The sequence below is a fragment of the Methylobacterium sp. Leaf87 genome (assembly GCF_001422775.1).
GTDB lineage: Bacteria > Pseudomonadota > Alphaproteobacteria > Rhizobiales > Beijerinckiaceae > Methylobacterium.
This window is the reverse complement of the sequence record NZ_LMMI01000014.1, coordinates 1-55782: the sequence shown is the minus strand read 5'-3', so window position 1 is coordinate 55782 and position 55782 is coordinate 1. Positions and strand designations below refer to the sequence as shown.

Sequence of the window (55782 nt, the reverse complement as noted above, 5' to 3'; positions counted from 1 at the left end):
GCACCACCGAGAAGTCGGAATAGAGAAGGCCCTCGATGGGGGATTTGATGAGGCCCATTCCCATCAGGGTGTCGTTGACGAGACCGTTGCGGCCGAGCAGCGGGATCCAGGAGATCATCCGGATCACGTTCGAGGTCCAGAACGGGATCGTGCAGACGAGGAACAGCGCCATCTGCATCGTCTTCGAACGCACGTGGAAGGCGACGAAATACGCCACCGTGAAGCCGATCACGAGGGTGAAGACCCAGGTGAGGGCGCAGAACTTCAGGGTCGAGAGGTAGGTCCGCACGGTTGTGCAGGCGTCCGCCGTGTTGAGGCAGCCCTCGAACACGTCGATGTAGTTCTGCACCGTGAAGGCCGGGATGATCTCGTACTCGTTGTAGGACCAGAAGCTGACGATCAGGGTCAGTGCCAGCGGCACCACGAAGAACACCAGGAACACCAGCGCCAGCGGGGCGGCCTGGAGATAGGCCAGCGCGCGGCGCCGCCGCGTCTTGGCGGTGAGGCTGGTGGTCGAGGCCGCGGCGGTCGGGGTTTTCGCGAGGGCGGGGAGGGCGATGTCGGTCATGGCTCTACTCCTGCGTACGAGAAACCCTCTCCCCTCTTGCGGGGAGAGCGGTGACCGCTCGGCCGTTCGCGCGCCGTGTCACCGACGATCGCCCGGCTCCGACACACGGGGCCGCGAACATCCGTCCTCCCGCTCACGCGGCGATGAACTCGTTCCACTTGCGGACCATGTAGGTGTTCTCGTCCATCACCGCGTTCCAGCAGGCGACGCCCCCCATGCGGGCCTCGAAGGAGCCGCCGTCGCGGGTGGCGCCGGCCTTCTCCAGCACGCCGCCGTCCGGGCCCTTGATGTCCTTCTCGGCGGCCTTGCCCTCCATCCAGTAGGCCCACTCGTAGGGCTCCATGTGGGATTTGGCCGTCTCCAGCACCGCCGAGTAGTAGCCCTGGCGGTTGAGGTAGGCGCCGGCCCAGCCGGACAGGAACCAGTTGATGAAGTCGTAGGCCGCATCCAGCTTGCGGCCCGTCAGGGTCTTGGGCAGGCCGAAGCCCGTGGCCCAGGCGCGGTAGCCCTCCTTGAGGGGCTGGTAGGTGCAGGCGACGCCCTGCGAGCGCACCTTGGTGACGGCGGGCGACCACATCGACTGGATCACCGTCTCGCCGGACGCCATCAGGTTCACTGATTCGTTGAAATCCTGCCAGAAGGCGCGGAACTGGCCGGCGCGCTTGGCCTCGATCAGCAGCTTGATGGTGCGGTCGATCTCCGCCTTCGTCATGTTGCCCTTGTCGGGGTAGGTGTAGTCGCCGGTGGCCTCGATCACCATGGCGGCATCCATGATGCCGATGGACGGGATGTTGAGGATCGAGGCCTTACCTTTGAACTCGGGGTTCAGGAGTTCCTTCCAGCTCGTGATCGGGCGCTTGATCAGGTCTGGCCGGATGCCGAGCGTGTCGGCGTTGTAGGTGGTGGGGATCAGGGTGATCCACTCGGTGGCCGAGCCGGCGAAATTCTTCGAGTTCTGTCCCTCGAGGTAGAACACCTTCTTCGGGGCGGTGCCCTGGTCGCCGATCTTCTTTCCGGCCACTTCGCCCTTGGTGAAGACCGGGGTGATGTTGTCGGCCTGCTTGATCCGGCGCGCATCCATGCCCTGGATGTTGCCCGACGGGATGAGCTTCTTCAGGCTGAAGAACTCGGTGTCGAGGAGGTCGAACGAGTTCGGCTGGGTCACCACGCGCTTCGTCACCTCGTCGGTGACGACGGGGATGTACTCGAGGGTGATGCCGAGATCTTCCTTCACCTTGCGGGCGATGTCGCCGGACTGGTTCACGGCGGTGCCGAGGTAGCGCAGGGTCACGGGCTCGGCGGCGATCACGTTGGGAAAGCCGGTGATCGGGCCGGCGCCGAGGGCCAGTCCGGTGGCCCCCGCGCCCCGCAGCAGGGTGCGGCGGCTCAGCTTGATCGTGGTCGTCATGCGGATTCCTCGTACGCAGTGAGAAACGGTTCAGGCGCTCAGGCGATGGGCGGCGGCGGCATCCCAGCCGAGGGGCACGGTCTGGCCCAGCGCGAGAGGGTGGCCGGCATAGGCGCCGTCGTCGATGACGGCCGTGAGCGCGGTCGCGCCGCTCCCGCCGAGGCCGTCGGCCTCGAAGCCCACATGCACGCTGGTGCCCTGATACTCGACGGAGACGACGCGCGCCGGCACCGCCCCGGGCCCCGCCTCCGCCCCGAGGCGCATCCGGTCCGCCCGGACGGCGACCTCCGTCGCATCGGGCAGGCGGATGATGTTGTGGCCGCCGATGAAGCGCGCGACGAAGGCGGTGGCGGGGCGCTCGAAGATCGTGCGGGGGTCGGCCGCCTGCTCGATGCGGCCGCCGTTCATCACCACCACGAGGTCGGACAGCGCCATCGCCTCCTCCTGGCTGTGGGTGACGTGGATGAAGGTGATGCCGAGTTCGGCCTGGAGCCGCTTCAATTCGGTCCGCATCCGCACCCGCAGGAACGGATCGAGGGCCGAGAGCGGCTCGTCGAGGAGCAGGACCTTGGGTCCGGTGACCAGGGCCCGGGCCAGCGCCACGCGCTGCTGCTGGCCGCCGGAGAGCTGGGCCGGCAGACGCTCGGCCAGATGCGCCATCTGCACGAGGTCGAGCATGGCGAGCGCCTTGGCCCGGCGCTCGGTCTTGCCGATGCCCCGCATCTTCAGGCTGAAGGCGACGTTGTCGCGGCAGTTGAGGTGGGGGAACAGGGCGTAGCTCTGGAACATCATCGCGGTGCCGCGCTCGGCCGGGGTGGCATCGCCCACCGCCTTCGGCCCGATGACCACGTCGCCGGAGGACACGGTCTCGTGCCCGCCGATCATCCGCAACGTGGTGGTCTTGCCGCAGCCCGAGGGGCCGAGCAGGCAGCAATAGGCGCCCGAGCGGACCTTCAGGTCGATGCCGTCCACGGCCGTGGTGTGGCCGTAGCGCTTGGTCAGGCGGATCAGCTCGACGTCCATGCGTTGTCTCCCGACCCGCATCCCAGCAAGGGGCGGGCCAGACGATACCCGATTCGCATCCGATGTCGCGGCGTCCGATCAGACCGGGGGATCGGCTTGCACAACCCGGTCGAGCACCCGTCCATGGCCGAGTGCGCCGGTCACCCGCCCGTCCTCGGCGACGATCTCACCCCGCGCGAGGGTCGCCACCGGCCAACCCGTCACCGCGAAGCCCTCCCAGGGCGTGTAATCGGCGCCGTGGTGGAGGTTGGCCTGCAGGATCGTCTCGCGCCGGTTCGGGTCCCAGAGGGTCAGGTCGGCGTCGAACCCGATGCCGATGGAGCCCTTGCGCGGGTAGAGCCCGTAGAGCTTGGCGTGATTCGTGGCGGTGAGTTCGACGAAGCGATTGAGGGAGATGCGGCCCGCCGAGACGCCCTCCGAGAACAGGATCAGCAGACGGGTCTCGATGCCCGGGATGCCGTTCGGCACCCAGCGGAACGCGCTTCTCGCGCGCGGGTTCAGCTTGCCCTGAACGTCGTCGTAGCGGAACGAGCAGTGGTCGGAGGAGACCACGTCGAACAGGCCGGTCTGGAGGCCGCGCCAGATCGCGGCCTGGTTGGAGGCCTCGCGGGGCGGCGGCGAACAGACGTATTTCGCCCCCGCCATCGGGTCGTCGGCGCCGAGGCCCTTCATGTGGTCGGCGGTGAGCGTCAGGTATTGCGGGCAGGTCTCGGCGTGGATCCTCAGGCCGCGCTCCCGGGCCCAGGCGATCTGCTCCATGGCCTCCGCGCCCGAGACGTGGACGATGACGATGGGGAGATCCACGAGTTCGGCGTGCGCGATCGCCCGGTGCGCCGCCTCGCGCTCCACCACCTGCGGCCGGGACAGGGCATGCCCGAACGGGCGGGTCTCGCCGGCCTTCTCAAGCTTCTCGGTCATGTACCGGATGGCGTCGTAGCCCTCGGCATGGACCATGACGCGGGCGCCCTCGCGCCGCGCCACGTCGAACACGTCGAGGATCTGGCGGTCGTTCAGGACCAGATCGTCGTACGTCATGAACACCTTGAACGAGGTGTAGCCCTCGGCGATCAGGGCCGGCAGCTCCTGGCCGAGCACCGCCGGCGTCGGGTCGGAGACGATGAGGTGGATGGCGACATCGATGTGGCACTGGCCCTCCGCCAGCGCCCGGTAGGCATGGGTCGCCTCGCGCAGGGAGGCGCCGCGGGGCTGGAGCGCGAACGGCATCACGCAGGTGTTGCCGCCGGCCGCCGCCGCACGGGTCGCGGAGGCGAAGTCGTCCGCCATGACGATGCCGGGGCCGGAATCCTGCGCGATGTGGACGTGGCTGTCGATGCCGCCCGGCAGCACGAGGAGCCCGGAGGCGTCGAGGGTGCGGGCCGCATCCGTGATCCGCGCGGCGATTCCCGCGATGCGCCCGTCGCGGATGCCGAGATCGGCGCGAAACGTATCGGTGGCGGTGACCAGGGTGCCGCCCCGGATGGCGAGATCGAAGTCGGGCATTGCTTCAGTCCCTCACGCGGGCGATGATCGCAACAGGGCCGCCGCCGTCGGGTCCCTGGTGCTCGGCGCCGCCGGAGACGAACAGGTCGGTGCGCCCGATGGCGGCGGCGGCGACCCCACCGACCAGGGCGCGGGCGTGCCGGGTGGCGTTGATGTCGCTGTCGTCGTTCATGATGTGACGCCGGCCGCGGATCAGGCCGTCATGCGAGGGCTCGGCTTTCGCGAGCAGGGCGACCACGCGCTCCGACTCCTCCGGCGTCAGTTGGCCGGAGCCGGGAAAGCCCAGATCCGCCAGCACGCCCTGAACTGCGAAAAAATCGATGCCGTCGCGCATGACCCGGTGGGCGATGGCGTGGTGGCCGGTCCAGCCGGGCGCGTTGCCCAGCACGATGACTTCGTTGCGCATGAGTTCGATGCCGGCCGAGGCGCTGGCGCGGCCGGAATAGAGGTCCCGTCGCGCACCGATGGCGGCGTCGGCGAGGTCCTCGTCCGCCACTTCGCCGAGGGCCAGGGCGATGCCGAGGGCGGAGGCCCCGCGCGACAGGCCCATGGAGGCGTAGGTGTCGTGGGTGGCGACGTCCCGTCCGCGCGCGGCAGCCTCCTGGATGCGGGCGCTGGTCAGGAGCGGACACTTCACCTGGACGAAATGTACGGCCTCCGGGTCGTCGAGCCCGGCCCGGGCCATGGCTTCGGCGACCGCCGCTGCCGTCGCCCGCACCTGCGCCATGCGGCCGATCTCCTCGGGCCGGAAATCGGCCGTGAAGGCGGTGCCGATGGCCAGCGCCGTCGCGCCGGGCACGGCCGGGCCGTCGCGGCGCGCCAATACGAGGAGATGGGGGGAAAGGCCGCCCTCGGTGCCGCCCGACATCACCAGGGCGACCCGCCCGCCGACGGCTTCGGGCGTACACGCCATCGCGCCGGCGAGCGCGGTCTCCAGGGCCATCACGGCGAGCTGGCGGGTGAAATCGTTGACGCAGCCGTTGCCCTCGGTCTTGCCGAAGATCGCCACGATCTCATCCGCCGCCACGGCGCCGGCGGCGATGAGGTCCATCACCCCCGAGACGTCGGCGGGGTGCCGGGTCGGCACGCGGAAGACGAGGCATTCGGGCATGGAACGTCCGGGTCAGGGCGGTGACACAGGGGCGGAGCGCGCGCGAGGTCCGGTGTTGCGGGGCCGCGCCCGCCCACGCCACACGGGACCGTTCGCCGCGCACGAACGGCCCGGGAAGCGTATCGCCGATCCTGCACAAACCGCACCACGCCCTCCAGCCGCGACGCGGTGAGGCGGGCGGGATTCCCAGGCCCGGCCGGCGCCTACGCTGAGGTCATATGCCTAATCCGCAGGCAACTTCAGGGGCGGGTCGGAGGCCCGGTGGCATCGGGGATGGCGCTTTTCCATGCCGCTGCCTCCGCAAGCCGCGAGGAATCGTCGGCCGTCGGCTCCCCCGGGTCCGTGCTGGGATGCGCCGCGCGACCGTGTGCCCACGGGGGGCCCGCCGGCATTCCCCGGCGTGCGGGGCAGATCCCGTGGACCGAGCTTGCGGCACGGTGCGCGCGATCGAAGGCCGTACGCGGTACCGCTGCGGCGTCGCACGGCGGGCTCGGCAATTCACCGAACCGGCCGACGACGCGCACACCACGATCCTATCCGGCCAGGGCCGTCCGGATCGCGTCCAGGGCCGCCGCCGCGCCCGTGCCCTCCGGTCCTCCGGCCTGGGCCATGTCGCGGCGACCGCCGCCGCCCTTGCCGCCGAGGTGGCCGGCGCCCGCCCGCACCAGCGCGACGGCGTCGAACCGTTCGGTGAGGTCGGCGGTGACGCCGACGACGAGACCGGCCTTGCCGTCGGGGGCGACGCCCACCAGGGCGACGATGCCAGAGCCGATCCGGCTCTTGCCCTCGTCGGCCAGGCTCTTGAGGTCGCGCATCTCGACGCCCTCGACCACGCGGGCCAGGAGCTTCACACCGCCGATCTCCACGATCTCGTCACCGCCCGATCCGGCCCCACCCATGGCGAGTTTTTTCCGCGCGTCGGTGAGTTCGCGTTCCAGGCGGCGGCGGTCTTCGATGAGGCTCGCCAGGCGCTCGGGTACGTCGGCGGTGGCGGATTTGAGCAGGCCGGCGATCTGCGACAGGGTGCGGCCCTCCTCGGCGCGGAAGCGCCGCGCGGAATCCGCCGTCAGGGCCTCGATGCGGCGCACCCCCGCGCCGACGGCACTCTCGGCGACGACGGAGACCTGACCAATCTCGCCGGTGCGCGCCGCATGGGTGCCGCCGCAGAGCTCCACCGAGAACGCCTTACCGCCCGCCCCAGGCAGGCCCATGGAGACGACGCGGACCTCGTCGCCGTACTTCTCGCCGAACAGGGCGCGGGCGCCGGAGGCCACGGCCTCGTCCTGCGCCATGAGCTTCGTCACCACGGGGGTGTTCTGCAGCAGCACGGCGTTGGCGATGTCCTCGACGGCGCGGATCTCGGCCTCGTCGAGGGGCTTGGGGTGGCTGAAATCGAAGCGCAGGCGCTCGGCCGAGACGAGGGAGCCCTTCTGGGCGACGTGGTCGCCGAGCACCTGGCGCAGGGCCTCGTGCAGGAGATGGGTCGCCGAGTGGTTGGCCCGGATGGCGGCGCGCCGATCGGCCTCGACGGAGAGTTCCACGGGCTGGTTCAGGGCGAGCCGGCCCTCGTCCACGGTGACGTGGTGGACGAAGAGGTCGCCGAGCTTCTTCTCGGTGGCCGTCACCCGCGCCTTCAGGCCGGCGGCCGTCAGCGTACCGGTGTCGCCGACCTGACCGCCGGATTCGGCGTAGAACGGGGTCTGGTTGACGAGGGCGAGGCCGGTCTGGCCGGCCTCCAGGGCCTCCACCTCGGCGCCGTCGCGAAGCAGAGCCGTGACGATGCCTTCGGCCGACTCCGTCTCATACCCCAGGAACTCCGTGGCGCCGGTGCGCTCCTTGAGGCCGTACCAGACGGTCTCGGTGGCGGCCTCGCCGGAGCCCGTCCAGGCGGCGCGCGCGGCCTTGCGCTGGCGCTCCATGGCGGCCCCGAACGCGTCGGTGTCGACGCCGATGCCGCGCGCCTTGAGGGCGTCCTGGGTCAGGTCGAGGGGGAAGCCGTAGGTGTCGTAGAGGGTGAAGGCCGTCTCGCCCGACAGGTTCTGGCCCTGCGCGAGGTCGCGGGTCTCGGCGTCGAGGATGGCCAGCCCCCGCTCCAGGGTGCGGCGGAACCGGGTCTCCTCCAGCCGCAGGGTCTCGCCGATGAGCGTCTCCGCGCGGGTGAGTTCGGGGTAGGCCTGACCCATCTCGCGCACCAGGGTCGGCACCAGGCGGTACATCACCGGCTCGCGGGAGCCCAGGAGTTCGAGGTGGCGCATGGCCCGGCGCATGATCCGGCGCAGGACGTAGCCCCGGCCCTCGTTGCCCGGCAGCACGCCATCGGCGACGAGGAAGGACGCGGCGCGCAGGTGGTCGGCGACGACCCGGTAGGAGGCGCGGGTGGCGGGCTCCGGCGGGCGGCCGACGGCGTGGCTCACGGCGTCGATGAGGGCGCGGAACAGGTCCGTCTCGTAGTTGCTCGTCACCCCCTGGAGGATGGCGGCCATGCGCTCCAGGCCCATGCCGGTGTCGATGGAAGGGCGTGGCAGGGCGAGGCGGTTGCCCGGCTCCACCTGCTCGTACTGCATGAACACGAGGTTCCAGAATTCGAGGAAGCGGTCGCCGTCCTCGTCGGGCGAGCCGGGCGGGCCGCCCTGCAGGCCGGGGCCCTGATCGATGAAGATCTCCGAGCACGGTCCGCACGGGCCGGTGTCGCCCATCTGCCAGAAGTTGTCCGAGGTGCCGATGCGGATGATCCGGTCGTCGGAGAATCCGGCGATCTTCTTCCACAGCGAGGCGGCCTCGTCGTCGTCGGCATAGACCGTCACCAGCAGGCGGTCCTTCGACAGGCCGAATTCCTTGGTGATCAGATCCCAAGCAAGTTCGATGGCCTGCGGCTTGAAGTAATCGCCGAAGGAAAAGTTGCCGAGCATCTCGAAGAAGGTGTGGTGCCGCGCGGTGTAGCCGACGTTGTCGAGGTCGTTGTGCTTGCCCCCCGCGCGAACGCATTTCTGCGATGTGGTGGCGCGATTGTAGGTGCGCTTCTCGACACCGGTGAAGACGTTCTTGAACTGCACCATGCCGGCGTTGGTGAACATCAGCGTCGGGTCGTTGCGCGGCACCAGCGACGAGGACGGCAGAACCTCGTGGCCCGCCTTTGCGAAGTAGTCGAGGAAGGTCGACCGGATCTCGTTGACGCCGCTCATCGCTGTAAAGACTCTGTCGGTGGGCCCTGCCGGGTCGGTGCTGACGGCCATGACGGCTAGTCCGCGCGCAGGCGTCTCATACGGAGGGTTCCGGCTCAAGTCACGGGCGGTTTCACGTTTCGCACCGGCGGGTGCCCCTCGCCCGCGCGATGGTCTAGGTACGGGGATCACCACCGACCAAGGACACACCGCGCCCATGCCCGTCGAAATCCGCCTCCTTGCCTGGTCCTGCTTCCTCGGCCTCGTCCACATCATCGCCGCCTCCTACAGCGGCTTGCAGCAGCGCGGCGGCTTCACCTGGGCCGCCGGCAACCGCGAGGGCCGGACGCCGGAGGTGACGGGCGCGGCCGCCCGCCTGGAGAAGGCCTCGAAGAACTTCTTCGAGACGTTCCCGATCTTCGCCGCCCTGGTGCTCGCCTGCGTCGCCACCGGGCGCCACAACACGGCGGTGGTGCTGGGCGCCTACCTCTACTTCTTCGGGCGCCTCGCCTACCTGCCGGTCTACGGCTTCGGCGTGCCGAAGATCCGCTCCATCATCTGGGGCGTCTCGGTGGTCGGCATCCTGCTCGTGCTGTGGGGCCTGTTCGTCAAGATCCTGCCGTATTGACATCCCGGGGAGGGCCGTCCCTCGCGGGGGACGGCCCTCCCCTTGTGGAGACCACTGGCAAGCCCGTAACGTCCGTCCGGCAACCGCCCCGATCATGCGGGCGGAGCCGGGAGAGTACCCCATGCGATCCGTCCTCGTCGCGACGCTTCTGGCCGGCGTCACCCTCGGTTCGGCCCCCCTCGGGGCGCAGGCGCAGGGGGCCGCCCCCGCCGAGACGAAGGCCAAGGCCGACGCCTTGGAGAAGCTCCAGGGCATGCAGAGCACGGGCACGGCCGAGGCGCCCGAGATCCCCCAGACCGGGCGCCGCGCCGATGCGCTCCGCCGGACGCTGGGCAAGATCAAGCTGCCCGAGGGCTTCCGGATCGACCTCTACGCCGTGGTGCCCGATGCCCGCTCCATCGCGGTCGGGCCCAACGCCGGCGTGCTGTTCGTCGGCACCCGCAAGACCAAGGTCTACACGGTGACCGACCGGGACAAGGACCGGGTCGCCGACGAGGTCCGGGCCTTCGCGCCCGGCATCGACTTCAAGATCCCCAACGGCGTCTGCTTCTCGAAGGACGGCGTGCTCACCATCGCCGAACAGAACCGGGTGCTGTCGTTCCCGGCGGCGGAGTTCTTCTACGAGAGCCCCGACGTCGCCGCCGGCGTGCTGGTCAAGCAGGGCGCGCTGATCCCGGCCGCGGAGGAGAGCTACAACCACACCGCCCGGATCTGCCGCATCGGCCCCGACGGCAAGACCTACGTGTCCCTCGGCCAGCCCTACAACGTGCCGCCGGCGGAGAAGCGCGACCTCTACGCCAGAACCGGCATCGGCGGCATCGTCCGGATGGATGCCGACGGGAAGAACCGCGAGGTGTTCGCCACGGGCATCCGCAATTCCGTCGGCATGGATTTCAGCCCCGCCGACAAGTCCCTGTGGTTCACCGACAACCAGGTCGACGGCATGGGCGACGACACCCCGCCGGGCGAACTCAACCGCGCCACGAAGGCCGGGGAATTCTTCGGCTTCCCGTGGTTCGGCGGCGGCGCCGTCCGCACCGTCGAGTACAAGGACGAGGAGCCTCCGAAGGGGGCGGTGTTCCCGCAGGCCGAGTTGCCGCCGCATGCGGCCGACCTCGGCATGGCGTTCTACACCGGCAAGCAGTTCCCGGCCGCCTATCGCGGCGGGATCTTCATCGCCGAGCACGGCTCCTGGAACCGCACCACGCCCATCGGCGCCCGGATCATGTTCGTGCCGGTGGAGAAGGACGGCAAGGCGGGCGCGCCGGTGCCGTTCGCCGAGAGCTGGCTCACGGGCGACGGCGAGTATCTCGGCCGCCCGGCGGACGTGGCCGTGTTCCTCGACGGCTCGCTGCTCGTCGCCGACGACACGGCCGGGGCGATCTACCGGATCTCATACGAGGGGAAGTGACCTTTTGGGGGGCGGGCCGCGCGCCCGCCCGGCTCACCGGCCGCCGGCCGCGTCTGCCCCTTGGCCCTGCGGCTTCTGGTTCGACGGCCTGCGCGCGGATATCTCGATCGCCCCAGACCCCGGAGTCCGCATGCCCCATCCCGCCGCCGCCCTGTTCCTCGCCGCCACGCTCCTGAGCGGGCTCGCCATCGGTCCGGCGCGGGCCGGCGATGCCAAGGCGGGCCGCAAGGCCGCCACCGCCTGCCAGACCTGCCACGGCATGGACGGGCTGTCGAAGCTGCCGGAAGCCCCGAACCTCGCGGGACAGGTCGAGCCGTACCTCGTCAAGGCGCTCACCGAGTACCGCGACGGGCGCCGGAGCAACGCGATCATGAATGTCGTCGCCAAGGGCCTGTCGGATGCCGAGATCGCCGACCTCGCGGCGTTCTATGCCGGCATCGCCATCGAGGTGCTACCGCCGGGCTGATGGTCGGAGGACGCGCCGCGGCCTAATCCAGGCGCCCGTGGAAGTGCAGAGGCTCGCGAGGCAGACGGCGCAGGCCACCCAGGAGATTTCCTGCCAGATCGCCGAGATCCAGTCCGCCACGAGTCAGGCAGTCTCGGCGATCGCCGCCATCACGGCACGTATCCGCGAGATCGCGAAATCAACGGCGTCGCCTCCACCATCGCGGCCTCCCGCGAGCAGCAGGGTCCGACGACCCAGGACATCGTCCGTGACGTCGCCGAGGCCGCCTCGGCACGCTCGTGTCATTCGGGGCATTTGCCCGCCAAAATCGTCCGCTTCCTCGCGATGGCGCGGGCGGCGTGAATAGCGAGGCACCACGAGAAAGCCGCCGGGCACGGGGCCCGGCGGCTTTCTCATGTCGGGTGACGGGTCCGGAACTCAGGCTTCGCCTTCGTCCAGATCCTCTTCGGTGGGTTTGGCCGTATCCAGGATCTTGTCGGCGAGGATGCCGGAATTCTGGCGGATCGCCGCCTCGATCTTCGCGGCGATGTCGGGGTTGTCCCGCAGGAAACCCTTCGAGTTCTCGCGGCCCTGGCCGAGGCGCTGGCTGTTGTAGGAGAACCAGGCGCCCGACTTCTCGACGATGCCGGCCTTGACCCCGAGGTCGATGAGCTCGCCGACCTTGGAGACGCCCTCGCCGAACATGATGTCGAACTCGACCTGCTTGAACGGCGGGGCGACCTTGTTCTTCACCACCTTCACGCGGACCTGGTTGCCGATGGCCTCGTCGCGATCCTTCAGGGTCGAGACGCGGCGGATGTCGAGGCGGACCGAGGCGTAGAACTTCAGGGCGTTGCCGCCCGTAGTGGTCTCCGGGCTACCGTACATCACGCCGATCTTCATGCGGATCTGGTTGATGAAGATCACCATGCACTTCGAGCGCGAGATCGAGCCCGTGAGCTTGCGCAGGGCCTGGCTCATGAGCCGGGCCTGGAGGCCGGGCTGGCTGTCGCCCATCTCGCCCTCGATCTCGGCGCGGGGCGTCAGCGCCGCCACGGAATCGACCACGAGGACGTCGATGGCGCCCGAGCGCACCAGGGTATCGGTGATCTCGAGGGCCTGCTCGCCGGTGTCGGGCTGCGAGATCAGCAGGTCGTCGAGCTGCACGCCGAGCTTGCGAGCGTAGATCGGGTCCAGGGCGTGCTCGGCGTCGACGAAGGCGCAGACGCCGCCCTTCTTCTGAGCCTCGGCGATGGTGTGAAGCGCCAGCGTGGTCTTACCCGAGGATTCCGGGCCGTAGATCTCGATGACGCGCCCGCGCGGCAGACCGCCGACGCCGAGCGCGATGTCGAGCCCAAGGGAGCCGGTGGAAACCACCTCTACCTCGGCCACCTGGGCGTTCTTGCCCAGGCGCATGATCGAGCCCTTCCCGAAGGCGCGCTCGATCTGCGACAGCGCGGCGTCGATCGCCTTCGCCTTGTCCTTGTCCACCATGGGAGCGTCCACAACTTTCAGCGCTGGCTGGGCCATTCGTCGGCATCCTTATGCATGGGGTGGGAGCAAGGCTCAATGCGCCTCGGATGACGATTGATGTACTCGTTTTGTTCTCATTCCGCAAGGCTGGCAGACGTGGTTTCGGAGCGACGGCTTCAAAACGATGGCGGACCGCTCGCCGGATTGCGTGGTCGGTCACGACACCCGCGCAGTCATTCCGGATCGCCGCAGGCGAACCCGGAATCCAGAAACACAGGAAGGGCCATGTCGAACGCGCGTCGCGGCTCTGGATTCCGGGTTCCGCTCCGCGGCCCCGGAATGACGGCGTGGAGGTCATCGGCCTCCAGCCAACTTATCTGACGTCAGGTTCGAAGCCCCGAGTCGCACGGTTCGTTGCCCCCGCAAAAATCAGCGCGCGATGGTTTCCTTCACCGTCTCGACGAGCTGCTTCAGGCTGAAGGGCTTGGGCAGGAAGTTGAAATCCTCGCCCTCGGGCAGGTTCTTGCGGAACGCGTCCTCGGCGTAGCCGGAGACGAAGATCACCTTGAGGTCGGGGTGGTGCTTGCGCAGTTCCCGAAGCAGGGTCGGGCCGTCCATCTCGGGCATCACCACGTCGGACACGACGAGGTCGATGGTCTGGCTCTTGTCCTCGATGATCTTGAGGGCGTCGAGGCCGGAGGCCGCCTCCAGCACCGTGTAGCCGCGGGCCGACAGGGCGCGGCTGTTGACGGCACGCACGGGATCCTCGTCCTCCACCAGCAGGATCACGCCCTGGCCGGTATGGTCGGGCGCGGGCTTCCTCGGCGACGGGGCGGCGAGTTCGGGGGTGCCCTTGAGGCGGTGGGCGGCGATCTCGCCCGTGGTGCTCGTGGCCGGCAGGGGCGCCGGCTCCGGCTCGGCCACGGGCTCGTGGCGGGGGAAGTAGATGCGGAAGGTCGTGCCCTCCCCCACCGTCGAGCGCACGTCGATGGTGCCGCCGCTCTGCTTGACGATGCCGAACACCGTCGAGAGGCCGAGGCCCGTGCCCTTGCCGATCTCCTTGGTGGTGAAGAACGGCTCGAAGATCTTCTCCATGACGTCGGGCGGGATGCCCTGGCCGGTGTCGATGACCTCGATGAGGACGTGGTCGCCCGCCGGCATGCCGAGGCGCGCCTCCTCGGGGGTGGAATCGTGCACCACGTTGGCGGTGCGGATGAGCAGACGCCCGCCCTCAGGCATGGCGTCGCGGGCGTTGACCGCGAGGTTGACGATGACCTGCTCGAACTGGTTCACGTCGGCCTTGATCGGCCAGATCTCGCGCCCGTGCTTGAGGTCGAGGTCGACCCGCTCGCCGAGCAGGCGCTTCAGCAGCAGGGTGAGGTCGGACAGGGCCTCGCCGACGCTCATCACCTCGGGCCGCAGGGTCTGGCGGCGGGAGAAGGCCAGCAGCTGACGCACCAGGCTGGCGGCCCGGTTGGCGTTCTGCTTGATCTGCATGATGTCCTGGAACGCCGGGTCGGTGGGCCGGTGGCTCGCGAGCAGCAGGTCCGAGTAGCCGATGATCGCCTGCAGGACGTTGTTGAAGTCGTGCGCGATGCCGCCGGCGAGCTGGCCTACGGTGTCCATCTTCTGGGCCTGGGCGACCTGCTGTTCGAGCTGGCGCTGGGCGGTGGTGTCCAGGGCGTAGAGGATCACCCGTTCGCGGTCACCGGATTCATCGGCCTTGGTGCCTTGACCGGGAGTACCTTGACCGGGCGTACCTGGGGCCGGAGCCCCTTCCGCGGCGCCCTCGACGCCGGCGGGGCTGAGCCAGACCCGGGCCGAGCGGTTGCCCGCCCCCGTCAGCATCACCTCGATGGGCTCGATGGCGGCGAGCCCGCCGGACGCCTTGGTCAGGGCCGTCTCCAGGGCGGCGCGGTCGCGCTCCACCAGGGCGTCCCAGATGGTCGGCTCGGCGTTGAGGCTGCCGTGCCCGTCCGGCATCGCTTGGCGCGGGGTGCCGCCGAACAGGCGCGCGAACGAGGCGTTGGCGCGGGCGATGTGGCCGGCGTGGTCCACCGTCGCGATGGCGATGGGGCTGTTGTTGAGGAAGCGCGCGAGGCGCACTTCCGCCGCGCGCTGGGGCTCGTCGGTCTCCGCGCCGGCCGAGCGGTTGAGCACGATGGTGCGCGAGGACCCGGGCTTGCCGTCCTGCCCGAAGGCGACGCGGTGGTAGAGCCGGGCCGGCAGGGGGTGGCCGTTGCGGCGGCGCAGATCGAGGTCGAACCGGTCGGTCCGCACCTCGCCGGCCTGTCCCCCCGTGGCGGTGAGCACGTCGGCGCCCGGCGCGATCTCGGGCAGGCGCAGGCCGCCCGAGCCCACGGTGGCGAGGTCGTAGCCGAGCCAGGTCGCCAGGGTGGCGTTCATGTAGACGACGGATCCGGCCGGATCGATGGAGAGGAAACCGGCGGGGGCGTGGTCGAGGTAGTCGATGGCGTGCTGGAGCTCCTGGAAGACGTTCTCCTGGCGCTCGCGCTCGTGGGTGATGTCGCTCACGGTCCACAGGGCGGCGGGCCGGCGCGGTCGGTCGATGGGCCGCACGGCGATGCGGTACCACGCGAAGGCGCGGTCGCCGGCCCCGTCGGGCGGCGGCGCCATGCGGATCTCCTCGCCGTGGCCGAGGCCCTCGCGGGCGGCCTGGGCCAGGCGGTAGACTGCCTCCGACACCTCGGGCGAGCCGACGAAGACCCGTTCCACGGCCCGCAGGTTGGCGAAGCTCTCACCGCCCGCGATGGTGAGGTAGGCCTCGTTGGCGTAGATGAGCCGGCCGCCCTCCTCCACCACGATGGTGCCCTCGGGCGAGGCGTCGACGATGGCCTTGGTGATGTCGTCGCGTCCCGTCTGCCCGGCGAGCTGGAGCGCGCCGATGGCGAGCGCAAACAGGCAGAACACGCCCGCCATGGCGAGCAGCGCCAGGAGGCCGAGGATGAGCGGCTGGGCCTGCTCGTTGGCGACGAAGGACAGGCCGACGGCCGCCCCCACCAGCAGCCCCGCCAGGACCAGGAGCAATCCGACGCGGCCCGGCCGCTCGGACCGGTCGATCGCGTTCGACGCGGCCTTGGTTGGTCCGCTGAACTCAGCCATCCCGGGTCGATCCACCTTTCTTGCGCCTACCGGTTAGCGCCCGGTCCGCACGCGCGGCAAGGGTCATCCCGCCACGGCTTCCGTTAAATTGCGGGGAAAAAGGTGCACAAACCGTGGTGCTTGGCCGATCTCGCACACGCCGAAAGGCTCACGCCGCCCGGCGCCGCAGGCGCATGACGAAGCCGATGACCTCGGCGACGGCCCGGTAATGCTCGGCCGGGATCTCCTCGTCGATGTCCACGGTGGCGTGCAGCGCGCGGGCCAGCGGCGGGTTCTCCAGCACCGGCACGCCGTGTTCCTTGGCGAGCGCCCGGATGCGGAGCGCCAGGCTGTCGACGCCCTTGGCGACGCAGATCGGCGCCTGCATGCCGGCCTCGTAGCGCAGGGCCACGGCGTAGTGGGTCGGGTTGGTGACGATGACGGTGGCGGTGGGCACGGCCGCCATCATGCGCTTCTTCACCCGCTGGGCGCGGATCTGCTTCATCCGGCCCTTCACCTCGGGGTTGCCGTCGCTCTCCTTGTGCTCCTGCTTCATCTCCTCCTTGGACATGCGCAGCTTCTGCCGCCACTGGAAGCGCTGGTACAGGGCGTCGCCCATGGCGATGACGACGAACACCGCCAGCATGCCGCCCATGAGCTTGAGGCAGATGGCCAGGATCGCCGCCAGGGTGGCGGTGAGGTCGAGGCGCACGAACGCGTCGAGGCGGTCGCGCTCGCCCCACAGGATGGTGCCACCGACGATGCCCACCATGGCGAGCTTGGCCAGCCCCTTCACGAACTGGAACATCGCCTCCTTGCCGAAGATGCGCTTGACGCCGGCCATGGGCGAGAGCCGCTCCCATTTCAGCCCGATGGCTTCGACGGAGAACACCAGGGGGTGCTGGAGCAGGCCCGCGGCCAGCCCCGCCACCACCACCAGCCCCACCGGGATGGCGAGCGCCTGGGCGTACAGCAGCATCGTGCGCAGGCCCATGGCGGCGTAGACGTGCGGGTCGGAGGGCACCGCGTGGGCGTTCATGAGGAAGCCGCGCATGCCGGCCACGAGTTCGCGCGCGATGGAGCCCGACGCCATCACCAGGGCCAGGGTGAAGGCCGCCAGGATGAAGAGCGTGTTGATCTCGACGGAGTTGGGGACGTTGCCCTGCTCGATGGCCTTCTCGATGCGCCGCGGAGTCGGGTCTTCGGTCTTGTCTTCCGGATCCGCATCGTCGGACATGGGTCAGGCCCCCGTGCTGCCGGAAGCGCGGCTCATCGCCCGGCGAGGTCCGCGAGGTAACGCCCGATATCGTCCAGGAACACCCCCATCATCACGCCCAGACTCCCGAGCAGCACCAGCATGCCGATGAGCACCGAGGCCGGCACGGCAACGAAGAACACCTGCATCTGCGGCATCAGCCGGGCGAGCACGCCGAGCCCGACGTTGAACAGGATGCCGAAGGCGATGAACGGCGCCGAGATCTGCACACCCAGCGCAAAGCCCCGCGCGATGGCCTTCAGGGCCAGGGCCGCCGCCTCGCCGAACCCCGGTACGCCGTCCGGCGGCAGCAGCACGTAGCTCCGGCCGATGGCCGCGAGGGCGATGTGATGCAGGTCGGTGGCCACGATGAGGGTGACGCCGAGGAGCGCCAGGAAATTGCCCAGCGCCGTCTGCTGGCCGCCCTGCGTCGGATCGACGGTCATGGCGTAGGACAGGCCGAGCTGCTGCGACATCACCACGCCGGCGACCTGCAGGGCGGCGAGCACCATCCGCACGCTGAGGCCCAGCACCAGCCCGACCAGCACCTCGCCGAACAGCAGGGCGATGAGCCCCGGCCCGGCGATGGCCTCGCCCTGCATCGGCAGGAGCGGCCGCACGGTCGGGAACAGCACGAGGGTGAGCAGCAGCGCGAAGGCCAGGCGGAGGCGCGGCGACACGAGCTGCTCGCCGACCCCCGGCAGCAGCATCACCAGGGTGCCGACCCGCGCGAAGGTGAGGAGGAAGGCCGCCGCGATGCCGGGCAGGAGCAGGTTCATGGCCCGTCATAGCAGGTTCGCGGCCCGTCATGGCAGGTTCGCGGCCCTTCACGGCAGGTTCGCGGCCCGTCATGGCAGGCGTCACCCCCCGGAGACGATGCGGGCGGCGATGCGGGTCATGTAGCCACCCATGGCGTCGCCCATGAAGGGCAGCATGAACAGCAGGGTGGCGAACACGGCGACGATCTTGGGCACGTAGATCAGGGTCTGTTCCTGGATCTGGGTCAGGGCCTGCAGCAGGGAGATCACGAGGCCGACCACGAGGGCGACCAGCATGGTCGGCCCCGCGACCTTCAGGAAGACGAAGATGCCGTCGCGCGCGACGTCGATGATGGCGAGGCCGGTCATGGGGGTGCTTCGTTTCGGATTCTGAGGAGCAGGTGGAAAAGTTGAACGCGTTCGACGGCTCGGGCCTTCGGAAATCTCCGGCCCCGTGTCATCCCGGGGCCTTGTCATCCCGGGGCCGCTCAGCGGAACCCGGGATCGAGAAACTCACGTTTTGCAAGGTCTTCCGCTGTCGGCGGCTCTGGGTTCCGGCTTCGCCTCCGGCGCCCCGGAAAGACGGTGCGGTTCACCTCAGATCGTCCCGCCCTCGCGCAGGGAGAAGCGGACGTGGGTCTTACCCCTAGATCTGCATCCGCATGATCTCTTCGTAGGCCGAGATCATGCGGTCGCGCACGGCGACCATGGTCTGGAGGGCGGTCTCGCTCTCGGCCACCGCCGTGACCACGTCGACGACGTTGGCCTTGCCGCCGGCCACCGCCAGGGCCTGGGTGTCGGCCCGGCGGCCGGCCTCGCCCACGGAATCCAGGGTCGAGGACAGCATCGCGCCGAAGTTCATGCCCTGCGGGCTGGCGACCGGCGCGGCCTTGGCCATCGCGCCCTTGGCGCCGATGTTCTGGACCGCGGCATAGGCTCCGGCGGCGAAGGCGTTGGTGGCCATGGAGTGTCTTTCGCGCGAGGGAGTGCGGATCAGGCTTTGAGGATCTCGAGGGTCTTTGCCATCATCCGACGGGTGGCGGTGACCATGTTGAGGTTGGCCTCGTACGAGCGCTGGGCCTCGCGCATGTCCATGTTCTCGATGAGCCCGTTGACGTTGGGCAGGCTCACGTCGCCCTTCGCGTTGGCGGCCGGATTGCCCGGATCGTGCTTGACCCGGAACGGGGCTGAGTCGCGGCGCACGCGCCCGGTCTCGACGAGGCTCGCCCCGGTCTCGCGGTCGACCTGCTGGGTGAAGGTCGGGATCTTGCGCCGATAGGGCTCGCCGCCGGGCGTGGTGGGGGCCGATTCGGCGTTGGCGATGTTCTCGGCGATGACCCGCATGCGGCTCGACTGGGCCTTGAGGCCGGAGGCCGAGGTGGTGAGGGATTTGAGGAAGTCCATGGCGCTCTACCGTCGTCGAGGGGCGTTCAGCGGGCGGAGGATCGGCGGGTCGGTCAGCGCTTGCCGATGGCGATCTTCAGGGTCTCGAGGCTCTTCTGGTACATGGACGAGGCCAGGCCGTAGCTGCCCTGGTTGTCGGCGGCCTTGATCATCTCCTCCTCGAGATTCACACCGTTTCCGCTCGGCCTGATCTCGAAGCCCCGGACCCGGCGCGGATCGGCGCCTGGCCCCTCCCCCATCCCGGCGAGGGCGATATGCGCCGGGCTCGTCACCGCGAGGCTGCCCCCCGACGCGCCCACGGGTTGGGTCATCGCCAGGGTACCGCCGCCGCCGCCGCGACCGAGATCGGGGTTCGCCAGGTCGCGCGGCTTGAACCCCGGCATGTCGGCGTTGGCGACGTTCTCGGCCAGGATCTTCTGGCGGGTCTGGTGCCACTGCATCCGGGTGCGCAGCATGCCGAGGGTGGGCAGGTCGGTGACGGACACGGTGCGATCTCCAGCGACCGCGCCCGGTTGGAATTGCCGGGCGATGGGCAAAATCTGCCGTGCCCATGGTTAACGCCGCGTTAAGATCCTGCGCCGGCGGAACAGTCGGCCGCCGCATCAACAGCCTGTTAACGAAGTCTTAACGTTGTTGCCCCGGCTCGGCGCGGGCGTGATAGTGCTTCCACCAGCGTTGCGTCGGGCCGGTGGCCCCTAAAAAGCGAGAGACCCCGGTCTTGTCTTCGTTCTTCAGTTCAGACGGCTCCTCGACGATCCAGTTCGCGATCATCTTCATCGTGATCTTCGCGGTGTTGGCCGCCGTGGTGTTCGCCTTTCGCCGCCTGACCGGCCGGGGCCACGCCCTCTCGACGAAACTCGGTGCGCGGGGACGCCAGCCGCGCCTCGGCATCGTCGACATCTACGAACTCGACCGGCAGCGTCAGCTCATCCTGCTGCGGCGGGACAACGTCGAGCACCTGCTCCTCGTGGGCGGCCCCAACGACGTCGTGATCGAGCGCAACATCTCGCGCGGCGTCGGCGCGCGGCTCGGCACCGACGAGGCGGCCCGCCGGGAGCCCGAGCTGGAATCCGAGGCGGAGCCCGCCGCCTCCCTCGAGCCGCCCCGGTTCCAGCCGGCCTTCGAACCGGCGTTCGAGATGCCGGTGGTGGTGGCCCCGCCCCTGCCCGGCTCGACCACCCGCCCGGCGAGCGTCGGCCGCCCTCTCGACCTCTCCGCACCCGACACGGCGGACATCTTCGTGCCGGAGCCGCCGCGCGCGCCCGAGCCGACCCGTTCCCCAGAACCGAGTTTTGCCGCCGAGACGGCTCGCATCCGCGAACCGGCCACCGAGCCGGCGCCCCGCACCGACCCCCCCGCGTCGCGCCCGGCCCGTCGCCTGCCGCCCTCCCTCGCCAACCTCGTGCCCGGCGCGGCCAAGCGTGCCCAGGCCGCCGAGGATGCGTCCCGCCCCGATCCCGAGCCGATTCCTGAAGTTCGCCCCGAGGCGCCGGTGCCGCAGCGCAGCTTCGACGCGGCCATCCTCTCCGACATGGCCCGCCAGCTCGAACAGGCCGTGCGCCGCCCGTCTCCCGCCGCGGCGCCCCCGCGCCTGCCCGAGCCGAACCGCGAACCCGTGCCGGCGCCGCCCGCGCCGACCTTCGTGGTCGCCCCGGAGCCGGCTCCGATCCCCGCGCCCGCGCCCGTGATGATGGCGGAGCCTCGGGCGCAACCCGAGGCGGTGTTCACCCCCGTCGCCGCCGTCGCCGAACCGGCCGCCGCCCCCACCTTCGCGGAGCCCCGGCCGGCCGAGCCCGAAGCCGTCGACCCGATCGCCGCCGCCATGGCCGCGACCGCCGAGGCGCCCGAGCTCGATGCGGGGCAGGCCGACGACCTGTTCGAAGCCCCCCAACCCGCCGCCCCCGTGACCGAGCCGGACCGTTCCGGACTCGACCGTTCTGGACTCGACTTGGACCCTTCCGCGCTGCCCCCCGACGGACCGGTGGCGCCACCCCTCGCGCCGGAGGCCCCGCCGCCGGCGCCCGAGCCGGTCAAGCCCGATCCGGTCAAGCCCGCGCCGACGAAGGCCGCTCCGGCACCGAACCCGTTCTCCGTCGAGGAGATCGAGGCCGAATTCGCCCGGCTGCTCGGCCGTCCCCTCGACAAGAAGAGCTGACCGCCGGGCCCGCTTCGGCTGGCCCCGCTTCGGTCATGACACCGACAGGTTTGCGGTGGAGGACGCGACGTTCCGGGGAATCGCATCGCGCGACGCCCCGCCAGATCCCTGCGGAACCACGATGATCCGATCCAAACGCTGCGCCGTCGCGCTCGCTGCGACGGCGCTCGGCCTGACCCTGGCGGCGAGCGCGGCCACGGCACAGAGCCTCTCCGTCGATCTCGGCGCCGGCGGCGTCACCGAGCGCGCGCTGCAGCTCGTCGCCCTCATCACGGTCCTGGCGCTTGCGCCCTCGGTCCTCGTGATGGCGACCTCGTTCACCCGGATCGTGGTGGTGTTCTCGATCCTGCGCTCGGCGCTGGGCACCCAGAGTGCGCCGCCCAACGCCGTGGTCACGAGCCTCGCGCTCTTCCTCACGGCCTTCGTCATGGCCCCCGTCGGGCGGGAAGCCTACCGCACCGGGATCGAGCCCCTCATCGCCGGTCAGATCACCCAGAGCGTCGCGTTCGAGCGCGCCTCGGCGCCGTTCAAGGCGTTCATGCTGAAGAACGTCCGGGAGAAGGATCTCAAGCTGTTCCTCGACATGGCGAAGGTGCCGGTCCCGTCCGGCCCTGAGGCCATCGGCCTCGAAATCGTCACCCCGGCCTTCATGATCTCGGAACTCCGGCGGGCCTTCGAGATCGGCTTTCTCCTGTTCATCCCGTTCCTGATCATCGATCTCGTGGTGGCGTCGATCCTCATGGCGGTGGGCATGATGATGGTGCCGCCCGCCACGGTGGCCCTGCCGTTCAAGCTGATCTTCTTCGTCCTCGTCGACGGCTGGACCCTGGTGGCCGGGTCCCTGGTGCAGAGCTACGGCACCTGAAAAAGCCGCGCGACGGAGAAGACTTGCCTCGCGGCTCGGCACCGGTCAGCCCGGCGGTCCCGATCAGCCGGGCGGGGTTGCCGGTCCCTGCGCATCGGCGCGGGCCTCGCCCTCGCGCTTGCCCCGCTCGGGCACGGCGGCGTCGGGATAGCGCTTGCGGTACTCCGTAAGGAAGGATCGCAGGGTCTCTGCACTCGTGACCTTCTGGGCGATCTCGCGGAAGCCCGCCGTGCGCACGGCATTGGGCTGGGTCAGCAGGGCGAAGGTGCGCGCGTCGATGCTGTCCGCCATCGGGTCGGCGAACTTCGCCCGCAGGCGTTCCAGGCTCAGGGTTTCGCCGGCCAGCCCGTACGCGATGGCGGCGCGTAGGACGTCGGTCCGCTCCTTGTCGTCCAGGGGGGCCCGTTGGCGCCAAGCCTCGCTCACCAGGGTCTCGTGCGCCTCGCCGGCCTCGCGCCAGCGCCGTCCGGTCCACAGGATGTCGGCCCGCAGGCGCGCCGCATCGGCCCCCGGCTCGCCCTCGATGGTCTCCAGGGCGAGGTCCGTCCGCGAAAGGTCGGACAGGGCGCGTGCCCGGAGGAACGCGCGGGCCCGGCGCAGATCCTCCGGCAGTTCGGGCAGATAGGTCGCGTCGAGGACCTGGAGCGCGGCCAGCGGCTTCTCGTCCATGAGCCGGATGGTGGCGAGCCGCGCGGCCACCTCGGCACGGGCCGGCCCGGCGAGGCGGTGGTCCACCTGATGCTGCAGCAGGTCCCCGGCGGAGTCGAGGAGGTCGAGCTCCACCAGGCGATCCGAGAGGCGGCGCACGATCTCGTCGCCCCGCCGACCGATCGGGGCGTAGTCCTTGAAGTCGAAGTACAGCGCCAGGGCCTCGACGCCGGACAGGTTCGCGCCGCGCTCGCCCAGATAGAGCTCGTCGAAGAGGGCCAGGGCCGAATCGTGCAGGGTGCGGGCGATGGGCGACTGGCCGCGCAGGGCGTCGGCCCGTCGCGCGGCCGTGAAGGCCTGACGCCAGCGCCCGGCCTCCTTGTAGAGATTGGCGAGGGCCGCGATCGCCCGGGTCTCGATCTCGTCGCCGTGCCAGGTGAGCGACAGGGTCTCGATCCGGTCGATGGCTTCGGTGAGCGGCAGCTTGGCCGAGGCATGGCCCAGGATGGCGGCGCGCAACGCGGCATCCGCCGCGACGGGGCCGTCCCCCGCTTCCGCGAGGCGGCGGTAGCTCTCCAGGGCGACGGTGGTGCGGCCCGTGACCTCGTCGATGCGGGCGCGCAGGAGTGCGAGCCGATCGCGCAGCGGCCGCTCCGGAAAGCGCGCCCCCGCCAGGGTGATGTGGCGGCTCGCCGAGTCCCAGTCGCCCGCCTCGATGGTCGCTTCGGCGGCCGCGCTGCGCAGGAGGATCTGCAGATCGTCGGGGTACCGTTCGAGGATGCCGGCGGTCTCCCGGAACGCCCCGTCGGCCTTGGCCCACTGGCCCGCTAGGGCGTCGAGGTAGCCCTGCCACAGGCGCACCTCCGGATCGGATTTCAGGCCGTCGCTCTCCAGAATGCGCCGTGCCTCGCCCGTGTGGCCCATGCGGGCGGCCGCAATGGCGATGAGAAGGGAGACATCGCGCTGGCCGGCCAGCACCGGATCCTCCGCCACCGCGACCTTGAGGACGCCGTAAGCCTCGATCGAGAGGCCGTTCGCGAGGAAACTCCTGGCCAGGGTCAGGCGCAGGGGACCGCGGGCGACGCGGGACGCCTCCGTCACCGCTTCGAGCTGGTGGCGCAGGAGCTCCCGAACGTCACCCCGGCGCGAGGCCTCCCAGGGGCCGCGATCGACGGCGAGATCGGCGACGGCCGCCAGCGGTGCATCGGTCGCCCGCGCGACGCCCGACACGGCCAGGCCGGAATCCCGGCCGATGGAGACACCGTCGAGGTCCGGCCGGACCAGCAGATCGTCCGCCTGCGCCAGGACGGCGATGCCCTGCCGGCTCGGCAGCAACTCGAAATCGACGAAGGCCTGACGCTTCGCGATGCCGGCGGGCTTCGGACCGTGACCGGTGACGACGCCGATGCGCTCTCCGTCGAGGTCGAGCCAGGTCGCGCCGCCGGGGCTGGGCAGCTTCACCCCGACGCCGAGGCGCCCGTTCGCCCCCGCATTCCGAACCGCCGATAGGGATTCGCTCGCCGCGAGATCCGTGCCCGCCACGAGCTCCCAGCCCGTCGGAGCCTCGGTGGGGCCGACCGGAACGAGGTCGAGTAGACGCTCGCGCGGGACGGGGAACCGCAGAGTGACGAAACCACCCGTTCGCACGGGCGGCCCCAGGGGCGTCAGGATCGGATCGCCCGATGGAACGCTCACGGGGCCCGGCGTCTCGAACACGAGGGTGGCGATGCCCGCCCGCTCGAACAGGGCCGCGGCCGGCATCCGCTCGAAGGGAAACACCAACCCGGGGCCGGCGGGACGGATCACGGCCGCTCGCGCAACGACGGCCGGCGGCTTTGCCGGCGCGCCTGCGACCGGCTGCACCGGAGCGGTCGCGGGCGCGCCGGAGGACGGGTTGGGCTCAACCGCCGCGGGCTTGACGTCGGCCGTGGGGTCCGCCGCGCGGGCCTCGGACGGCTTCGTCTCCCGGGCCTTGGGGATCAGATCGAGGGTGACGCCGTCGGCGTCGCGCGTATGGGTGACCTCGTACCCGTCCGCGGGGGTCACCAGCAGACGGGCGCCCGCCGCATCCCCCTCCACGGACAGGGCCGCCACCGCGGGCTTCAGACGTCCGCGCGTCGCGGTGTCGTCGATCCGCCATGCGCCGGGCAGGTCGAGGCGCGTGGCCGCGCCGTCGCGCTCGAACCGCGCCGTCGCGGATTCGGGCAGACGCAGGCTGAGGCGCATGAGGTTGGGGCGAAGGGCCAGTTCCAGGGGCAGCCGGACGGGCTCGGGCGGCTTCGGACGGGCAGCGCGCAGGGCGGCCTCGGCGGCCTGGGTCCGGGCGAACAGCTCGGCCACGATCTCGGGCGGCAGGGGGGGCGGCAGACCGGCCCAGTCGAGGGGCAGGAGATCGATGAACGTCGTCTCGCCCGCGCTCTGCACGTTGACGCGATAGGGCCGTTGCAGGGCGAGCCGCAGGCCGGCCCCGTCGGGATCCCGCCGGACCACGGACACGTAGTCCGGCATCTGCGCGGCGAGGCGTTCCGCGAAGGCGGGACTGCGCTCCGAGAAGGTGATGACGAGAACCGCCCCCGAAATCCGAGCCTTGACCGTGACGGCGGTGTCGAAGCTCAGGGCGATACGGCCGTAGCGCTCGGCCTGCGTGCCGGCAGCCGATGTCAGGCGCCCTGCATCGGCGGGTCCGCACAGGACCAGACCGGCGAGGATCGACGCCGCGGCGAGGCCGGCCAGGGGCCGACGCCGTCGAGTCGCGATACCGGCACCCAGACCCATCGCAGAATTCGCCAAACCCGAGGGGCACCCGACTCGCACCGCGAGACGGGCGCCATACGCCACACCGTCCTGGTACTCTCTCAGGCCAGGGCTAACGTGGGCTTAAAAGCCGGGCGCGGCGCTACTGTGCCGCCCGCTTGACGACGAGCCCGGGGATCGTCGTCCCGGCCGGACCGAAATTGGCCTCGGCCCGGGTGCAGTTCGCGGGCGTGTCCTTGGTGTAGACCTCGGTGTAGGTGCGCGACCGCAACAGGAGGTCGCCGGCCGAGAGGTCTTCCAGGGTCACCCCGAGGCTAGAGACCACGGTCTTGAAGCGGGCGTAGTCGGGCTGCAGGTCCGGACACGCATTCTGCACGAAGTACAGGAGCCCGGAGAGTTTGGCGGCGCTGTTGCGCTGGCGTTCGGCCTTCGTTTCCGGAGGCCTGTTCTCCGGTGCGGCGGCATCGGGTGGCGGAGCGTCCGGTGTCGTCTGGGCGAGGGCGGGCGCCGTCGCCAGGGCGGCGAACACGCAGGCGGTCAGAACGGACTTCATGGGCGTTTCCTCGTGAGTGTGACCGAGCCGATGGTCTCGTCGGGCGCGGATTTTTGTTGCGCTTGGCTCTCGGTCGGTTCGTCGGCGGTGCCGGCGCGCGCCGGATCACCACCGCATCGGTGTCAGCCCGCCAACGCGGCGGCGCGGGCCAGGGCGGGACCGAAGCCCCCGAGGGGCACGGTGATGACCACCGGTTCCTTGGCGTCCGGCCGCGTGGCCGTGACCGTCAGGGCCTTGGCCGTCTTCATCGTGTCCGTCGCGAGGGTCGGGAAGCTGACGGGGACGATGCAGCCTTCCTGGCTGCAGCTCAGATAGGGCGCCCCCTGTCCGAGAACCGCCTCGTCGAGCTTGAACTGGACGCCGCCCTCGATGTTGACGCCGAGCGGCATCAGGATCAGCCCGGCGGCACGGCCCTCGGCGGGCGAGCGCAGTTCGATGGCGAAGGAGCGGCGTCCATCCGTCTTCGACCCTTGGGCCTGCATCAGCGTGCAGGTCGACGGCCCGGCGCCTTCCCGGGCGCAGACGACGGTCCAGTCGCCGTAGACCTCGCTGACCGAACTCGCGCCGGCAGGCCAGACGGCCGTGGGCGCCATCGTGGCGGGAGCCGGTTTGGCCGCAGGCGCGGGCTTGGCCGCCGGGGCGGGCTTCGGTTTCGGCTTGGCTTTCGGCGCCGTCACAGCGGGCGCCTCCGGCTCGCCCTCGTCCTGAGCGAAGGTCTGCGTGGTCAGGAACGGTAGGAGTGCGAGCGACAGGGACAGGCCGAACAGCGCGGCGGTCTGCGGGCGGAACGGATAGAGCGGCGACAAGCTGGGCCTCCAGGGATGCGTCTCGAGCGTGTGCGACGCCACTCCCGCGAAAGCCCGCCCTCCGATCGACGGCGGGCGGTGCCGTATGGTGGCATCCGAGCCTGCCGCCTAACCCCGACGCCCGGCGCGCGCAACCATAAGGATGGTCTGAGACCCAAGCGTCAGCGCTTCGGTTCCACCCGGCCGGAAGGCTCGATGGCCTGCAGCTCGTTGGGGCCGAGGCCGGCGACCACCGGGGCCTGTGCCGGCGCCATGCCGCGGGCGCGGTTGGCGAGGGCGACGGTGAGTTTCTCCGCCGGCTCCGACTGCATCAGGGCGAGAACCTCCGCCATCTTGCGCGGGTTCATCGCCAGCACGATGGGCACCAGCACCTCCAGGGTGAGACGGTCGAACACCCGGGCGGCGTCCTTGGGCTTCATCGTCTCGTACATGGTGACGATGTTCTTCAGCGCCGCCTTCTCCGCCTCCGCCCGCTGGGTCGCGCCGCCCTCCGCGCTGCCTTCACCCTGTTTCAGGGCATCGATGCCGGTTTCGAGCTTGCGCTCGGCCGTGCCGATCAGCTGCTCGCGCAGATCGAGGGCATCGCTGCGCTGCTTGAGCGTCTCACGGCGCGTCGACAGGCGTTCGAGGATCGCGCGCTCGGATTCCGGCATCGCTTCCGGAGGCGGTGGGGGCCGGGTCGGTGCCTTCGTGGGCTCGGCGGCCGGCTTTTCCGGTTCCTTGGGCGTCACGGAGCCGGTGGTGGCCGGATCCGACGGCTCGTACCCCGTGCGTGCCTTGGAGAGAACACGGGCGAAGTCCGGCAGGGGCGCACCCGGCACCGGCTTCGCATCCTCGACCGTCAGCGCGGCGAGCTTCAGCACCAGAAGGCCGACGGCCGCGAGGGTGACGGCATCGACGAGCCGAAGTTTGATCGGGCGCGGCTGCGGAAAGCGAAGCCGCAGGCTCGGCTTCCCCGCCGAACCGGGCTTCTTGGACGATCCAGGCTGCTTGGCCGGACCGGGCTTCTTGGCTTGGCTGGGAATCCGGGTCGGCACCGGCGTCGTCATGCGGCCTTGCTCCGCAGGCGGCCGAGGGCCCGCTCCGACATGGCGAGGGCGGCGGCGGCGGCGGCGCCGAGGCGTTCACCGTTAGGGCTCGCCGGAACTTCCGCGGGCGTACGGGTCTGCGGCGGGACGATCGGCGGATGGGGCCGGACGGCCGTGTCGGCCATGGGCGGTGCCCTGAGGGTGCTCGCCTGGGTTCGACCCGCGCCGGTTTGCCCTCCCCCGGCTTGGGCGACGATGGCCGAGATCCGGCCGATGACCGCTTCGCCGGCGGCGACGTGGGTCGACAGGTCGGCGGCGTAACGCTCGGCGGTGGCGAGGCGGTCGGCCAGGGTCCGATCGCATTCGTCGAGGGTCGCCCGCAAGCCCGCGACGGCACGCTCGGCGGTGGTGCTGGCGACCATCAGTTCGCCGATGGTCTGCCGCATGCCGGCTTCGTCGGCCTTCATGCGCGCGATGCGTCGGCTGAGGCGGATACAGGACACGATGGTCGCGACGAGCAGGATGGCCACGAGAACGTCGGCCGTCAGGGTGACGAGGAGACTCATGGTGGGCTCACCCGTCGTTGCGGTTGTTCATGGAGGCTTCGAAGGCCTGGAACGTGGTGCGTGACCGGCGCAGCGGCCGGGTCAACTGCACGGCGATACTGTCGTCGACCCTGCCGATGCGGCCCTGCGTCAGGGCCCAGTCCCCGCAGCGCACGGAGATGAGGTCGGAGGGCTTGGTGTCGAACATCAGGGTGTCGCCGACCTTGAGGGACAGCACCTTCTTCAGGGGCAGCATCGTTTCGTGCAGCACCGCCTCCATGGTCGCGTCCGCCTGCCAGATCTCCGTGGCGAGATGGCTTTCCCAGACGTGGTCGCGGCCGAGCTTCTCGCCCATGAAGCTCTGCATGAGCAGTTCACGGATCGGCTCGATGGTGGCGTAGGGGAACAGGATCTGAAGCAGGCCGCCGCGCCCGTCCATGTCGAGCTTGAGGCTGATCAGGATCGCGGCGTTGGCCGGGCGGGTGATGGTGGCGAAGCGCGGGTTGGTCTCGATCCGGTCGATGGCGAAGCGCACGGGGGAGAGCGGCTGGAACGAGAGTTCGAGGTCGCTGAGGATAATCTCCACGAGGCGGCGGACGAGCTGCATCTCGATGGTGGTGAAGGGCCTGCCGTCGAGGCGCGTCGAGGTGCCGCCGCGCTTGCCGCCCAGCAGCAGGTCCATCGTCGAGTAGGCGAGGTTCGATTCGACGGTGACGAGGCCGGAATTCTCCCACGCGTCGGCCCGGAACACGCCCAGAAGCGTCGGGAGGGGGATGGCGTTGAGGTAATCGCCGAAGCGCACCGAGGTGATGTTGTCGAGGGTCACCTCGACGTTGTCCTGGAAGAAATTGCGCAGGCTCGTCGACAGCAACCGGATCATCCGGTCGAAGACGATCTCCAGCATCGGCAGGCGTTCGTACTGGACGACGCCCGAATCCACGATGGCGCGCACGCCGCCGGCGCCCGAGGCCGACAGCTCGCGCAGGGAGAACCCTAGGACGCCGTCGATCTCATCCTGGTTCAGGATGCGGTCGTTGCCGGCGAGTTCGGGAAGATTGTCGGTCTCCCCGTCCTCGATCATCGTCGCCCATTCGGCGGCGACGTCGCTCGCATGCGTCGTGGTGCCCTGCTCGGCCAGCGCCGCGCCCCACTCGTCGGCCAGGGACGTATCGCCCCCGGCCTCGTTTTGGGCAATGAGGGCTGCGGCCCAGTCGTCCTCGTCGGCGTCGGCCATGGGAGTCCCGAATGCGGTGGTGGAAGGAGGCCGAAACTACTGGACGATCACGTCCTTGAAGAGCACCGCCTCGGCCCGTGCCGGATGGATCGCCACGTTGACCCGCCGCAGCAATTCCTCGCGCAGGCGGTAGAGGCCGGCCGAACCGGCGAGGTCGCTCGCGCGCAACTCGCGCATGTAGACCTGGAAGGCGTCCTCGATGCGCGGCATCAGCGGCTTCACCTCCTGCTCGACCTTGGCGTCCTTGAGCTCGATGGAGATCTTGATCTTGGCAAAGCGCGCCTTGTCCTGACCGGCCTCGCTCGACAGGTTGACCATCATCTCCCGCACGTCGAGGAAGACGATCGGGGCCTTGACCTCTACCGCGGTCGCCGCATGCGCGTCGCCGGCCTTCTTCTTCATGACGAAGACGCCGCCGCCGCCGAGGGCGAGCAGCGCCACCGCGCCGATGATGATGAGCTTCTTCTTCGAACCGGCCGGAGGCGCGCCCTCCTCACCGTCCACGGCGGCCTTTGTCGGCTTCTTCGCCATCGATCCTGCCCTGACTGGAACGCCGCCGTCCTCGAGTCCCGCGTCAACGTGAAACTCCTGGTGTCGAGATATCGGCCCGCAGGGTTAACGGGTCGTTAAGGCGGCAAAAGCTGCCGGGTCGGACTTGCCGCGAGGACGGGGGACGGCTCGACCGGCCCGGTCGGGCATATCGGACAACTCTTTGTTTTCGTTCGGCAAAAAATGGTAGCGCCGGCTGGCACGCCGCGTGCGGACTGGTTCGATCAATACCGCTCGTCGCAGTTGGATCGTGTCATGCAGAACGCAATGTTCGTGGGGGTCTCGAGCCAGGTCGCGCTTCAGCGCGAGCTGGAGGTGATCGCCAACAACATGGCCAACGTCTCGACCAACGGCTTCAAGGCCCGCAACTCGCGGTTCCAGGAATACCTGATGCCGGTGGCGAGCGCGGACTCGTTCCCGAAGCCGGATCGGCGCGTGTCCTACGTCATCGACCAGGGCACGGCCCTCGATCTCGGTCAGGGCCCCATCGAGCAGACCGGAAACCCCCTCCACGTCGCCGTCCGGGGCGAAGCCTTCCTCGTCGTGCGGACGCCGGCCGGCGACCGCTTCACCCGCAACGGCGCCTTCGAGACCGACCCCCAGGGCAACCTCGTGACCAGCGACGGCTATCCCGTGCAGGGCGATGGCGGGCCGATCCAGATCGGCCCCCAGGAAACCGGCCTCGCCATCGGCCCCGACGGAACGGTCTCGACCAACCTCGGCATCCGCGGGCGGGTGCGCCTCGTGACGTTCGCGAACCCGCAGGCGCTGACCAACGAAGGCGCGAACCTCTATGCCTCCACGGCCGCGCCGACGGCCGCAGGGCTCGCCGGCCGCGTCGAGTCGGGGGCGCTGGAGCGCTCCAACGTCAAGCCGGTCATCGAGATGACGCGGCTGATGGACGTCAACCGGACCTACTCCATGGTGTCGGGCGTGATCTCGCGCCTCGATGAACTGCGCGGCACGGCGATCCGCCGCCTCGCCGAAGTCGCCTGAGGATCAGCACACATGCGCGCGCTCTACGCTGCCGCCACCGGCATGGCGGCCCAGGAACTCAACGTCCAGGTCATCTCCAACAACATCGCCAACCTTCGGACCACCGGCTACAAGCGTCAGCAGCCGCATTTCCAGGATCTGCTGTACCAGAACCTGCGCCGGGCCGGTTCCTCGACGTCGGACCAGAACACCCAACTGCCGGCGGGCCTCGCCATCGGCTCGGGCGTGAAGACCACCTCGACGGCCCGGGTGATGTCGCAGGGCACCTTGACCTCGACGCAGAAGGACTACGACGTCGCCATCCGGGGCGAGGGCATGTTCCGCGTCACCATGCCGGACGGGCGCACCGCCTACACCCGCGACGGCTCGTTCGACCTCTCGGCGCAGGGCCAGCTCGTCACCCGCGACGGCTATCTCGTCGATCCCGGCATCACGGTGCCGAACAACGCCACCTCCGTGACCATCAGCGCCCAGGGGGCGGTGCAGGCGACGGTGCCGGGCCAGACGGCGCCGCAGGCGCTCGGGCAGTTTCAGCTGGCGCGGTTCGTCAACAAGGTCGGCCTCGAATCCATCGGCGACAACCTGTTCATCGAGACCGCGGCGTCGGGCCCGGCCATCGCGGCTGCACCGGGCGCGGAAGGCTTCGGCAATCTCCAGCAGAGCTACCTCGAGGAAGCCAACGTCAACGCGGTGACGGAGATCTCGTCCCTGATCGCGGCGCAGCGGGCCTACGAGATGAACTCCAAGGTCGTGACCGCCGCCGACCAGATGATGTCCACCACCTCGCAGATGTTCCGCGGCTGATCGGGAGCGCCATCAAGATGTACGCCCTGAGATACGTTTCCCCGACCCTTCGGCCCCGCGTCTCGCCGGTCAATCCGGCGATGGTGGCCCGCGCCCTGTTCGCGCTCCTGGCATTCGGACTGCTCACCCTCCCGGTTCTGGCGGAGGGCCCGGCGCAGCGCCTTCGCCTGCGCGGCGACGTCACGGCGCGCGGCGACGTGCTGACGCTGGGCGATCTCGTGGAGGGGGCGAGCGCCGATCTTTCGGTGCGCCCGCTGTTCCGTGCGCCATCCCTCGGGGGGCACGGCACCATCCAGGCCCGGCGCATCGCCGAGGCCGTCGCGGCCCTCGGGCTCGGCGAGATCGAGACGGGCGGACGCGTCCAGGTCGCGGTCCAGCGCGCCGCCCGGCGCGTCGCCCAACCGGAGATCGAGGCCGCCCTGAAGCGGTCCCTCGAGACCGCCTACGGCCTCGACGGCCGCACCGTGGCGATCCGTCTCGATGGCGACGCGCCGGTGCTGCTCGCCCCCGTCGACCTCGACGGACAGGCCTCGGCCGTCGATCTCACCTACGATCCGCGGTCCCGGCGCCTCGCCGCCCTGGTGACGCTCGGCGACCGCCAGGCTTCGCTCCGGGTCACCGGCCTCGTCATGGAGATTCGCGAGGTGGTGGTCATCGGGCGCCAGCTCAACCGGGGCGAGGCCGTCACGCCGGCCGACTTCACCGTCGAGCGGCGGCCGAAGGAGGCGGTGCCGACGGATGCCCGGACGGGCGCGGCGGACCTGCCCGGACAGGTGGCGCAGCGGGGCTTGAGCGCGGGCGCGATCCTGCGCGGCGGCGATGTCGCGCCGCCCGACCTCGTCGCACGCGGCGAAGCCGTCACCATCGTGTTCGACGCGCCGGGCCTCGCCCTGTCCCTCCGGGGCCAGGCCAACGAGAGCGGCCGCCTCGGTGCCGCGATCACCGTGACCAACCCGGTCTCCAAGAAGGTGCTGCCCGCCACCGTGATCGGGCCGGGGCGCGTCTCCGTCGGCCCGGCGCCGGCCCCGATCCAGCGCCAGGCCAACGCCGCCCTCGACGGCACCCGTTGATCCTCCCTCTTCGAATCGCCTCAGGCACGGTCCCGATGACCCACCGCGTTCGCCCCGCCCTCGCCGTCGCGCTCCTGTGCACGGGTCTGACCGCCTGCAACACCGCCGATCGGCTGTCGCAGATCGGCGCCACCCCGGCCCTGTCGGCCATCGAGGACCCAACGGCGCAGGCCGGCTACAAGCCCGTGCGGTTGCCGATGCCGGAGGTCCAGCCGGTCTCCTACGCGCCGAACTCCCTGTGGCGCACGGGATCGCGGGCGTTCTTCAAGGATCAGCGCGCCGCCCGCATCGGCGACCTCGTGACCGTGAAGGTCAATGTCACCGACCGGGCCAACCTGAACAACGAGACCAAGCGCTCGCGCTCCAACGCGGAGGGGTTCGGCCTGCCCAACGCCTTCGGCCTTGAGAAGAACCCCGCGGTGGCGGCCGCCGGCATCGCCGCCGACAAGCTCCTCGACGCGACCTCGACCACGTCGAGCGACGGCACCGGCTCGGTTCAGCGCAACGAGACCGTCACCACCAGCATCGCCGCCATCGTCACGCAGATCCTGCCGAACGGCAATCTCGTGGTGGAGGGCAAGCAGGAGATCCGCATCAACTTCGAGGTGCGAGAACTCATCATCGCCGGCGTGGTCCGCCCGGAAGACATCGAATCCGACAACACCATCGAGTCGACCAAGATCGCCCAGGCGCGCATCGCCTATGGCGGCCGCGGCCAGATCACCGACGTGCAGCAGCCGCGCTACGGCCAGCAGATCGTCGACGTGCTGCTGCCGTTCTGACGCGGTCCCGGACGGCACCGCGAACCCTCGCCCGGGGACGATCGTCCCCGGGGAAATCTAGTGCTCCGTGCCGGGCCGGTTCGGGCGCGGCGCCTCGCCGTGGGTCTTCGTGAAGGCGGAGCGTTCCGGGTCGTTCTTCTTGGCGGCGACGCGGGCGCGCTGCCACAGGGCGACACCGATGACGATGCCGAGGGTCGCGAGGGCGAGGACGAGGATGAGAACTTCATTGTTCACGGCGTTGGCTCCCTGACGATAGTGTTATCGTGGGGAAGCCGAACCACGGTCCCAAGGTTCCGCGAACGGCGCCCGGCATCCGACCAAGTCGACGCCAGTCTTCGACGCCGAGGCCACCGCCGCTCATCCGAATTGGCGCCGAACGGCGCCGGCCCGAACCGGATCGGGTTCGGCCGCGGCCTTCGTCCCGATCTTGTGCCCGGCGACCTCAATCGTCCCGGTAGACCCGCTCGCGCCGCTCGTGGCGCTCCTGGGCTTCCAGGGACAGGGTGGCGATGGGGCGGGCGTCGAGGCGCTTCAGGGAGATCGGTTCGCCGGTCTCCTCGCAATAGCCGTAGGAGCGGTCCTCGATGCGAGCAAGGGCGGCGTCGATCTTGCCCGTGAGCTTGCGCTGGCGGTCCCGGGCCCGCAGCTCGATGGCCCGGTCGGTCTCCGACGAGGCCCGGTCGGCGAGGTCTGGATGGTTCTCGTTCTCGCTCTGGAGGGCGACGAGGGTGTCCTGGGCCTCGCGCATGATGTCGGATTTCCAGCCGAGAAGCTTACGCCGGAAATATTCACGCTGCCGATCGTTCATGAACGGCTCGCTCTCACTGGGTACGTAGCCGTCCTCGAGTGTGATCTTCGCCATTCGCGCCCCTCGCAAGTCTGTCGCGGCCAGTTTGCGGCGATATTTTGCGTCGCTATAATGCAGGGATCGGTCCACGACAACGCGCCGATACCACAGGCGGGCCGGTTCGTAACAGGCATCCGCGCCCTGCGGCAAACACGCAACGGATGTATGGCGTGCCGATGCACCCGGGCCCGCTGCCCGACCGACCGGGATACCCGCGTTTCGCGGGCGCCACCCTGCGAAATTCCCCGCAGAACGGCCGACCGGCGCCGGTCCCGAAGTGCTCAGAACTGGAAGTAGATGAAGGCGTAGTTCGCGTCCTCGCCGATCCGCAGGAGCAGGGCGACGAACAGCAGGCCGAAGCCGAGCGCCGCGAACCGGGTCGGCGGCGTGCGCTGGACGACGCTCCAGGCCGTGGGGCCGAGGCAGGCGATGGCGGCGGCCGGCGCCAGGGTGCGCCACGGCAGGCCGGTGCCGAGGGGCGCGTGCCCGACGAGGCCGTCGAAGATGCGCACGGCGCTCGGGAAATCGGGCGCGCGGAACAGGACCCAGGTCGCCGCGACGAAGCCGAAGGTGAGGAGCCGGCCGAGCGGCACCGGCATGGGCAGGCCGCCACGCCGCCACAGCAGGCCAAGGGCGAGGCCGATCCCGTGCGCGAGGCCCCAGGCCACGAAGGTGAGGCCGGCGCCGTGCCAGAGGCCGCCCAGGGTCATGGTGGCGAGGAGCGCGAGAATCTGGCGGGCGAGGCCGTGCCGGTTTCCGCCGAGCGGAACGTAGAGGTAGTCGCGCAGGAAGCGCGACAGGGTCATGTGCCACCGCCGCCAGAAATCCTGCAGGGACGTCGCCCGGTAGGGCGCGTCGAAATTCTGAGGCAGGATCACGCCGAACATCAGGCCGAGGCCGAGCGCCATGTCGGTGTAGCCGGAGAAGTCGAAGTAGATCTGGAAGGTGAAGCCCAGGGTCGCCTGCCACGCCTGCGCCACCGTCACGCCGGCGCCGCCCGCCGCCAGTTCGAAGACCGGATTGACGACCTGGGCCAGGGGGTCGCCGAAATAGACCTTCTTGGCGAGGCCGATGCAGAGCAGCATCACCCCCTGTCCGAAGCGCTCCGGCGCCACCGGTCCACGCTCGGCGAACTGAGGCATCACCTCGCGCCAGCGCACGAGGGGCCCGGCCAGCACCTGCGGGAAGAACGCGATGTAGAGGGCGTAGTCGCGAAGGCCGTAGGCGGGCGCCCGGCCGGCCCGGAGGTCGGCGAGATACATGCAGTGGTGGAAGGTGAAGAACGAGATGCCGAGGGGCAGGGCGAGGCCGACGGGGGGAAGCGCGAGGCCCGGCACCCAGGCGACGAGTCCGGCGAGAAAATCGAGGTACTTGAACACCGCCAGCGCCGCGAGGTTCGCCGCGATGGCGATCGGGATCAGCCCGCGCGGGCGGCCGCGGAGATACGCCCGGGCCACCAGCCAGTTGGCTCCGATGGACACGGCGATGAGCGGCACGAAGCGCGGGTCCCACCAGCCGTAGAACACGAACGAGAGCAGGAGCAGGCAGTCGGGCCGCAGGAACGGGCGCCACCGCAGCACGAGGCCGTGGAGCGCGAGGGCGACGGGCAGGAAGCCGAGCAGGAAGATCGTCGAGTTGAACAGCATGCGCGCCGGGTCACGGGTGCGACGGATCGCGACCCGTCCGCGTGTCCGGGGCCGGGAACGGCTCGGCTTGTCGGGGATCGTGGCGGGGGCGTCAATGTCGGGGCGCGTTCAGGACCGGATCAGGCCGCTTCGCGCGCCTGAAGCTTGGCCAGTTCCACCGCCGCCCGCAATTCGATGTCGGCGATGAGGCCGTCGAGGCGGGGGTCGCCGCTCTCGCCCGAGCGCTGGGCGAGGCGACCCGCGATGGCCTGGAGATCGCGGGTCGAGACCCGGCCCATGATGAGGGAGGCCTTCAGGCGGTCGAGGCCGTCGAGGAGGTCGTGGCCGCGCCGGGTCGCGCGGCGGCGGCGCTCCTCCGGCGTATCGGAATTGGTCTGGAGGGTGAGGATCGCATCGAGGCCGGCGAGGGACGAAGCTGGCGTCGCCGCGGCGCTGGTCGCTGTCGCCGGCGCCTGCCCGAGGGCGAAAGCCGGGCCCGCCTCGGTCCGGCGCGGTGCGGTGGCGCCCCCCGCGGCGGCGGCGGCGAATCGGGGGTCGATGCGCATGGGGGACGACCGTTCCGTATCCGCGCGGCCGGTTCCATCCGCCCCCTAGCCGCGCGGCGCCGGGGGACGGCCGATTCGGTGACCCCGCTCGCGCGGCCCCGGGATCGGTACGAGGCGGCAGAATCCGGCCGGATTGGTTAACCGCGGGTAAAGCCCTCGGCAGATCCTGCCGGGTCGGCATGAAGGGCGGTGGCCGCGTCCGTTACGGCACCGGACCTCCTCAGAAAAATTCGTTCAAAAACAAGGGGTTGCCGGAACGGTCGGTTTGGCACGCTCCTGGCAGATTGGCTCCCAAGACCGCGCCCTCCATCGAAACGCACCATGCGCATTCAGATGCCCCGCTCGACGTTCCGCTTCGCCTGGCGCTCCATCGCCCGCTGCCTCCTGGCGCTGGCCTGCGCCGGGCTGACGGCGGCCCCGGACCGGGCCTTCGCCCTGTCGCGGGTGAAGGACATGGCGAGCATCGAGGGCGTGCGCCAGAACCAACTCGTGGGTTACGGAATCGTGGTCGGCCTCAACGGGACCGGCGACACCCTGAACAACATCCCGTTCACCCGGCAATCCCTGCAATCGATGCTGGAGCGCCTCGGCGTCAACACCCGCGGCGCCACCATGCGGACCCAGAATCTCGCGGCCGTGATGGTGACGGCGAGCCTTCCGCCCTTCGCCACGCAGGGCAACCGCATCGACATCACGGTGTCGTCGCTGGGCGATGCGAAGTCGCTCCAGGGCGGAACCCTGCTGGTGACGCCGCTCCTCGGCGCCGACGGCGAGGTCTACGCCCTGGCCCAGGGGTCGGTGGCCATCGCGGGCTTCTCGGCCGAGGGCGACGCCGCCAAGATCACCCGGGGCGTCCCCACCAACGGCCGGGTGCCCAACGGGGCGATGATCGAGCGCGAGATGGCGTTCAAGATGAACGACATGCGCTCCCTGCGCCTGTCCCTGCGAAACCCCGACTTCACCACCTCGAAGCGGATCGCGGCCGCCATCAACGACTTCATGGGCGCCGACACCGCCGAGCCCACGGACCCCGCCACCGTCACCCTGCAGATCCCGCCGAAGTACAACGGCAACATGATCCGCCTCGTCACCGAGATCGAGCAGCTCAAGGTCGAGCCCGACCAGACGGCGCGGGTCATCGTCGACGAGCGCTCGGGCATCATCGTCATGGGCCGCGACGTCCGGGTCTCCACCGTCGCCATCGCACAGGGCAACCTCACGGTGACCATCACCGAGCAGCCGCAGGTGAGCCAGCCCGCCCCCCTGTCCAACGGCCAGACCACGGTGGTGCCGCGCACGGGCGTGAAAGTCGATACCGGGGAGGGCAACAAGCTCGCCCTGGTCAAGGAGGGCGTGACCCTGCGCGAGCTCGTCGACGGGCTCAACGCGCTCGGCGTCGGCCCCCGCGACCTCATCTCGATCCTCCAGGCGATCAAGGCCGCTGGGGCCCTGCAGGCCGACATAGAGGTGATGTGATGCGCTCTTCCCCCTCCCCCAGCACGAGGCGTTGACCATGCTGTTCGCTCCCCTTGCCGCCACCGCCGCCATCGGCGTCGGAAAAGCCATCGTCGGCGACATCGCCAAGACCGTCACGGGCGCCACCAGGGCCGCCGCGGGCGCTTCCAAGACCGCCGCGGCGGCCAACGCTCCGGCGACCGGCGCGGCGGCGACGACCAAGAGCGCCGCCGAGGCGAAGGCCCGGAAGGCCGCCTCGGAGTTCGAGACCATGTTCCTCGAGCAGAGCCTCGACCGGCTGACCCAGTCCGACGGCACCGAGGGCCCCCTCGGCGACAACGGCACGGGCGGCGGCGTCTACCGCTCGATGCTCACCAAGGAATATGCCGGCCAGATCGTGAAGAGCGGCGGCGTCGGCATCGGCGATCAGGTGTTTCGCGAGATGATGAAGATGCAGGAGGGCGCGAATGGCTCCGTCAACTGAGGGCCCCCTGCGCATCGTCGACCGCGCCGGAGCCGGGGCCCTGGTGGCCCGCGTCATGGAGACCCTCGACGCCCTGGAGGCGGTGCTGGCCCGCGAGAGCGACCACATCCGCGTCGGGAGCCTGCACGAGGGGCTGGCCGAAACCGAGCGGAAGACCGGCCTGTCGGCGGCCTATCTGCAGGGGTTGGAGACCATCAAGGCCAACGCCATCGCGCTGACGCGCTTCGCGCCGGAGGGGATCGAGGCCTTGAAGGCGGCGCACCGGCGCTTCACCAAGGCCGTGGAGGCCAACCAGATGGTGCTGGCCACCGCCCGCTCCGTGTCGGAGGGTCTGGTGAAGTCCCTGGCCGAGGAGGTGGGCCGCGCCCGCGCGCCGACGATCTACGGCCGCCCGTCGCACGCCCCCTCCCCCTATGCCCGCGCCGGCCACGGCGGCAGCCAGCCCCTGGTGCTGTCGCGCAGCCTGTAGGAATCCGGGGTGGCGCGTCTTTACGCTCCGTTATGGCCGGCGCGTCTAGGCTCGGGACGCGACCATCACGGGCCACGATCATGCGCGCCAAACGGACGAGCCTCGTCCATCTCATCTACTTCTCCCGGCTGAACCTCGCCGCCGATGCGCCGACGCGCGCCCGGCAGCTCGGCGAGATCACCCGTCAGGCCCAGAAGAAGAACGAGTTCTCCGTCATCACCAGCTTCCTCATCGTGGAGCAGAACTTCGCCGCGCAGATCATTGAGGGCGAACGCGCCTCGGTGAGCGACACCTTCAACCGCATCGGCAACGACACGCGCCACCGCGACGTGCAGATCGTCGAGTGGCGCGAGATCGTGAAGCGGGAATTCGTGAACTCGTTCTCCACGGGCGTGCGCGGACCGGCCAACGACGCCGTGTTCGTGAAGGCCAACCTCATGCCGATGTTCCAGCGCGGCACCCCGAAGGCCACGGGCATCCACGCCCTGGCCATGCAGTTGCAGAGCGAATCCATGTCGAAGCAGGGCATCGACCACCTGTTCGTCTGAACCCCATCCGGACGCCCCGTCGCCGCCCCCGGCCTTGAGACGCGAAACCCATGAGCGAGACGCCCCCGATCCTCATCGTCGACGACCAGGAGAAGCTCCTGAAGCTCGTCATCCTGCTCATGAACCGGCTCGGGTTTCCCGATGTCGAGGGCGTCAACGATGCGCCGACGGCCCTGGAGCGCCTGCGGACGCGGAAATACGCCCTGGTGATCTCCGACCTCGACATGGAGCCCATGGACGGCCTCGCCTTCCTGCGCGAGATACGCGCCGACGACGCCCTGATGAACACGCCCTTCATCCTCACCGAAGCCTCGTTCGACTTCGAAGACATCAACCTCGCCCACCAGGCCGGCGCCGACGCCTTCATCCTCAAGCCGTTCGACATGTCGGTGCTGAAGTCGAAGCTGAAGCAGGTCATCAACCGCAAGCCGCGCAAGCGCGAGGCGCCGCTGGCCGCCGAATCCGCCCTCAGCGTGGATTTCCCCATGCTGGGCAAGTTCTGAGCGGACCCGCTCCGACGCGCCGGCCCGTCCCCGATGATCGCCCCTCCCACCGGCCCGGCCGGGCGGCTCGCCCAGCGGGTGTCCCTCATCCTCGCGCTCCTCTTCGGCGCGGTCGGCGGCGGCGCGGCGGCGCAGGACGGCCCGCGCCCGGATCTGCGCCGGTCCCTTTCCGAGATCGCCGCCGAACTCCCCCTCCGGCAGGCCGACTTCGCCGGGCTCTCCGCGCTCCGCGACCGGGCCGAGGCCCTGGCGGCGGAGAGCCGCGAGGTGCAGGCCCGGGACGCGGCGGCCCTGGAACGGGCGCGGACGGCACGGCTCGACGCCGGCCGAATCGAACCGCCACCAGAGCGCGACGCCGCCATCCGGGCGGCCGACGACGCCCTCCGGTCGGCCGAGGAGCGGGTCCAGGCGGACAAGGCCCTCGCGGCCGACCTCGACGGCCTCGGCAATCGCATCACCGAGGCGCGGCGCAGGCTCTTCGCCGCGCGCCTGTTCGCCCGCGGCGCAAGCCCGCTCTCCTTCGGATTCTGGAGCGAACTCGTCGACCGGGCGCTGCCGCAGGTCGCCGGCAAGCTGTCCGATCTCGGCACCGCCATGGCGGCCGGCCAGGAGGGTGACGACGCCGCCGAGATCGCCATCGGCGCCGCGGTGGTCCTGACGGGCCTGCTGCTGCTCTACGCGGCGATCCGGAAGGCGCGCCGGTACACCCTGGACCGCTGGCAGCGTTTCGCCGCGCGGACGAGCATCAGCCCCCGGCGACGCGCCGCCGTGCACGCCCTCCTCGACATGACGCTCACCGTCTGCTCGTTCCCCCTCGCGGTCGTGCTGCTCCTCGTCCTGAACGACGACATCGATTTCACGCCCGGCAGCCTCGATTCGATCATCTTCCGCGTGCTCGCCGCCGTCGCGGGCGCCCTCCTCGGGGCCGGCATCCTCCGGGCCATGGTGGCGCCGCGCGATCCGGCCCACCGGCTCCTCGCCGTCAGCGACGGGACGGCCCTGATCGTCGCGCGTACGGGCCACGCCCTGATCCTGGTCTACGCCGCCGATCTGGTGTTCGCCGAGTTCGCCGTCGCGGCGCATTTCCGCATCGTGATCAGTCAGGCCGCCACCATGGCGATGATCGCCCTGTGCTGCGCGCTCCTGGGGCTGGCCCTCCTGCGCCTGAGCCGGGACGAGGCCCCGGCCGAGTCGGACGCGATGCCGGCGGCGCGGTCGGCCGCCTCCCTCACGATCCTGACGCCCGTCGTCTGGGCCGGAGTCGCGGTTTCGTTCGCGGCGATGCTCGCCGGCTACACGGCCCTCGGCGGCTTCCTCATCGGCCGCCTGATCGTCACGGGCCTGCTCCTCGCCCTGGGCTGGGTGGTGCTGATCTGCGTCGACGCCCTGTTCGTGACCCGGGCCGACATCGAGACCAGCCCGCGGCTGCTGCGCCTCAGCCGGGCCCTGGCGGTGCCGCCCGACACCCTGGCCCTCGGCTCGGCCGTGGTCTCGGGCGTGCTGAACGTCCTCGCGGTGACCGCGATGATCTTCGTCGTCATCGGCCCCTGGAACCTCGCCTACGGCGAACTCAACCCGTTCCGGGACGCGTTCCTCGGCACCCATCCGGGCGATGTCCGCACCCTCGTCGGCGCTGCGGGGTTCGCCGCCCTGACCGCCATCGTCGGCGTGGCCCTGACGCGGGCCGCGACGGGTTGGCTCGACCGCAGGGTCCTGCCGCAGACGCACCTCGACGCCGGCGCCCGCTACTCCGTGATCACGGTGGTGGGCTATGGCGGCCTCGTGCTCACCCTCCTCCTGGCGCTGGGTCAGCTCGGGGTGAATCCGCAGAGCCTGACGGTGATCGCCGGCGCGCTCTCCGTCGGCGTCGGGTTCGGCCTGCAGAGCATCGTCTCGAATTTCGTCTCGGGGCTGATCGTCCTGGCCGAACGCCCGATCCGGGTCGGAGACCTCGTGACGGTCAAGGGCGAGGAGGGGCGTGTCAAGAAGATCAGCGTCCGCTCGACGCTCCTCGCCACGGGCGATCGCACGGACCTCATCGTGCCGAACACCGACATCATCACGTCCATCGTCCGCAACAAGACCCTGACGGACGTGTCCCAGCGCCTGCGCCTGCCGGTGGTGCTGGCCCAGGACACGGATCTCGCGCTGGCGCGCGACATCCTCGTCGCCGTCGCCGCCCGTCATCCCAACGTCGCGGCCGACCCCGCGCCGGTGCTGCTCCTGACGAAACTCGGCGAGAGTCTCGAAGTCGAGGCGCGCGTCTTCGTCCACGACGTGTCGCAGAGCGACGTGACCCGCAGCGAACTCAACCACCTGCTGCTCGAATTCTTCCGCCGCGCCGGCATCAAGCTGGGCGGGACCGCGTGAGCCCGCGCCCGAAGCCTGCGAACCCGAAACCGGCTCAGGCCACCGCGCGCTTCTGGTAATCCTTGATGTCGGAGAACCGCAATGCGGGCGCCCGCTCCTCCTCGTAGCGCAGGGAGAACGCCGTGGTGGCCATGAACACCGGCGCGCCGTCGAGGTCGCTCGCCAGGGCCGAGCCGTGGCTGCCGATGAAGTTGTCCAGATCGGTCTCCTTGTCGGCCTCGATCCAGCGGCAGATGGAGAACCGGGTCGGTTCGTAGTCGATGGGCAGGCCGTACTCGGCCTGGAGCCGCTCCTTCAGAACGTCGAGCTGCAGGGCGCCGACCACGCCGACGATGGCCTGGGAGCCGTCATGCGGGCGGAACACCTGCACCACGCCCTCCTCGCCCATCTGCTGCAGGGCCTCGCGCAGCTTCTTGGCCTTCATCGCGTCCGTGAGCTTGATCCGCCGCAGGATCTCGGGGGCGAAGCTCGGCACACCGCGGAACACGATCTCCTCGCCCTCCGTCAGGGTGTCGCCGATGCGCAGGGTCCCGTGGTTGGGGATTCCGACGACGTCGCCCGCGAACGCCTCGTCCGCGATGGCGCGGTCCTGGGCGAAGAAGAATTGCGGCGCGGAGAGCGACATGGGCTTACCGGTTCGCACGAGCTTGGCCTTCATGCCCCGGCTGAGCCGGCCCGAGCACACCCGCATGAAGGCGATGCGGTCGCGGTGGTTCGGATCCATGTTCGCCTGGATCTTGAACACGAAGCCGGTCATCTTCGGCTCCGTCGGCTCCACGAGGCGCTTGTCGGCGTCCTGGCCGCGCGGCGGCGGGGCGAAGCGGGCGAGCCCGTCGATGAGGTCGCGCACGCCGAAGTTGCGGAGCGCCGAGCCGAAGAACACCGGCGTGAGGTGCCCCTCCCGGAACGCCTCCAGATCGAAGCGCTTCAGGCCGGACTCGGCGAGCTCCGCCTCCTCGCGCCAGGTGGCGACCTCGCCCTCCTCCGTCAGGAGCCCATCGAACAGCGGATCGTCGACGCCCGTCACCGGCACGGTGCCGGCATCGTCGGCGGCGTCGAGGCGGCGCACCCGGCCGTTGCCTAGGTCGTAGGTGCCGGCAAAGCTCCGCCCCCGGCCGATGGGCCATGTGACGGGGGCGACGTCGAGGGCCAGCACCTTCTCGATCTCGTCCAGCAGCTCGAACGGGTCGCGGGCCTCGCGGTCGAGCTTGTTGATGAAGGTGACGATGGGAATGTCGCGCAAGCGGCAGACCTCGAACAGTTTTCGCGTGCGCGCCTCGATGCCCTTGGCCGCGTCGATGACCATCACGGCCGAATCCACCGCCGTCAGGGTGCGGTAGGTGTCCTCCGAGAAGTCCTCGTGGCCAGGGGTGTCGAGGAGGTTGAAGACGCAATCGCCGTACTCGAACGTCATCACCGAGGTGACGACGGAGATGCCGCGCTCCTTCTCGATGCCCATCCAGTCGGAGCGGGTGGAGACGCGGTTGCGCTTGGCCTTGACCTCGCCGGCGAGTTGGATGGCGCCGCCGAACAGCAGCAGCTTCTCCGTGAGCGTGGTCTTGCCGGCATCCGGGTGCGAGATGATCGCGAAGGTGCGGCGCCGGGCGACGGGATCGCTCTTCGGGTCGGGCGCTTTGTGTTCGGCGGATTTGGTCTCGGTCTGCATCAGCATGGCGGGCAACGGTGTTCCGGGTCCGCGGCGGGCGGACGATGGCCGCCGGACGGCGACCCGAGAGAGCGGGCTGTGTAGGCGTTTCCGGGGGGAAGCGCAAAGCCGCCGGAATGGGCTCAGCCCCGGCCGATATACGGCATCTTCGTCGCGAGCACGGTCATGAACTGGACGTTGGCCGAGGGCGGAAGCCCCGCCATGTAGACCACGGCGTCCGCCACGTGGGCCGCGTCCATCACCGGCTCCGGCTTGATGCTGCCGTCGGCCTGCCGGGCGCCGTGCGAAAAGGCCCGCGTCATCTCGGTCTCGGCATTGCCGACGTCGATCTGCCCACAGGCGATGTCGTGGGCGCGCCCGTCGAGGGAGGTGGCGCGGGTCAGCCCCGTCATGGCGTGCTTGGTGGCGGCGTAGGGCGCCGAGTTCGGGCGCGGCACCTGGGCGGCGATGGAGCCGTTGTTGATGATGCGCCCGCCGCGCGGGTCCTGCGCCTTCATCAGCCGGAACGCCCCTTGCGTGCACAGGAAGGCGCCCGTGAGGTTCACGTCGACGCTGGCACGCCAATCGGCCAGCGCCACCTCGTCCACGGGCACGCTCGGGGTGAACACGCCGGCGTTGTTGAACAGCACGTCGAGGCGGCCATACGCCTCCCGGGTCGCCGCGAACAACCGCGCGACGGAATCCGGGTCGGCGACATCGGCCTCGACGGACAGGGCCTTGCCCCCCTGCCCCCGCACCGCCTCGGCGACAGCCTCGAGCCGCGCCCGCCGCCGCCCGGCCAACACCACGGCGTATCCGGCTTCGGCGAGCCCCAGGGCCACCGCCCGGCCGATGCCCGAGCCGGCCCCGGTCACCATCGCGATCCGTCCCGCCATCCGCCGCGTGCTCCCTACTCCGCAACCGCTCATAAAGGCGGCGTCGCCCTGTTGCCAGCCTCCCCCACTCCGTCTAGACACCATCCGGCCTTGCGCCGATGGGGCGTCGCCAAGTGGTAAGGCAGCGGTTTTTGGTACCGCCATTCCCAGGTTCGAATCCTGGCGCCCCAGCCAAGCCCCCTTTAGCCCAATAATCTTAGAAACTTAGCTAGGTCTTAGGCACCTCGGCCGGGTTCCGATCCGTGACAGTCAGGCGGGTGCCACGGGCGGGCGCTCGAAGGCCCCGGCGGGACGTGCCAGGGCCTATGGGATCAGGGCACGATCTCAGAGCTTGTCCAGCTGGCGCCGGTCCTGACGAACTTTCTGCTCCATCGCGTGGGTCGCCTCGCGGACATCGCCGCCGGCGGCGTCCAGGGCCGCGTGGGCGGCCTCGGCTACGAGATCACGGTCCTGGGGTTTCGCGCTTGCTGCCATAATGGCCTCCACGGCGCCGGCCCGCCAGGGCCTGAAGCGCGTCACAGGTGGTCGGGGTACGACCGCCGGCGCCGTAGAGCACGGAAGCTCGGGATCGCGCTTGAACCGCCCTGGCGGGGCGGATTGGTGTGCGGCTAGCGACAGTGGTCAGGTGGGTTGCATCAACCGCAGGGTCGCTAGCCGCTTCCGGCCGTAAGCCGGAACTCGATGTTGGCTTTGACTACGCGCGCCAGTCGGCGCCGGCCGTACTCATGATCAGGGCGGCGCGGCGGGATGCGTTGGCCTGTTTTAGCGAGGCGGGACCGGGCGGGACGTAGAACGTGGCGTCCTTGCTGAGGGTCTGAGGGAATGCCGAGTATTGACGCAGCCGCGGCTCTTCGTGCGGCCAGATCTCCTCGTGCAGCGCATTCCGCTCGACGCGGAGCCATTCGGAGTAGCGGAACATCAACGCGCGGGTGACGGGCTCGGCCACTGCGCTCGGCTGGCCGATGAGAGTGACGCCGCCTCCGATGAGGGGGAGCGCGAGAAGGCCGCGCAGAAAGCCTCGACGGGCAGGCGGCTGACGATTTTCGTGCGACGAAATTTCGTTCGAAACTCGTGCCGCGGTATAAATGCTGGTAGCCATGCCGCACCCCTATTTAGCGAGGTTGTGGTCAGGGCCGAGGGGAAGATTGAACCCTTCCCTTCGGCCTGATGCTGGTCCAGCATCACTTCAAGCATGGCTTCCGACATGATTATCGAAATGGACCAGTCCGAAAAAGTCCGAGAGAACCGCATCCGGCGGATGGCGGAACGGCGCGGTATGCGCCTTGAGAAGTCGAAGCGCCGCGACCCGAAGGCGATCGATTTTGGTGGCTACATGCTGATTGATACCGCGAAGAATTTTGCGGTCGTCGGCAGCGATCCCTACCCATACAGCGCGAGCCTCGAAGACGTAGAGGGATGGCTGCAATGACCCCTACCCTCGTTATCCGGCTCACCGGCCAGGGCCTCTTGCCTCACCGTGACGATCCCGAGGGGGCGAACTGATGAGCCTCCTTGAGGATGAGAAGAAGGCTGAAGAGCGGGCCAAAGCGCTTACCAATGAACGAGCGAAGCTGACGGCGAGCTATTTGAACGGACTCGCCATCGCGGTCGTTGCCGTTGGATTTTTCGCACCCGCTTTTGCTCCGCGGGCCAGCGAGGGCAGGCTCAGTGCCCCGACACCGTAGCTGTACCCCGCTCCACGGCGACGCAAGCGGCCATCGACCACGGACAGCGCGGCCTGTGTCTCTTCGTAGGGGCCTTCCGGGAAGCCGGTGATCCGCTCGAACCAATCCATGCTGAAGCTCCTAGGCTTAGGGTCCGGACCCACAAGTTTGGCTTGGCGGGCGTGTCTGTGATTCCTTCCGGGTGAAGGAGGCGCCGATGGCCGAGTTTTGGTTGACCGACGAGCAGTTTGCGAAGATCGCTCCGCACCTGCCGACAGACACCCGGGGCAAGGAGCGCGTCGACGACCGGCGCGTGATCAGCGGGATCATCCACGTGTTGAAGTCAGGTGGGCGTTGGACGGATGCCCCGCGGGAGATCTACGGCCCGAAGAAGACCCTCTACAATCGCTTCGTGCGCTGGGCGGCCAAGGGGGTCTGGGGTGATCTGTTCGAGACCCTGGCCCGTGCGGGTGGGCCACCTTCCCAGGTGCTGATCGACTCCTCGGCCGTGAAGGCGCATCGCTGCGCCTCCGGTGGAAAGGGGGGGAGCAAAGCCAGGCCATTGGCCGCTCGCGGGGCGGACGCACGACCAAGATCCACGCCCTCACCGACCGGTTCTGCCGCCCGCTCGCCTTCCTGCTGACGGGCGGACAGGTGGCGGACTGCAAAGCGGGTGCGCAACTCCTGGAGCGCGCGCCGGCGTGCCGGATCATGCTGGCCGACAAGGGCTACGACAGCGACGCCATCCGTCGTCAGATCGAGGCGACGGGGGCGGCACCCAACATCCCGCCCAAGTCCAACCGGCGATGGAAGCCGTGCTTCTCACCCGTCCTGTACAAGGGCCGCAACGCCATCGAGCGGATGTTTGGACGCCTCAAGGACTTCCGCCGCATCGCCACGCGATACGACCGGTCGGCCACCAACTACCTGGCTGCCGTCTGCATCGCCGCTACCGTCAGCTGCTGGTTATGAGTCCTAAGCCTACGGCAAACATTCTCTACGCCGAACAAAGGCGGCCTTGATCTACAAGCGAACCGGCAACCTACGCGCTGTGCAGATTCTGCTCGGGCATACGAAAATCGAGAGCACAGTACGATACCTCGGCGTGGACGTTGAAGACGCGCTCGCTCTGGCAGAAGCGACCGAAATCTGAAAGCCGGCCTCCTCGGCGGCAACGTTGAGGGGCCATTCAGACTTTACAACCGCAGCGAGTCCAATATCGTCGAACCGGCATTTGACTGTCTTGGATATAGACGTTCTTGAACTGACCCAGCCTTTCTGCACCGGGTGGATTTTTGCCGGTCTGCTTTCGGGCGTGATGGTGGGAGAAGCGGACACCTGGGTGTGTGTTTTCGACGAACACCCAGGGGCTCTCACAATTCGTTCTCAGGGCAGACTAACCGAACAACCATTGCCTCGGAACGAGCGTCCCGTAGGACGCCCGTTTGTTGCTCAGCCAATCGTTGACATCAGTTCGCCCGGGCAACCTCGACGAGGTTGTCTGAGAACGACGGGGCGTGGCCCATATCGGTGAAGGCCCCCGAGGAGATGCTGTTGACCGTGCCTTCATTGAGCTGGCGCCAGTAACCCAGCGTCGCGACCACGATGCCGGCCTTCACGTCCTCGGTGATGCGGGCCACCCCCTTGAAGGCCCCCCGGTCGTTGGCAACCTGAACCCTGTCGCCGTCCCGGATGCCACGTGCGTCGGCATCATGCTGGCTGATCATCACGAACTGTTCGCCCTGGCCCTTCTGCTTATCTTCCATGTTCGCGTAGCAGGAGTTCAGGAAGTAGTGGCTCTTGGGCGAGACGATGTTGAGCGGAAAACGCTTGGCCAGTTCCGGGTCGTTGGTGTGGGATTCCCGCGGGCCGAGATAGTCGGGCAGCGGATCGAGCGCCTCGCCGGGCTGGAAGCCCTCGTACATCTGCCGGAACGGCGGCGCGACGAAGTTCGTGGCGCCCTCGACCATGAACATGCACTTGCCGGTCGGTGTCGGGAAATTGCCCTCCCGATGCGGAGCCCGGTCGTCGGGCGTGCCGACTTTCAAGCGGGCAAAGCCATGCTCACGCATGTACTGGAGGTCGATGCCCTCGCAGGCCGGGGCGTTCCAGTCGACGTAGTGCTCCAGGCACTCCGTGTCGGTCCACTTGAAGTTCTCTTCCTCGAAGCCGAGCCGGGCGGCGAGCTGGCGGAAGATCTCGTTGTTCGGGATCGCCTCGCCGGGCGCCTCCGCGCACTTGGTGTTGTAGGTGAGATAAAGGTGGCCCCACGACAGGATCATGTCCTCCATCTCCGCCCCCATCGTGGCGGGAAGCACGATGTCGGCGTAGGATGCCGTGTCCGAGAGGAAGTGCTCGGCAGAGACCATGAACAGGTCCTCGCGCATCAACCCGGCGACGATCTTGTCGGTCTCGGGCGCCTGCGTGACCGGGTTCGAGTTCCAGCACATCATCGACATGATCGGCGGGTCGAGCTTCAGCTCGCCGGTCAGCGCCCGCCCGATCTGCAGGTTGCTGATGACGCGGGTCCCCTCCGGGATCAGGTCGGGTCGGCACATCACGTCGAACTTGTAAGGATGCTCCCAGACCCCGAACTGCGTAACGCCGCCGCCGACATGGCGCCAGGCGCCGGTCAGCGCCGGGATGGATGACACCGCCCGGATGGTCTGTCCGCCGCCGTAGTGCCGCTCCAGCGCCACGCCCATGCGGATGCCCACCGGCTGATCGGTCGCCATCTCGCGGGCGAGCTTGCGGATGTCCTCGGCCGGGACGCCGGTGATCTCGGCGGCCCATTCCGGCGTGCGGGTGCTCGCCCGCTCCTTCAGCTCCTCGAAGCCGACCGTGTAGTTGTCGACGTAGTCCTGGTCGACGAGGCCTTGTTCGATGATCGAGTTGATCAGCGCCATGGCGAGCGCGCCGTCCGTGCCGGGCTTCGGCGCGATGTGCCAGTCGGCCGCCTTGGCGGTGCGCGAGGCGTAGGTGTCGATGACGACGACCTTGGCGCCTTGTCTCTGGGCATCCTTCACGATGGCCCAGTGGTGCAGGTTCGTGCTGACCGAGTTGCAGGCCCAGATCACGATGTACTTCGAGTGGATGTAGCTGTCTGGATCGAGCCCGGCGGTCGGGCCGACGGTGAGCAGCCAGGCCGTGCACGAGCCCTCGCCACAGAAGGTGCGCTCGGTCACCGTGGCGCCCATGCGGTTAAAGAAGGCGTCGCCGCCGTTCAGCCCGTGCACCAAGCCCTGGTTGCCGAGGTAGCTGTAGGGCGCGATGGCCTCGGGCCCGTACTGGTCGATGATCGCCTTCCAGCGCGTGACGATGGTGTCCAGCGCCTCGTCCCAGGTGATGCGCTCGAACTGCTTGGAGCCCTTCGGGCCGACGCGCTTCATCGGGTAGAGCAGCCGGTCCGGGTGGTAATGGCGCTTCTCGTAATCCTTCAGCTTCACGCAGAGGCCGCCGCGGGTCATCGGATGATCCGGGTTGCCGCGGACGCCGAGCAGCTCCCCGTCCTTGACCTCGAAGATCATTGAGCAGGTGTCCGGGCAGTCGTGCGGGCAGCCGCCGAAGAAGGTCTCGGTGATGCTCTCGGCCTCGGCGACGAGCAGGGAATCGGGCTTGACGATCTCGTTCATGTTTCCTCCACGGCCGAGCGTCTCGCTTTATTGTTCTAGCGAGCCGGCCCGGCCAGCAGGAAGGATGCACTTAAGTGCGAACAATTCCAAGTTTCGGTCTCACATAGGCGCGAAGCCGGCGTGGGTTCGTGGGGCTAACATATTTGCAGCGCCGTCACGGACGACAGGGAACGCTCCGTGGATGGCAACGCTCAAAGGAATTCGAACCGACGTCCGCTTCGTGGTGGCCGGGAATCGTCTTGAAGCGGCGAGGTTGAGTCGGGTGCGGAACGTCGGCTTACGGGTAAGGCGGCCAGCTTTCGCTGTTGGGGCCGAGTGGAAGCCATTCGTGGCGCCTTCGAAAATAGTGCCGCTGTCGTATTTTTATACCTTAGCGTTCGGTTTACAGATGGGGACATGGACCGACTCGACGCCATGTCCGTGCTGCTCGCCGTCATTGAGGAGGGCAGCCTGTCCGGCGGCGCGCGCAGGCTGCGCCTTCCCCTCACCACGGTGAGTCGCAAGGTCTCCGATCTCGAACGCCACCTGGGAACTTGCCTCCTGAACCGGACGAGCCGCCGGATCGATCTGACGCCAAGCGGACAAGCCTACGTCACGGCTTGCAAACGCATTCTCGAACAGGTGCAGGAGGCCGAGCGGGCGGCTGCGGGCGAGTATACGACACCGCGCGGTGAACTCTTCGTCACCGCCCCAATCGTCTTCGGCCGTCGGCACGTCGTTCCGGTGGCCACGGAGTTCCTGACCGCGCATCCCGAGATCGACGTCCGGCTGCTCCTCATCGATCGCCAGATGAATCTCGTCGACGATCATGTCGACATCGCTCTGCGGATCGGCCCTCTGGCCGACAGCGCGCTCCTGGCCACGCGCCTCGGCTCGGTCCGCCGTGTCGTTTGCGCGAGCCCGGCCTACCTCGCGCGCCGTGGCGTGCCGAGCGCGCCCGAGGAACTGAGCACCTACGAAGCCGTCACGTTCCAGGGCTTTCCCGCCGCCCCGGAATGGCGCTTCCAGCAGGGCGCCAAGACGATCACCGTTCCGGTCCGCGCCCGGTTGACCGTCAATACCGCGGAAGCCGCCGTCGACGCGGCGCTGGCCGGTCTCGGCGTCACCCGCGTGCTTTCGTATCAGGTCGCCTCGGAGATCCGATCAGGCGCGCTCAAGCTCATCCTGGAAAGCTACGAGCCCGAGCCGTTGCCGGTCAGCTTCGTCCATCCGGAACAGGGGCTCATGCCGCTCAAGGTGCGGGCCTTCCTCGATTGGAGCGTTCCGAAGCTTCGAGCCCGCATGGCTGCCCTCTGACGACTGTCACAGCCTTCCATTTTTCGGAAGTGAAACTCCCGAACGCATAGGCTTATACCAAAATGCGGATGAGCCTAAATCTCTCCTCGGAAGCCGGAACGCATCACGCACCGGCCCTCTTCGAGGAGAATAACGATGACCGATCTGATCGTCACGGCCCTTCTGTCGGCATCCGCCCTCGCCATACAGGCCGCGGCGTCGAGGAGATTGGCCCACCCGGCCATCCCCGTGATCCATCATCGCACGGCTACGATCGACGGCGTTGACGTCTTCTACCGGGAAGCCGGTTCGGCCGATGCGCCGGTCGTCGTCCTGCTCCACGGCTTTCCGACCTCGTCGCACATGTTCCGCAACCTGATCCCGCTCCTCGCCGACCGTTATCGCGTCATTGCGCCGGACTATCCGGGTTTCGGCGAGAGCGACGCTCCGGACCACAAGACCTTCGCCTACACCTTCGCGCATTTTGCCGACATCGTGGACGAACTGCTCGGCCGCCTTGGGGCGATGCGCTATGCCCTCTACGTGATGGATTACGGGGCGCCCGTCGGCTATCGCCTCGCCCTCAAGCATCCGGAGCGCGTCACCGCCCTCGTGGTTCAGAACGGCAACGCCTACGAGGAGGGGTTGCTGGCGTTCTGGGACCCGATCAAGGCCTACTGGGCCGACGATTCCAAAGCGAACCGCGAGGCCCTGTCGGTCCTCGTCGCTCCGGGCACGACGAGGTTCCAGTATGTCGACGGCGTCGCCGACGTCTCGCGCATCGATCCCGATAACTGGCGCCACGATCAGGCGCTTCTCGATCGTCCCGGCAACAAGGATATCCAGCTCGACCTGTTCCGCGATTACGGCACGAACGTTCCGCTCTATCCTGCATTCCAGGCGTTCTTCCGTGCGCATCAGCCGCCGACGCTGATCGTCTGGGGCCGGAACGACACGATTTTCCCGGCCGAGGGTGCGCATCCCTACCTTGGCGACCTGCCGGACGCCGAAATGCACCTGCTCGACACGGGACACTTCGCGCTCGAGGATAAGCTCGACGTCATCGCGCCGCTGATGCGCGACTTCCTTGACCGCAGCCTGTCGTCCCACTGAACCACCCATGGCCAGAGCGGCTGCCGACCGTGCCTGAACGGGCTCGGCCACGGCGCCGATTTGGCCCACGTCGCAGGAGGTCCGCGATGAGACACCGCTTCTTCGATCGCGCCTTCACTCCATCCGTCCAGGCGGAGCAGGCCCGCATGGGCTCGCGCGAGGCCTATGCTGATGCCGGCGCCGCGATGGTGCCGGACGATTCGCTCACCGCACGCGAGGGCGCTTTCATCGCCGCGCGCGACAGCTTCTATCTCGCCAGCGTCTCCGAGACCGGCTGGCCCTACGTCCAGCACCGCGGCGGGCCGATCGGATTCGTGACGCGCATCGACGACCGGACGCTGGGCTGGGCCGAGTTCGCGGGCAATCGCCAGTACGTCTCGGTGGGCAATGCCGCCACGAACGACCGGGTGGCGATGATCTTCATGGATTACCCGAACCGGCAGCGTCTCAAGGTGCTCGGCCGCCTGCGCCTCGTCGACGGCAGCGAGCGCCCGGACCTCGCCGCTCGCTTGGCCGCGCCCGGCTACCGAGCGCGGGTGGAACGCTTCGCCCTCGTGACGGTCGAGGCGTTCGACTGGAACTGCCCGCAACACATCACCCCGCGCTTCAGCGAGGTGGAAATCGCGACGGCCGTTGCCCCGCTCCATGCGAGGATCGCGGACCTCGAAGCGAAGCTCGCGAGAGCGCCCGCCGCCGTCGATTGATCGTCGACCTCCCCTATACGGAGCCATCCCATGTCCGATGCTTCCTCGGAGCCGACGCCGATCGGTCTGCCGACGATTCCGCGCATGGGTTGGCGGCAGCTCGATTACCTGCCGGTCGGCCTCTTCGCCTCGGTGATGGGGCTGACCGGTCTCAGCTTCGCCTGGCGCCTCGCCGAAGCCCGCTACGGCGCACCGGCCGTGCTGGCCGACGCCATCGGCTGGGCGGCGGTGGCGGCCTTTGTCGCCATGACCCTCGGCTACGCGGTGAAGCTCGTCACCGCGCCGGACGCGGTCCTGGCCGAATTCCGGCATCCGATCGCCGGCAATCTGTTCGGGACCCTACTGATCAGCCTGCTTCTTTTACCGATCGTGCTCGCACACATCCATCTCCGGCTCACTCAAGGGATGTGGATCCTGGGCGCTGTCGGTATGCTGGTCTTCGCCTGGGCGATCGTGACCCGCTGGCTGAGCGAACGCCAGGTCGCCGCCCACGCGACACCCGCCTGGATCGTCCCGGTGGTCGGCCTTCTCGACCTGCCGCTGGCCCTGCCCTCGCTCGGCTTGCCGCATACCCACGGTGTCATGGTGCTCGGCCTCTCAGTCGGCCTTTTCTTCGCGGTTCCGCTGTTCACGATGATCGTGTCACGGCTTCTGTTCGATGCCCCGCTGCCGTCTGCCCTGCAGCCGTCTCTGCTCATCCTCGTGGCGCCGTTCGCGGTCGGCTTCTCGACCTATGTGACGACGACGGGTACGGTCGATCTGTTCGCGGAGGCGCTCTACGCGCTCATGCTGTTCATGCTAGAGCGTTTTCCGTTTGTGCTGAATCGGTCGGCTAGGGTTCACGCGGCGCTGTTGGGCTGATTCACTGATCGCTTCGGAGGAGGAGCGACGGATGGGNTAGAGCGTTTTCCGTTTGTGCTGAATCGGTCGGCTAGGGTTCACGCGGCGCTGTTGGGCTGATTCACTGATCGCTTCGGAGGAGGAGCGACGGATGGGACGACCCTACAGCCAGGATCTGCGGGAGCGCGTGGTGGAGGCCGCTGCGATGACATCGCGTCGTCAGGCGGCGGCGCGGTTCGGGGTCGGCATCGCAACGTCGATCCGCTGGATGGCCGCGCTGACGACGACCGGGACGGTGGCGGCCCGTCCGCAAGGACGGGCGCGCCGCTCGAAGCTCGATCCGCACGCGGCGTTTCTGCGCGACCTAATCGACGGACAAAATGACATCACTCTGGAGGAGATGCGCGCCCGGCTCCGGGACGAGCACGCTCTCACGATCGGGCTCGGCACCCTGTGGAGCTTCCTCGACGCACGCGATCTCACGTATAAAAAAAGACAGCGCACGCCACCGAGCAAGAACGCCCGGACGTGAAGGCGGCGCGCGAGGCGTGGTTTGCGGGTCAGCCCGACCTAGACCCAGCTTGCCTCGTGTTCCTCGACGAGACCTGGACCTCGACCAACATGGCCCGCCTGCGCGGGCGTTCACCGCGTGGCGAGCGGCTGCGCTCGCCCGTGCCGCACGGACACTGGAAGACCACGACCCTGGTAGCCGGCCTGCGCCTGTCCGGGATCGCCGCCCCGTTCGTGCTGGATGGGCCGATCAACCGGGACGCCTTCCAGGCTTACGTCGACCGGGTCCTGGTGCCCGAACTGAGCCCCGGTGACATCGTCGTCATGGACAACCTCGGCAGCCACAAGGGGCCGGCCGTGCAAGCCGCCATCGAGGCGGCCGGCGCGCGGCTGTTGTTCCTCCCGCCCTACAGTCCCGACTTCAACCCCATCGAGATGGCCTTCTCGAAGCTGAAAGCGCTCCTGCGCAAGGCCGCCGAGCGGACTGTCGAGGGGCTGTGATCGGCCATCGGGCGCCTCGTCGACACCGTCACACCCGACGAGTGCGCCAACTTCTTCGCCGCCGCAGGATATGAGCCAGATTAAACCGAAAACGCTCTA

51 protein-coding genes, 1 tRNA gene and 4 pseudogenes (1 of these 56 only partly in view) are annotated in these 55782 nt (G+C 69.2%); 25 read left to right on the top strand and 31 right to left on the bottom strand.

What is annotated here, in order from left to right:
• From ASF22_RS10400 to alaS, 6 genes are all read right to left on the bottom strand, one after another.
• A protein-coding gene (locus tag ASF22_RS10400; RefSeq protein ID WP_056263878.1) for an ABC transporter permease crosses the window boundary here: on the bottom strand, window positions 1-568 show its 5' portion. The gene continues 380 nt to the left of window position 1, outside the view; only the first 568 of its 948 coding nucleotides appear in the window; its start codon is at window positions 566-568; its stop codon lies beyond the left edge, outside the window.
• A gap of 133 nt (window positions 569-701) precedes the next feature.
• Window positions 702-1976: an extracellular solute-binding protein gene (locus ASF22_RS10395; RefSeq protein WP_056263877.1), complete on the bottom strand. Its 1275-nt coding sequence runs from the start codon at window positions 1974-1976 to the stop codon at window positions 702-704.
• A 30-nt stretch (window positions 1977-2006) separates the two neighbouring features.
• The gene (locus ASF22_RS10390) at window positions 2007-2999 is read right to left on the bottom strand and encodes an ABC transporter ATP-binding protein (protein WP_056263875.1); all 993 of its coding nucleotides are present in this window, start codon (window positions 2997-2999) and stop codon (window positions 2007-2009) included.
• A 78-nt stretch (window positions 3000-3077) separates the two neighbouring features.
• The gene (gene hydA / locus ASF22_RS10385) at window positions 3078-4499 is read right to left on the bottom strand and encodes a dihydropyrimidinase (protein ID WP_056263873.1); all 1422 of its coding nucleotides are present in this window, start codon (window positions 4497-4499) and stop codon (window positions 3078-3080) included.
• A 4-nt stretch (window positions 4500-4503) separates the two neighbouring features.
• A complete protein-coding gene (locus ASF22_RS10380; protein ID WP_056263870.1) occupies window positions 4504-5610 on the bottom strand; it encodes a ring-opening amidohydrolase in 1107 nt (368 codons plus the stop codon).
• 533 nt (window positions 5611-6143) lie between these two features.
• Entirely contained in the window at window positions 6144-8792 is a 2649-nt protein-coding gene (gene alaS / locus ASF22_RS10375; protein ID WP_056169372.1) for an alanine--tRNA ligase, read from the bottom strand.
• Between the two features lie 196 nt (window positions 8793-8988).
• On the opposite strand from alaS, the gene ASF22_RS10370 reads away from it, so the two are divergent.
• The 4 genes and pseudogenes from ASF22_RS10370 to ASF22_RS24845 form a co-directional block, all read left to right on the top strand.
• The gene (locus tag ASF22_RS10370; protein WP_056263868.1) at window positions 8989-9399 is read left to right on the top strand and encodes an MAPEG family protein; all 411 of its coding nucleotides are present in this window, start codon (window positions 8989-8991) and stop codon (window positions 9397-9399) included.
• 121 nt (window positions 9400-9520) lie between these two features.
• Window positions 9521-10810: a PQQ-dependent sugar dehydrogenase gene (locus ASF22_RS10365; RefSeq protein WP_056263866.1), complete on the top strand. Its 1290-nt coding sequence runs from the start codon at window positions 9521-9523 to the stop codon at window positions 10808-10810.
• Window positions 10811-10940: 130 nt separating this feature from the next.
• A complete protein-coding gene (locus ASF22_RS10360) occupies window positions 10941-11276 on the top strand; it encodes a cytochrome c (RefSeq protein WP_056263865.1) in 336 nt (111 codons plus the stop codon).
• A gap of 40 nt (window positions 11277-11316) precedes the next feature.
• A pseudogene (locus ASF22_RS24845) lies at window positions 11317-11618 on the top strand (methyl-accepting chemotaxis protein); the annotation flags it as partial.
• A gap of 75 nt (window positions 11619-11693) precedes the next feature.
• Here the strand turns inward: ASF22_RS24845 and recA are convergent.
• From recA to flgB, 8 genes are all read right to left on the bottom strand, one after another.
• A complete protein-coding gene (gene recA, locus ASF22_RS10355) occupies window positions 11694-12785 on the bottom strand; it encodes a recombinase RecA (protein WP_056169360.1) in 1092 nt (363 codons plus the stop codon).
• Between the two features lie 372 nt (window positions 12786-13157).
• Window positions 13158-15851: an ATP-binding protein gene (locus ASF22_RS10350; RefSeq protein WP_056263862.1), complete on the bottom strand. Its 2694-nt coding sequence runs from the start codon at window positions 15849-15851 to the stop codon at window positions 13158-13160.
• A 148-nt stretch (window positions 15852-15999) separates the two neighbouring features.
• Complete coding sequence (flhB, locus tag ASF22_RS10345; RefSeq protein ID WP_056263861.1) at window positions 16000-17067, bottom strand: flagellar biosynthesis protein FlhB; 1068 nt, start codon at window positions 17065-17067, stop codon at window positions 16000-16002.
• 32 nt (window positions 17068-17099) lie between these two features.
• A complete protein-coding gene (gene fliR, locus ASF22_RS10340) occupies window positions 17100-17864 on the bottom strand; it encodes a flagellar biosynthetic protein FliR (protein WP_056169349.1) in 765 nt (254 codons plus the stop codon).
• 81 nt (window positions 17865-17945) lie between these two features.
• Window positions 17946-18212, bottom strand: coding sequence for a flagellar biosynthesis protein FliQ (gene fliQ, locus ASF22_RS10335; protein ID WP_056169344.1), 267 nt, complete (start codon window positions 18210-18212; stop codon window positions 17946-17948).
• Window positions 18213-18489: 277 nt separating this feature from the next.
• Window positions 18490-18807: a flagellar hook-basal body complex protein FliE gene (gene fliE / locus ASF22_RS10330; protein ID WP_056169341.1), complete on the bottom strand. Its 318-nt coding sequence runs from the start codon at window positions 18805-18807 to the stop codon at window positions 18490-18492.
• 29 nt (window positions 18808-18836) lie between these two features.
• On the bottom strand, window positions 18837-19247 hold the full coding sequence (flgC, locus tag ASF22_RS10325; protein ID WP_056169338.1) for a flagellar basal body rod protein FlgC: 411 nt from the start codon (window positions 19245-19247) through the stop codon (window positions 18837-18839).
• A 53-nt stretch (window positions 19248-19300) separates the two neighbouring features.
• Window positions 19301-19732 carry a flagellar basal body rod protein FlgB gene (flgB, locus tag ASF22_RS10320; RefSeq protein WP_056263887.1) on the bottom strand — a complete coding sequence of 144 codons (432 nt, stop codon included), beginning with the start codon at window positions 19730-19732 and terminating at the stop codon, window positions 19301-19303.
• A 233-nt stretch (window positions 19733-19965) separates the two neighbouring features.
• Between flgB and ASF22_RS10315 the strand changes: the two genes are divergently transcribed.
• Both ASF22_RS10315 and fliP read left to right on the top strand, forming a co-directional pair.
• A complete protein-coding gene (locus tag ASF22_RS10315) occupies window positions 19966-21402 on the top strand; it encodes a hypothetical protein (RefSeq protein ID WP_056263858.1) in 1437 nt (478 codons plus the stop codon).
• 121 nt (window positions 21403-21523) lie between these two features.
• Window positions 21524-22267, top strand: coding sequence for a flagellar type III secretion system pore protein FliP (gene fliP / locus ASF22_RS10310; RefSeq protein WP_056263856.1), 744 nt, complete (start codon window positions 21524-21526; stop codon window positions 22265-22267).
• A gap of 63 nt (window positions 22268-22330) precedes the next feature.
• Here the strand turns inward: fliP and ASF22_RS10305 are convergent, their stop codons facing one another.
• The 7 genes from ASF22_RS10305 to fliL form a co-directional block, all read right to left on the bottom strand.
• Window positions 22331-25690 (bottom strand): hypothetical protein, encoded by a 3360-nt coding sequence (locus tag ASF22_RS10305; RefSeq protein WP_056263854.1) that lies wholly within the window; start codon window positions 25688-25690, stop codon window positions 22331-22333.
• Window positions 25691-25811: 121 nt separating this feature from the next.
• Complete coding sequence (locus tag ASF22_RS10300) at window positions 25812-26222, bottom strand: hypothetical protein (RefSeq protein ID WP_056169326.1); 411 nt, start codon at window positions 26220-26222, stop codon at window positions 25812-25814.
• 122 nt (window positions 26223-26344) lie between these two features.
• Window positions 26345-27028, bottom strand: coding sequence for an invasion associated locus B family protein (locus ASF22_RS10295; protein ID WP_082483622.1), 684 nt, complete (start codon window positions 27026-27028; stop codon window positions 26345-26347).
• A gap of 161 nt (window positions 27029-27189) precedes the next feature.
• Window positions 27190-28077: a hypothetical protein gene (locus ASF22_RS10290; protein ID WP_244474252.1), complete on the bottom strand. Its 888-nt coding sequence runs from the start codon at window positions 28075-28077 to the stop codon at window positions 27190-27192.
• Window positions 28074-28622, bottom strand: a complete 549-nt coding sequence (locus ASF22_RS10285) for a DUF6468 domain-containing protein (RefSeq protein WP_056263852.1) — start codon at window positions 28620-28622, stop codon at window positions 28074-28076. The genes ASF22_RS10290 and ASF22_RS10285 overlap by 4 nt, the downstream gene beginning before the upstream one ends.
• 7 nt (window positions 28623-28629) lie before the next feature.
• Window positions 28630-29835 (bottom strand): flagellar motor switch protein FliM, encoded by a 1206-nt coding sequence (fliM, locus tag ASF22_RS10280; RefSeq protein ID WP_056169321.1) that lies wholly within the window; start codon window positions 29833-29835, stop codon window positions 28630-28632.
• 36 nt (window positions 29836-29871) lie between these two features.
• Window positions 29872-30366, bottom strand: a complete 495-nt coding sequence (gene fliL, locus ASF22_RS10275; protein ID WP_056169319.1) for a flagellar basal body-associated protein FliL — start codon at window positions 30364-30366, stop codon at window positions 29872-29874.
• Between the two features lie 273 nt (window positions 30367-30639).
• Between fliL and flgF the strand changes: the two genes are divergently transcribed.
• Genes flgF through flgH form a run of 4 tightly spaced genes read left to right on the top strand, consistent with a single transcriptional unit; the run spans window position 30640 to window position 34036 of the window.
• Complete coding sequence (flgF, locus tag ASF22_RS10270; protein WP_056169315.1) at window positions 30640-31380, top strand: flagellar basal-body rod protein FlgF; 741 nt, start codon at window positions 30640-30642, stop codon at window positions 31378-31380.
• 12 nt (window positions 31381-31392) lie between these two features.
• Window positions 31393-32184 (top strand): flagellar basal-body rod protein FlgG, encoded by a 792-nt coding sequence (gene flgG, locus ASF22_RS10265; protein WP_056169314.1) that lies wholly within the window; start codon window positions 31393-31395, stop codon window positions 32182-32184.
• Between the two features lie 17 nt (window positions 32185-32201).
• Entirely contained in the window at window positions 32202-33254 is a 1053-nt protein-coding gene (flgA, locus tag ASF22_RS10260; RefSeq protein WP_056263849.1) for a flagellar basal body P-ring formation chaperone FlgA, read from the top strand.
• A 35-nt stretch (window positions 33255-33289) separates the two neighbouring features.
• A complete protein-coding gene (flgH, locus tag ASF22_RS10255; RefSeq protein ID WP_056169311.1) occupies window positions 33290-34036 on the top strand; it encodes a flagellar basal body L-ring protein FlgH in 747 nt (248 codons plus the stop codon).
• A gap of 57 nt (window positions 34037-34093) precedes the next feature.
• On the opposite strand, the gene ASF22_RS24520 is transcribed toward flgH, so the two are convergent.
• The 4 genes from ASF22_RS24520 to ASF22_RS10240 all read right to left on the bottom strand — a co-directional run bounded on the left by ASF22_RS24520 (window position 34094) and on the right by ASF22_RS10240 (window position 37074).
• On the bottom strand, window positions 34094-34270 hold the full coding sequence (locus tag ASF22_RS24520; RefSeq protein ID WP_200918727.1) for a hypothetical protein: 177 nt from the start codon (window positions 34268-34270) through the stop codon (window positions 34094-34096).
• 208 nt (window positions 34271-34478) lie between these two features.
• Complete coding sequence (dksA, locus tag ASF22_RS10250; RefSeq protein WP_056169307.1) at window positions 34479-34898, bottom strand: RNA polymerase-binding protein DksA; 420 nt, start codon at window positions 34896-34898, stop codon at window positions 34479-34481.
• A gap of 266 nt (window positions 34899-35164) precedes the next feature.
• The gene (locus tag ASF22_RS10245; protein WP_056263848.1) at window positions 35165-36529 is read right to left on the bottom strand and encodes an MBOAT family O-acyltransferase; all 1365 of its coding nucleotides are present in this window, start codon (window positions 36527-36529) and stop codon (window positions 35165-35167) included.
• 119 nt (window positions 36530-36648) lie between these two features.
• Window positions 36649-37074, bottom strand: a complete 426-nt coding sequence (locus ASF22_RS10240) for a flagellar assembly protein FliX (RefSeq protein WP_056169302.1) — start codon at window positions 37072-37074, stop codon at window positions 36649-36651.
• A 321-nt stretch (window positions 37075-37395) separates the two neighbouring features.
• Between ASF22_RS10240 and ASF22_RS10235 the strand changes: the two genes are divergently transcribed.
• The 6 genes from ASF22_RS10235 to ASF22_RS10210 all read left to right on the top strand — a co-directional run bounded on the left by ASF22_RS10235 (window position 37396) and on the right by ASF22_RS10210 (window position 42903).
• Window positions 37396-38550 carry a flagellar basal body P-ring protein FlgI gene (locus ASF22_RS10235; protein WP_056169299.1) on the top strand — a complete coding sequence of 385 codons (1155 nt, stop codon included), beginning with the start codon at window positions 37396-37398 and terminating at the stop codon, window positions 38548-38550.
• Window positions 38551-38587: 37 nt separating this feature from the next.
• On the top strand, window positions 38588-39013 hold the full coding sequence (locus tag ASF22_RS10230; protein WP_056263845.1) for a rod-binding protein: 426 nt from the start codon (window positions 38588-38590) through the stop codon (window positions 39011-39013).
• Window positions 38997-39482 (top strand): hypothetical protein, encoded by a 486-nt coding sequence (locus ASF22_RS10225; protein WP_056263844.1) that lies wholly within the window; start codon window positions 38997-38999, stop codon window positions 39480-39482. The genes ASF22_RS10230 and ASF22_RS10225 overlap by 17 nt, the downstream gene beginning before the upstream one ends.
• 80 nt (window positions 39483-39562) lie before the next feature.
• Window positions 39563-40030 (top strand): BLUF domain-containing protein, encoded by a 468-nt coding sequence (locus ASF22_RS10220; protein ID WP_056169290.1) that lies wholly within the window; start codon window positions 39563-39565, stop codon window positions 40028-40030.
• Between the two features lie 50 nt (window positions 40031-40080).
• The gene (locus ASF22_RS10215; RefSeq protein ID WP_056169287.1) at window positions 40081-40533 is read left to right on the top strand and encodes a response regulator; all 453 of its coding nucleotides are present in this window, start codon (window positions 40081-40083) and stop codon (window positions 40531-40533) included.
• Window positions 40534-40566: 33 nt separating this feature from the next.
• Entirely contained in the window at window positions 40567-42903 is a 2337-nt protein-coding gene (locus tag ASF22_RS10210) for a DUF3772 domain-containing protein (protein ID WP_056263842.1), read from the top strand.
• A gap of 34 nt (window positions 42904-42937) precedes the next feature.
• On the opposite strand, the gene ASF22_RS10205 is transcribed toward ASF22_RS10210, so the two are convergent.
• Together ASF22_RS10205 and ASF22_RS10200 are read right to left on the bottom strand one after the other, a co-directional pair.
• The gene (locus ASF22_RS10205) at window positions 42938-44575 is read right to left on the bottom strand and encodes a peptide chain release factor 3 (RefSeq protein WP_056169275.1); all 1638 of its coding nucleotides are present in this window, start codon (window positions 44573-44575) and stop codon (window positions 42938-42940) included.
• A 116-nt stretch (window positions 44576-44691) separates the two neighbouring features.
• Complete coding sequence (locus ASF22_RS10200) at window positions 44692-45444, bottom strand: SDR family oxidoreductase (protein ID WP_056263840.1); 753 nt, start codon at window positions 45442-45444, stop codon at window positions 44692-44694.
• Between the two features lie 99 nt (window positions 45445-45543).
• Here ASF22_RS10200 and ASF22_RS10195 point away from each other — a divergent pair.
• A tRNA-Gln gene (locus ASF22_RS10195) sits at window positions 45544-45618 on the top strand.
• Window positions 45619-45768: 150 nt separating this feature from the next.
• Here ASF22_RS10195 and ASF22_RS10190 read toward each other — a convergent pair.
• The gene (locus ASF22_RS10190; protein ID WP_156647659.1) at window positions 45769-45918 is read right to left on the bottom strand and encodes a hypothetical protein; all 150 of its coding nucleotides are present in this window, start codon (window positions 45916-45918) and stop codon (window positions 45769-45771) included.
• 220 nt (window positions 45919-46138) lie between these two features.
• Window positions 46139-46543 carry a hypothetical protein gene (locus ASF22_RS23755; protein ID WP_156647658.1) on the bottom strand — a complete coding sequence of 135 codons (405 nt, stop codon included), beginning with the start codon at window positions 46541-46543 and terminating at the stop codon, window positions 46139-46141.
• A 93-nt stretch (window positions 46544-46636) separates the two neighbouring features.
• Between ASF22_RS23755 and ASF22_RS10180 the strand changes: the two genes are divergently transcribed.
• Complete coding sequence (locus tag ASF22_RS10180; protein ID WP_056263833.1) at window positions 46637-46873, top strand: hypothetical protein; 237 nt, start codon at window positions 46637-46639, stop codon at window positions 46871-46873.
• Window positions 46874-47026: 153 nt separating this feature from the next.
• Here the strand turns inward: ASF22_RS10180 and ASF22_RS23750 are convergent, their stop codons facing one another.
• Window positions 47027-47239, bottom strand: coding sequence for a hypothetical protein (locus tag ASF22_RS23750; protein ID WP_156647656.1), 213 nt, complete (start codon window positions 47237-47239; stop codon window positions 47027-47029).
• A gap of 86 nt (window positions 47240-47325) precedes the next feature.
• On the opposite strand from ASF22_RS23750, the gene ASF22_RS22955 reads away from it, so the two are divergent.
• Both ASF22_RS22955 and ASF22_RS22950 read left to right on the top strand, forming a co-directional pair.
• A protein-coding gene (locus ASF22_RS22955; RefSeq protein ID WP_156647660.1) for an IS5 family transposase occupies window positions 47326-48080 on the top strand; the annotation gives its coding sequence in 2 pieces (ribosomal slippage) (window positions 47326-47655 and window positions 47658-48080; 753 coding nt in all).
• A 10-nt stretch (window positions 48081-48090) separates the two neighbouring features.
• A pseudogene (locus ASF22_RS22950) lies at window positions 48091-48261 on the top strand (tyrosine-type recombinase/integrase); the annotation flags it as partial.
• A gap of 316 nt (window positions 48262-48577) precedes the next feature.
• Here ASF22_RS22950 and ASF22_RS10165 read toward each other — a convergent pair.
• Entirely contained in the window at window positions 48578-50740 is a 2163-nt protein-coding gene (locus ASF22_RS10165; RefSeq protein ID WP_056263828.1) for a molybdopterin oxidoreductase family protein, read from the bottom strand.
• 396 nt (window positions 50741-51136) lie between these two features.
• Between ASF22_RS10165 and ASF22_RS10160 the strand changes: the two genes are divergently transcribed.
• The 5 genes and pseudogenes from ASF22_RS10160 (at window position 51137) to ASF22_RS22945 (ending at window position 55767) form a co-directional block, all read left to right on the top strand.
• On the top strand, window positions 51137-52036 hold the full coding sequence (locus tag ASF22_RS10160) for a LysR family transcriptional regulator (protein WP_056093375.1): 900 nt from the start codon (window positions 51137-51139) through the stop codon (window positions 52034-52036).
• A 135-nt stretch (window positions 52037-52171) separates the two neighbouring features.
• Window positions 52172-53128, top strand: a complete 957-nt coding sequence (locus ASF22_RS10155; RefSeq protein ID WP_056263826.1) for an alpha/beta hydrolase — start codon at window positions 52172-52174, stop codon at window positions 53126-53128.
• An 86-nt stretch (window positions 53129-53214) separates the two neighbouring features.
• Complete coding sequence (locus tag ASF22_RS10150) at window positions 53215-53832, top strand: pyridoxamine 5'-phosphate oxidase family protein (protein ID WP_056263824.1); 618 nt, start codon at window positions 53215-53217, stop codon at window positions 53830-53832.
• A gap of 84 nt (window positions 53833-53916) precedes the next feature.
• Window positions 53917-54633, top strand: a pseudogene (locus tag ASF22_RS10145) (SLAC1 anion channel family protein); the annotation flags it as partial.
• 190 nt (window positions 54634-54823) lie between these two features.
• Window positions 54824-55767: pseudogene (locus ASF22_RS22945) on the top strand (IS630 family transposase).
• Window positions 55768-55782: the final 15 nt, after the last annotated feature.

Bases quoted from the DNA above. Each gene is read 5' to 3' on its own strand.
- flgC (WP_056169338.1), bottom strand. From the start codon at position 19,247: ATGGACTTCCTCAAATCCCTCACCACCTCGGCCTCCGGCCTCAAGGCC.
- ASF22_RS10210 (WP_056263842.1), top strand. From the start codon at position 40,567: ATGATCGCCCCTCCCACCGGCCCGGCCGGGCGGCTCGCCCAGCGGGTG.
- ASF22_RS10180 (WP_056263833.1), top strand. From the start codon at position 46,637: ATGGCTTCCGACATGATTATCGAAATGGACCAGTCCGAAAAAGTCCGA.
- ASF22_RS10155 (WP_056263826.1), top strand. From the start codon at position 52,172: ATGACCGATCTGATCGTCACGGCCCTTCTGTCGGCATCCGCCCTCGCC.
- flhB (WP_056263861.1), bottom strand. From the start codon at position 17,067: ATGTCCGACGATGCGGATCCGGAAGACAAGACCGAAGACCCGACTCCG.
- ASF22_RS10230 (WP_056263845.1), top strand. From the start codon at position 38,588: ATGCTGTTCGCTCCCCTTGCCGCCACCGCCGCCATCGGCGTCGGAAAA.
- ASF22_RS10205 (WP_056169275.1), bottom strand. From the start codon at position 44,575: ATGCTGATGCAGACCGAGACCAAATCCGCCGAACACAAAGCGCCCGAC.
- ASF22_RS10165 (WP_056263828.1), bottom strand. From the start codon at position 50,740: ATGAACGAGATCGTCAAGCCCGATTCCCTGCTCGTCGCCGAGGCCGAG.
- ASF22_RS10240 (WP_056169302.1), bottom strand. From the start codon at position 37,074: ATGCGCATCGACCCCCGATTCGCCGCCGCCGCCGCGGGGGGCGCCACC.
- fliM (WP_056169321.1), bottom strand. From the start codon at position 29,835: ATGGCCGACGCCGACGAGGACGACTGGGCCGCAGCCCTCATTGCCCAA.
- ASF22_RS10350 (WP_056263862.1), bottom strand. From the start codon at position 15,851: ATGGCTGAGTTCAGCGGACCAACCAAGGCCGCGTCGAACGCGATCGAC.
- fliE (WP_056169341.1), bottom strand. From the start codon at position 18,807: ATGGCCACCAACGCCTTCGCCGCCGGAGCCTATGCCGCGGTCCAGAAC.
- ASF22_RS23750 (WP_156647656.1), bottom strand. From the start codon at position 47,239: ATGGATTGGTTCGAGCGGATCACCGGCTTCCCGGAAGGCCCCTACGAA.
- flgH (WP_056169311.1), top strand. From the start codon at position 33,290: ATGACCCACCGCGTTCGCCCCGCCCTCGCCGTCGCGCTCCTGTGCACG.
- ASF22_RS10305 (WP_056263854.1), bottom strand. From the start codon at position 25,690: ATGGGTCTGGGTGCCGGTATCGCGACTCGACGGCGTCGGCCCCTGGCC.
- ASF22_RS10370 (WP_056263868.1), top strand. From the start codon at position 8,989: ATGCCCGTCGAAATCCGCCTCCTTGCCTGGTCCTGCTTCCTCGGCCTC.
- recA (WP_056169360.1), bottom strand. From the start codon at position 12,785: ATGGCCCAGCCAGCGCTGAAAGTTGTGGACGCTCCCATGGTGGACAAG.
- ASF22_RS10235 (WP_056169299.1), top strand. From the start codon at position 37,396: ATGCGCATTCAGATGCCCCGCTCGACGTTCCGCTTCGCCTGGCGCTCC.
- ASF22_RS10225 (WP_056263844.1), top strand. From the start codon at position 38,997: ATGGCTCCGTCAACTGAGGGCCCCCTGCGCATCGTCGACCGCGCCGGA.
- flgG (WP_056169314.1), top strand. From the start codon at position 31,393: ATGCGCGCGCTCTACGCTGCCGCCACCGGCATGGCGGCCCAGGAACTC.
- flgA (WP_056263849.1), top strand. From the start codon at position 32,202: ATGTACGCCCTGAGATACGTTTCCCCGACCCTTCGGCCCCGCGTCTCG.
- fliR (WP_056169349.1), bottom strand. From the start codon at position 17,864: ATGAACCTGCTCCTGCCCGGCATCGCGGCGGCCTTCCTCCTCACCTTC.
- ASF22_RS10285 (WP_056263852.1), bottom strand. From the start codon at position 28,622: ATGAGTCTCCTCGTCACCCTGACGGCCGACGTTCTCGTGGCCATCCTG.
- ASF22_RS10200 (WP_056263840.1), bottom strand. From the start codon at position 45,444: ATGGCGGGACGGATCGCGATGGTGACCGGGGCCGGCTCGGGCATCGGC.
- ASF22_RS10215 (WP_056169287.1), top strand. From the start codon at position 40,081: ATGAGCGAGACGCCCCCGATCCTCATCGTCGACGACCAGGAGAAGCTC.
- ASF22_RS10360 (WP_056263865.1), top strand. From the start codon at position 10,941: ATGCCCCATCCCGCCGCCGCCCTGTTCCTCGCCGCCACGCTCCTGAGC.
- ASF22_RS23755 (WP_156647658.1), bottom strand. From the start codon at position 46,543: ATGGCTACCAGCATTTATACCGCGGCACGAGTTTCGAACGAAATTTCG.
- ASF22_RS10300 (WP_056169326.1), bottom strand. From the start codon at position 26,222: ATGAAGTCCGTTCTGACCGCCTGCGTGTTCGCCGCCCTGGCGACGGCG.
- ASF22_RS10150 (WP_056263824.1), top strand. From the start codon at position 53,215: ATGAGACACCGCTTCTTCGATCGCGCCTTCACTCCATCCGTCCAGGCG.
- hydA (WP_056263873.1), bottom strand. From the start codon at position 4,499: ATGCCCGACTTCGATCTCGCCATCCGGGGCGGCACCCTGGTCACCGCC.
- fliP (WP_056263856.1), top strand. From the start codon at position 21,524: ATGATCCGATCCAAACGCTGCGCCGTCGCGCTCGCTGCGACGGCGCTC.
- ASF22_RS10395 (WP_056263877.1), bottom strand. From the start codon at position 1,976: ATGACGACCACGATCAAGCTGAGCCGCCGCACCCTGCTGCGGGGCGCG.
- ASF22_RS10160 (WP_056093375.1), top strand. From the start codon at position 51,137: ATGGACCGACTCGACGCCATGTCCGTGCTGCTCGCCGTCATTGAGGAG.
- fliQ (WP_056169344.1), bottom strand. From the start codon at position 18,212: ATGACCGGCCTCGCCATCATCGACGTCGCGCGCGACGGCATCTTCGTC.
- ASF22_RS10390 (WP_056263875.1), bottom strand. From the start codon at position 2,999: ATGGACGTCGAGCTGATCCGCCTGACCAAGCGCTACGGCCACACCACG.
- ASF22_RS10190 (WP_156647659.1), bottom strand. From the start codon at position 45,918: ATGGCAGCAAGCGCGAAACCCCAGGACCGTGATCTCGTAGCCGAGGCC.
- ASF22_RS10380 (WP_056263870.1), bottom strand. From the start codon at position 5,610: ATGCCCGAATGCCTCGTCTTCCGCGTGCCGACCCGGCACCCCGCCGAC.
- flgF (WP_056169315.1), top strand. From the start codon at position 30,640: ATGCAGAACGCAATGTTCGTGGGGGTCTCGAGCCAGGTCGCGCTTCAG.
- alaS (WP_056169372.1), bottom strand. From the start codon at position 8,792: ATGAGCGGCGTCAACGAGATCCGGTCGACCTTCCTCGACTACTTCGCA.
- ASF22_RS10365 (WP_056263866.1), top strand. From the start codon at position 9,521: ATGCGATCCGTCCTCGTCGCGACGCTTCTGGCCGGCGTCACCCTCGGT.
- ASF22_RS10220 (WP_056169290.1), top strand. From the start codon at position 39,563: ATGCGCGCCAAACGGACGAGCCTCGTCCATCTCATCTACTTCTCCCGG.
- fliL (WP_056169319.1), bottom strand. From the start codon at position 30,366: ATGGCGAAGAAGCCGACAAAGGCCGCCGTGGACGGTGAGGAGGGCGCG.
- ASF22_RS10290 (WP_244474252.1), bottom strand. From the start codon at position 28,077: ATGACGACGCCGGTGCCGACCCGGATTCCCAGCCAAGCCAAGAAGCCC.
- dksA (WP_056169307.1), bottom strand. From the start codon at position 34,898: ATGGCGAAGATCACACTCGAGGACGGCTACGTACCCAGTGAGAGCGAG.
- ASF22_RS10245 (WP_056263848.1), bottom strand. From the start codon at position 36,529: ATGCTGTTCAACTCGACGATCTTCCTGCTCGGCTTCCTGCCCGTCGCC.